At 68.9% G+C, this 55797-nt stretch carries 56 protein-coding genes (2 of these 56 only partly in view); 26 read left to right on the plus strand and 30 right to left on the minus strand.

The genetic code is table 11. The features are described from left to right. Both E0H92_RS33385 and E0H92_RS33390 read left to right on the plus strand, forming a co-directional pair. Nucleotides 1-286, plus strand: the final stretch of a protein-coding gene (locus tag E0H92_RS33385; RefSeq protein WP_131499050.1) for a TetR/AcrR family transcriptional regulator. It extends 323 nt beyond the left edge of the window; 286 of the gene's 609 nt are visible here — the last part of the coding sequence; the start codon falls outside the window, past its left edge; its stop codon occupies nucleotides 284-286. Between the two features lie 131 nt (nucleotides 287-417). Further along, a complete protein-coding gene (locus E0H92_RS33390) occupies nucleotides 418-1425 on the plus strand; it encodes an RNA polymerase subunit sigma-70 (protein ID WP_131461697.1) in 1008 nt (335 codons plus the stop codon). A 21-nt stretch (nucleotides 1426-1446) separates the two neighbouring features. On the opposite strand, the gene E0H92_RS33395 is transcribed toward E0H92_RS33390, so the two are convergent. From E0H92_RS33395 to E0H92_RS33430, 8 genes are all read right to left on the minus strand, one after another. Beyond that, a complete protein-coding gene (locus tag E0H92_RS33395) occupies nucleotides 1447-2010 on the minus strand; it encodes a dihydrofolate reductase family protein (RefSeq protein WP_131499051.1) in 564 nt (187 codons plus the stop codon). A gap of 72 nt (nucleotides 2011-2082) precedes the next feature. Beyond that, complete coding sequence (locus E0H92_RS33400) at nucleotides 2083-2760, minus strand: YidC/Oxa1 family membrane protein insertase (protein WP_131499052.1); 678 nt, start codon at nucleotides 2758-2760, stop codon at nucleotides 2083-2085. A gap of 45 nt (nucleotides 2761-2805) precedes the next feature. Further along, nucleotides 2806-3072, minus strand: a complete 267-nt coding sequence (locus E0H92_RS33405; protein ID WP_131499053.1) for a DUF6412 domain-containing protein — start codon at nucleotides 3070-3072, stop codon at nucleotides 2806-2808. Nucleotides 3073-3076: 4 nt separating this feature from the next. Beyond that, nucleotides 3077-4393: an RNA polymerase sigma factor gene (locus E0H92_RS33410; RefSeq protein WP_131461701.1), complete on the minus strand. Its 1317-nt coding sequence runs from the start codon at nucleotides 4391-4393 to the stop codon at nucleotides 3077-3079. Between the two features lie 203 nt (nucleotides 4394-4596). Next, on the minus strand, nucleotides 4597-5217 hold the full coding sequence (locus E0H92_RS33415) for an HhH-GPD-type base excision DNA repair protein (RefSeq protein ID WP_130385813.1): 621 nt from the start codon (nucleotides 5215-5217) through the stop codon (nucleotides 4597-4599). Beyond that, complete coding sequence (locus E0H92_RS33420; protein WP_131337975.1) at nucleotides 5217-5630, minus strand: universal stress protein; 414 nt, start codon at nucleotides 5628-5630, stop codon at nucleotides 5217-5219. The genes E0H92_RS33415 and E0H92_RS33420 overlap by 1 nt, the downstream gene beginning before the upstream one ends. 343 nt (nucleotides 5631-5973) lie before the next feature. Next, a complete protein-coding gene (locus E0H92_RS33425; RefSeq protein ID WP_131292081.1) occupies nucleotides 5974-7452 on the minus strand; it encodes a glutamate-cysteine ligase family protein in 1479 nt (492 codons plus the stop codon). A 64-nt stretch (nucleotides 7453-7516) separates the two neighbouring features. Then, nucleotides 7517-8260: an MBL fold metallo-hydrolase gene (locus E0H92_RS33430; protein WP_131499054.1), complete on the minus strand. Its 744-nt coding sequence runs from the start codon at nucleotides 8258-8260 to the stop codon at nucleotides 7517-7519. A 36-nt stretch (nucleotides 8261-8296) separates the two neighbouring features. Between E0H92_RS33430 and E0H92_RS33435 the strand changes: the two genes are divergently transcribed. Continuing rightward, entirely contained in the window at nucleotides 8297-9652 is a 1356-nt protein-coding gene (locus E0H92_RS33435) for a DNA polymerase IV (RefSeq protein WP_131499055.1), read from the plus strand. Continuing rightward, nucleotides 9645-10586: a tetratricopeptide repeat protein gene (locus tag E0H92_RS33440; protein ID WP_131499056.1), complete on the plus strand. Its 942-nt coding sequence runs from the start codon at nucleotides 9645-9647 to the stop codon at nucleotides 10584-10586. Before E0H92_RS33435 ends, E0H92_RS33440 begins: the two co-directional genes overlap by 8 nt. Here E0H92_RS33440 and ddaH read toward each other — a convergent pair. Further along, nucleotides 10555-11316 (minus strand): dimethylargininase, encoded by a 762-nt coding sequence (gene ddaH / locus E0H92_RS33445; protein WP_131499057.1) that lies wholly within the window; start codon nucleotides 11314-11316, stop codon nucleotides 10555-10557. The genes E0H92_RS33440 and ddaH overlap by 32 nt on opposite strands. A 52-nt stretch (nucleotides 11317-11368) precedes the next feature. Here ddaH and E0H92_RS33450 point away from each other — a divergent pair, with 52 nt between their 5' ends. Both E0H92_RS33450 and E0H92_RS33455 read left to right on the plus strand, forming a co-directional pair. Then, nucleotides 11369-11887 carry a hemerythrin domain-containing protein gene (locus tag E0H92_RS33450; protein WP_131461707.1) on the plus strand — a complete coding sequence of 173 codons (519 nt, stop codon included), beginning with the start codon at nucleotides 11369-11371 and terminating at the stop codon, nucleotides 11885-11887. 9 nt (nucleotides 11888-11896) lie between these two features. Next, the gene (locus E0H92_RS33455; RefSeq protein ID WP_131461708.1) at nucleotides 11897-12343 is read left to right on the plus strand and encodes an SRPBCC domain-containing protein; all 447 of its coding nucleotides are present in this window, start codon (nucleotides 11897-11899) and stop codon (nucleotides 12341-12343) included. Here the strand turns inward: E0H92_RS33455 and E0H92_RS33460 are convergent. Genes E0H92_RS33460 through E0H92_RS33480 form a run of 5 tightly spaced genes read right to left on the minus strand, consistent with a single transcriptional unit; the run spans nucleotide 12327 to nucleotide 16299 of the window. Next, the gene (locus E0H92_RS33460; protein WP_131461709.1) at nucleotides 12327-13058 is read right to left on the minus strand and encodes an MBL fold metallo-hydrolase; all 732 of its coding nucleotides are present in this window, start codon (nucleotides 13056-13058) and stop codon (nucleotides 12327-12329) included. The two genes, E0H92_RS33455 and E0H92_RS33460, sit on opposite strands and share 17 nt — an antisense overlap. After that, nucleotides 13055-13441 (minus strand): YccF domain-containing protein, encoded by a 387-nt coding sequence (locus E0H92_RS33465; RefSeq protein WP_131292092.1) that lies wholly within the window; start codon nucleotides 13439-13441, stop codon nucleotides 13055-13057. The genes E0H92_RS33460 and E0H92_RS33465 overlap by 4 nt, the downstream gene beginning before the upstream one ends. Beyond that, complete coding sequence (locus E0H92_RS33470) at nucleotides 13438-14292, minus strand: alpha/beta fold hydrolase (protein WP_131461710.1); 855 nt, start codon at nucleotides 14290-14292, stop codon at nucleotides 13438-13440. Before E0H92_RS33470 ends, E0H92_RS33465 begins: the two co-directional genes overlap by 4 nt. Then, nucleotides 14264-15400 carry a saccharopine dehydrogenase family protein gene (locus tag E0H92_RS33475; protein ID WP_131461711.1) on the minus strand — a complete coding sequence of 379 codons (1137 nt, stop codon included), beginning with the start codon at nucleotides 15398-15400 and terminating at the stop codon, nucleotides 14264-14266. The genes E0H92_RS33470 and E0H92_RS33475 overlap by 29 nt, the downstream gene beginning before the upstream one ends. A gap of 8 nt (nucleotides 15401-15408) precedes the next feature. Next, on the minus strand, nucleotides 15409-16299 hold the full coding sequence (locus E0H92_RS33480; protein WP_131461712.1) for an SDR family oxidoreductase: 891 nt from the start codon (nucleotides 16297-16299) through the stop codon (nucleotides 15409-15411). A 73-nt stretch (nucleotides 16300-16372) separates the two neighbouring features. On the opposite strand from E0H92_RS33480, the gene E0H92_RS33485 reads away from it, so the two are divergent. Beyond that, nucleotides 16373-16963, plus strand: coding sequence for a TetR/AcrR family transcriptional regulator (locus tag E0H92_RS33485; protein ID WP_131499058.1), 591 nt, complete (start codon nucleotides 16373-16375; stop codon nucleotides 16961-16963). 226 nt (nucleotides 16964-17189) lie between these two features. Here E0H92_RS33485 and E0H92_RS33490 read toward each other — a convergent pair whose 3' ends face one another. After that, the gene (locus E0H92_RS33490) at nucleotides 17190-17654 is read right to left on the minus strand and encodes a MarR family winged helix-turn-helix transcriptional regulator (protein WP_131461714.1); all 465 of its coding nucleotides are present in this window, start codon (nucleotides 17652-17654) and stop codon (nucleotides 17190-17192) included. Nucleotides 17655-17732: 78 nt separating this feature from the next. Here E0H92_RS33490 and E0H92_RS33495 point away from each other — a divergent pair, with 78 nt between their 5' ends. The 5 genes from E0H92_RS33495 (at nucleotide 17733) to E0H92_RS33515 (ending at nucleotide 22630) form a co-directional block, all read left to right on the plus strand. After that, nucleotides 17733-18200: a DUF2269 family protein gene (locus tag E0H92_RS33495; protein WP_131499059.1), complete on the plus strand. Its 468-nt coding sequence runs from the start codon at nucleotides 17733-17735 to the stop codon at nucleotides 18198-18200. 2 nt (nucleotides 18201-18202) lie between these two features. After that, nucleotides 18203-18466, plus strand: coding sequence for a DUF3817 domain-containing protein (locus tag E0H92_RS33500; protein WP_202873953.1), 264 nt, complete (start codon nucleotides 18203-18205; stop codon nucleotides 18464-18466). 9 nt (nucleotides 18467-18475) lie between these two features. Beyond that, nucleotides 18476-19279, plus strand: coding sequence for an exodeoxyribonuclease III (locus E0H92_RS33505; protein WP_131499060.1), 804 nt, complete (start codon nucleotides 18476-18478; stop codon nucleotides 19277-19279). Nucleotides 19280-19315: 36 nt separating this feature from the next. Further along, nucleotides 19316-21400: a S9 family peptidase gene (locus E0H92_RS33510; RefSeq protein ID WP_131499061.1), complete on the plus strand. Its 2085-nt coding sequence runs from the start codon at nucleotides 19316-19318 to the stop codon at nucleotides 21398-21400. Nucleotides 21401-21670: 270 nt separating this feature from the next. Beyond that, on the plus strand, nucleotides 21671-22630 hold the full coding sequence (locus E0H92_RS33515; RefSeq protein ID WP_131461718.1) for a sigma-70 family RNA polymerase sigma factor: 960 nt from the start codon (nucleotides 21671-21673) through the stop codon (nucleotides 22628-22630). A 63-nt stretch (nucleotides 22631-22693) separates the two neighbouring features. Here E0H92_RS33515 and E0H92_RS33520 read toward each other — a convergent pair whose 3' ends face one another. The 3 genes from E0H92_RS33520 to E0H92_RS33530 form a co-directional block, all read right to left on the minus strand. Beyond that, nucleotides 22694-23617, minus strand: a complete 924-nt coding sequence (locus E0H92_RS33520) for an endonuclease/exonuclease/phosphatase family protein (RefSeq protein WP_131499062.1) — start codon at nucleotides 23615-23617, stop codon at nucleotides 22694-22696. Between the two features lie 92 nt (nucleotides 23618-23709). After that, complete coding sequence (locus E0H92_RS33525) at nucleotides 23710-24426, minus strand: HAD family hydrolase (RefSeq protein WP_131499063.1); 717 nt, start codon at nucleotides 24424-24426, stop codon at nucleotides 23710-23712. A gap of 56 nt (nucleotides 24427-24482) precedes the next feature. Then, nucleotides 24483-25628 (minus strand): CPBP family intramembrane glutamic endopeptidase, encoded by a 1146-nt coding sequence (locus E0H92_RS33530; protein ID WP_131499064.1) that lies wholly within the window; start codon nucleotides 25626-25628, stop codon nucleotides 24483-24485. A gap of 46 nt (nucleotides 25629-25674) precedes the next feature. Between E0H92_RS33530 and E0H92_RS33535 the strand changes: the two genes are divergently transcribed. From E0H92_RS33535 to E0H92_RS33555, 5 genes are read left to right on the plus strand one after another with little or no spacing between them, the layout of a single operon-like run. Beyond that, entirely contained in the window at nucleotides 25675-26643 is a 969-nt protein-coding gene (locus E0H92_RS33535) for a Dyp-type peroxidase (protein ID WP_131499065.1), read from the plus strand. A gap of 42 nt (nucleotides 26644-26685) precedes the next feature. Then, entirely contained in the window at nucleotides 26686-28230 is a 1545-nt protein-coding gene (locus tag E0H92_RS33540) for an ATP-dependent DNA ligase (protein WP_131499066.1), read from the plus strand. Then, nucleotides 28223-28897 carry a class I SAM-dependent methyltransferase gene (locus tag E0H92_RS33545; RefSeq protein ID WP_131499067.1) on the plus strand — a complete coding sequence of 225 codons (675 nt, stop codon included), beginning with the start codon at nucleotides 28223-28225 and terminating at the stop codon, nucleotides 28895-28897. Before E0H92_RS33540 ends, E0H92_RS33545 begins: the two co-directional genes overlap by 8 nt. Nucleotides 28898-28903: 6 nt before the next feature. Continuing rightward, complete coding sequence (locus tag E0H92_RS33550; RefSeq protein ID WP_131461726.1) at nucleotides 28904-29485, plus strand: O-methyltransferase; 582 nt, start codon at nucleotides 28904-28906, stop codon at nucleotides 29483-29485. A 44-nt stretch (nucleotides 29486-29529) separates the two neighbouring features. Further along, the gene (locus E0H92_RS33555) at nucleotides 29530-30399 is read left to right on the plus strand and encodes a helix-turn-helix domain-containing protein (RefSeq protein ID WP_238152661.1); all 870 of its coding nucleotides are present in this window, start codon (nucleotides 29530-29532) and stop codon (nucleotides 30397-30399) included. 488 nt (nucleotides 30400-30887) lie between these two features. Here the strand turns inward: E0H92_RS33555 and ctaD are convergent, their stop codons facing one another. The 3 genes from ctaD to E0H92_RS33570 are packed head-to-tail and all read right to left on the minus strand — an operon-like array spanning nucleotide 30888 to nucleotide 34247. Then, nucleotides 30888-32573 (minus strand): aa3-type cytochrome oxidase subunit I, encoded by a 1686-nt coding sequence (gene ctaD / locus E0H92_RS33560; protein WP_131461727.1) that lies wholly within the window; start codon nucleotides 32571-32573, stop codon nucleotides 30888-30890. A 55-nt stretch (nucleotides 32574-32628) separates the two neighbouring features. Next, on the minus strand, nucleotides 32629-33429 hold the full coding sequence (locus tag E0H92_RS33565) for an LLM class flavin-dependent oxidoreductase (protein ID WP_131461728.1): 801 nt from the start codon (nucleotides 33427-33429) through the stop codon (nucleotides 32629-32631). Then, on the minus strand, nucleotides 33429-34247 hold the full coding sequence (locus E0H92_RS33570; RefSeq protein ID WP_131499068.1) for an alpha/beta fold hydrolase: 819 nt from the start codon (nucleotides 34245-34247) through the stop codon (nucleotides 33429-33431). The genes E0H92_RS33565 and E0H92_RS33570 overlap by 1 nt, the downstream gene beginning before the upstream one ends. Before the next feature lie 84 nt (nucleotides 34248-34331). Here E0H92_RS33570 and E0H92_RS33575 point away from each other — a divergent pair, with 84 nt between their 5' ends. Further along, nucleotides 34332-35204, plus strand: coding sequence for a LysR family transcriptional regulator (locus E0H92_RS33575; RefSeq protein WP_131499069.1), 873 nt, complete (start codon nucleotides 34332-34334; stop codon nucleotides 35202-35204). Here E0H92_RS33575 and E0H92_RS33580 read toward each other — a convergent pair. Next, nucleotides 35201-37219 (minus strand): DUF1906 domain-containing protein, encoded by a 2019-nt coding sequence (locus tag E0H92_RS33580; RefSeq protein ID WP_238173711.1) that lies wholly within the window; start codon nucleotides 37217-37219, stop codon nucleotides 35201-35203. The two genes, E0H92_RS33575 and E0H92_RS33580, sit on opposite strands and share 4 nt — an antisense overlap. 173 nt (nucleotides 37220-37392) lie before the next feature. Between E0H92_RS33580 and E0H92_RS33585 the strand changes: the two genes are divergently transcribed. Then, entirely contained in the window at nucleotides 37393-37968 is a 576-nt protein-coding gene (locus tag E0H92_RS33585) for a TetR/AcrR family transcriptional regulator (RefSeq protein WP_131499071.1), read from the plus strand. A 52-nt stretch (nucleotides 37969-38020) separates the two neighbouring features. Then, nucleotides 38021-39196 carry a Cmx/CmrA family chloramphenicol efflux MFS transporter gene (locus E0H92_RS33590; protein ID WP_131499072.1) on the plus strand — a complete coding sequence of 392 codons (1176 nt, stop codon included), beginning with the start codon at nucleotides 38021-38023 and terminating at the stop codon, nucleotides 39194-39196. Here E0H92_RS33590 and E0H92_RS33595 read toward each other — a convergent pair. Further along, nucleotides 39154-39951, minus strand: a complete 798-nt coding sequence (locus E0H92_RS33595) for a TIGR02569 family protein (protein WP_238173712.1) — start codon at nucleotides 39949-39951, stop codon at nucleotides 39154-39156. The two genes, E0H92_RS33590 and E0H92_RS33595, sit on opposite strands and share 43 nt — an antisense overlap. Nucleotides 39952-39998: 47 nt before the next feature. On the opposite strand from E0H92_RS33595, the gene E0H92_RS33600 reads away from it, so the two are divergent. After that, nucleotides 39999-42785: an AfsR/SARP family transcriptional regulator gene (locus E0H92_RS33600; RefSeq protein WP_131499073.1), complete on the plus strand. Its 2787-nt coding sequence runs from the start codon at nucleotides 39999-40001 to the stop codon at nucleotides 42783-42785. Here E0H92_RS33600 and dnaE read toward each other — a convergent pair. Next, nucleotides 42776-46276: a DNA polymerase III subunit alpha gene (dnaE, locus tag E0H92_RS33605; RefSeq protein WP_131499074.1), complete on the minus strand. Its 3501-nt coding sequence runs from the start codon at nucleotides 46274-46276 to the stop codon at nucleotides 42776-42778. The two genes, E0H92_RS33600 and dnaE, sit on opposite strands and share 10 nt — an antisense overlap. A gap of 113 nt (nucleotides 46277-46389) precedes the next feature. Here dnaE and E0H92_RS33610 point away from each other — a divergent pair, with 113 nt between their 5' ends. Then, nucleotides 46390-47325 carry a LysR family transcriptional regulator gene (locus E0H92_RS33610; protein WP_165550145.1) on the plus strand — a complete coding sequence of 312 codons (936 nt, stop codon included), beginning with the start codon at nucleotides 46390-46392 and terminating at the stop codon, nucleotides 47323-47325. Next, the gene (gene lexA / locus E0H92_RS33615; RefSeq protein ID WP_131461737.1) at nucleotides 47318-47971 is read left to right on the plus strand and encodes a transcriptional repressor LexA; all 654 of its coding nucleotides are present in this window, start codon (nucleotides 47318-47320) and stop codon (nucleotides 47969-47971) included. Before E0H92_RS33610 ends, lexA begins: the two co-directional genes overlap by 8 nt. Here lexA and E0H92_RS33620 read toward each other — a convergent pair. Genes E0H92_RS33620 through E0H92_RS33630 form a run of 3 tightly spaced genes read right to left on the minus strand, consistent with a single transcriptional unit; the run spans nucleotide 47968 to nucleotide 50650 of the window. Next, on the minus strand, nucleotides 47968-49095 hold the full coding sequence (locus E0H92_RS33620; protein WP_131499076.1) for an acyltransferase family protein: 1128 nt from the start codon (nucleotides 49093-49095) through the stop codon (nucleotides 47968-47970). The two genes, lexA and E0H92_RS33620, sit on opposite strands and share 4 nt — an antisense overlap. Nucleotides 49096-49112: 17 nt before the next feature. Beyond that, entirely contained in the window at nucleotides 49113-50303 is a 1191-nt protein-coding gene (locus E0H92_RS33625) for an RNA polymerase sigma factor (RefSeq protein WP_131499077.1), read from the minus strand. After that, nucleotides 50300-50650 carry a YciI family protein gene (locus E0H92_RS33630; RefSeq protein WP_420323478.1) on the minus strand — a complete coding sequence of 117 codons (351 nt, stop codon included), beginning with the start codon at nucleotides 50648-50650 and terminating at the stop codon, nucleotides 50300-50302. Before E0H92_RS33630 ends, E0H92_RS33625 begins: the two co-directional genes overlap by 4 nt. An 85-nt stretch (nucleotides 50651-50735) precedes the next feature. Between E0H92_RS33630 and E0H92_RS33635 the strand changes: the two genes are divergently transcribed. Next, complete coding sequence (locus tag E0H92_RS33635; RefSeq protein WP_131499078.1) at nucleotides 50736-51365, plus strand: class I SAM-dependent methyltransferase; 630 nt, start codon at nucleotides 50736-50738, stop codon at nucleotides 51363-51365. Here the strand turns inward: E0H92_RS33635 and E0H92_RS33640 are convergent. Continuing rightward, a complete protein-coding gene (locus E0H92_RS33640; protein ID WP_131499079.1) occupies nucleotides 51355-51816 on the minus strand; it encodes a YybH family protein in 462 nt (153 codons plus the stop codon). The genes E0H92_RS33635 and E0H92_RS33640 overlap by 11 nt on opposite strands. 93 nt (nucleotides 51817-51909) lie before the next feature. Here E0H92_RS33640 and sigJ point away from each other — a divergent pair, with 93 nt between their 5' ends. Further along, on the plus strand, nucleotides 51910-52806 hold the full coding sequence (sigJ, locus tag E0H92_RS33645; protein WP_131499080.1) for an RNA polymerase sigma factor SigJ: 897 nt from the start codon (nucleotides 51910-51912) through the stop codon (nucleotides 52804-52806). On the opposite strand, the gene E0H92_RS33650 is transcribed toward sigJ, so the two are convergent. Both E0H92_RS33650 and E0H92_RS33655 read right to left on the minus strand, forming a co-directional pair. Continuing rightward, the gene (locus tag E0H92_RS33650) at nucleotides 52769-53941 is read right to left on the minus strand and encodes an FAD-dependent oxidoreductase (protein ID WP_238173724.1); all 1173 of its coding nucleotides are present in this window, start codon (nucleotides 53939-53941) and stop codon (nucleotides 52769-52771) included. The two genes, sigJ and E0H92_RS33650, sit on opposite strands and share 38 nt — an antisense overlap. 65 nt (nucleotides 53942-54006) lie before the next feature. Further along, nucleotides 54007-54873, minus strand: a complete 867-nt coding sequence (locus E0H92_RS33655) for an AurF N-oxygenase family protein (protein ID WP_238173713.1) — start codon at nucleotides 54871-54873, stop codon at nucleotides 54007-54009. A 95-nt stretch (nucleotides 54874-54968) separates the two neighbouring features. Here E0H92_RS33655 and E0H92_RS33660 point away from each other — a divergent pair, with 95 nt between their 5' ends. After that, a protein-coding gene (locus E0H92_RS33660; protein WP_238173725.1) for an MFS transporter crosses the window boundary here: on the plus strand, nucleotides 54969-55797 show its 5' portion. The gene runs 302 nt beyond the window's last position; the window shows 829 of its 1131 coding nt (coding positions 1-829); it begins with the start codon at nucleotides 54969-54971; the stop codon falls past the right edge of the window.

The raw sequence follows: 55797 nt of genomic DNA on the forward strand, positions 1-55797 counted from the left end.
CTTCACCCTCGCGCGGATGCGGCTCGTGGCGACCGTCCCGGCCCTCGAAGCTCGCTATGCCGGCGAGGAGCGCCGGACCATCGAGCTCCTGACCGGCCTGCTCGCCGACCGCACCGGCCGCCCGCACGACGACTACCAGGTCGAACTCATCGCCTTCGTGCTCGCGGGCGTTCTGTTTACCGCCTCCCGCCGATGGGTGGCCGACCAGGGCGCCACTGCCCTGAGCACCCTGGTCGACCAAGCCCTCACGACCGTCGAACCGCTACTGGCCACACTCGAAGGCTGAACTCCAACTGTCGCAGGACGACCGTCGAGGTCATCGTCGTCAAACGACTGTTCAGCGGCCGCACCGATCAGAACACCTCCGCCGCGTCGTCAGTTCAGTAGCCCGTCGGACCGATGGAAGGATTGCTGACTATGACCGACGACCGACTGCTGGGCGCCGATGAAGCCAGGTTCATCGCGGCCGCGCGCTCGGACGACACGACACGGTTCGCGCTTCTCACCGAGCGCTACCGGCGTGAACTGCACGTGCACTGCTACCGGATGCTCGCGAACTACGCGGACGCCCAGGACATGACGCAGGAAACGTTCCTGCGGGCGTGGAAGAAGCGGGAGTCGTTCCGGGGCCACGCCGCGCTGCGGACCTGGCTGTACCGGATTGCGACGAACGCCTGCCTCGACTTCCTGGAGAAGCGGAACGACCGCACACCGGTACCGTCCGAGCTACCGGGCGCCGGCTCCGAGGTGCTGTACCTGCAGCCGTACCCCGACCGGATGCTCCCCGAGGACCCGCAGGAATCCGTGGTGGCGCGGGAGACGATCGAGCTGGCGTTCATCGTCGCCGTCCAGCACCTGCCGCCGAGGCAGCGGGCGGCGTTCATCCTGCGCGACGTCCTCGGTTGGCCGGCGTCGAAGGCCGCTGACGCCCTCGAGCTGACCGTCGCATCGGTGACCAGCGCATTGCAGCGGGCACGCGTGACGATGCGCGAGCAGCTGCCCAGCCGCCGCCTCGACTGGCGGAGCCCCGCCACCCACGAGCTGACCAGCGACGAGCGCGGCGCGGTGAAGTCGTACATCGACGCCCATGAGCGCAACGACCTCGACGGGCTGACGTCCCTGTTACGCGACGACCTCCGCTTCGCGATGCTGCCCGAGGCGGGCACCGCGACCGTGACCGCCAAGGACGCGGTGGACGGCTGGGTCTCCGGCGGACTCTTCCAGCGCGGCTACGACGACTGGCGCGGTATCACCACGACGGTCAACCTCATGCCTGCCGTCGCGCTGTACCTCCGCACCCCCGAGGAACCGGTGTACCGGCTCTTCGCCGTCGCGGCCCTGCACATCGTCGACGGGAAGATCGCCGAGCTGACCGGATTCGACGCAGCTGATCAACCCTGGCTGGGCCTGCCCCTGACACTGTGATCACCAGGTCCGCATCCGCACTCATCGCCTTGTCTCGTAGCGGGTGAGCAGCACGCCGCCGGGGAACGTCCGCCTCTCCACCGGGTCCAGGTTCACCCAGCTGTCCAGCGCTGTGAAGAACGGCGTGCCGCCACCCACCAGGACCGGATGGGTCACCACCTGGTACTCGTCGATGAGCCCGGCCCGCATGACCGCCGCGGCGAGCGTTGCGCCGGCGATGCTCATCGGATCACCGTCCTCGGCCCTGAGCCGGGTGATCTCGGCGATCGCGTCGCCGGTGACCAGGCGGGTGTTCCAGTCGACCTTGTCGATCGTCGAGGAGAACACCACCTTCCGCGTGTCCCGCCAGTTCCGCGCGAACTCGATCTGCGCCGCCGTGGCGTCCGGTTGCTGGTCGCCGGTCGGCCAGTAGGCGCTCATCCCCTCCCACACCTTGCGCCCGTACAGCGACAGGCCGCTCGCCAGCTCCCGCTCGAGCCACCACTGGAACAGCTCGTCGCTCGGCGCGCTCCAGCCGATGTCGTCGCCGGTCGCGGCGATGTAGCCGTCGATGGTCACGTTCATGCCGTAGATCAGTTTCCGCATCGTGCCAGCCTCCTGTGAGTCGATCTGACACATACAGACGGGCACGGCGCGGAAACCTCATCGGTGCGCGTACTAACGCTGCAGGATCGTGCGCTCCACGAGCGTCCAGGTAGTCGTCGTCAGCAGGTAGAGACCGGCGGCCAGCGGTACGAAGGCGGCTGTCAGAAGCGTGCCGAAGGGCAGTAGTTGGGCGAGGCGTCGGGACCACGTCGGCGCTGACGCGTCGAGCTGACGCACTGCGAGTCGGGATGAGAACCACGCGGCCACAGCGAGCAGTACCGCGATCACGACGTACGCCGGGGTGCCGGTGAGGATCGGCCAGTGGACGCCGAGCGGGGCGCCGAGGAGGTTGCCGCTGATGAGCTGGTTCGACTCCCCCGCCACCATGGTCCGCGAGAACAGCGTGTACATCAGCCAGAAGAACGGCAGTTGCGCGAGCGTCGGCAGGAAGCCGGCGAACAACGACGTACCGGACTCTGACTGCAGCTTCGCGACTTCACGCTGCAGGCGCTCCGGGTTGCCGCGATGCCGTTCGGTCAGCTGCTTCAGCTGCGGCATCAACTCCGCGCGGGCCTTCAACCCGCGATGCGCCCGCACGCTGAGCGGGACGAGAGACAGCCGTACGGCGAGGGTGCACAGCACGATCGCGATGACCGCGGCGTACGCGCCGGCGAACGGTTCGAGAGCGGTGACGAGGGACGTGAGCAAGTGATAGGCACCGGTGACCGGTGCCTCCAGAAAGGAAGGCACAGCAGAACTCCACGAGTGTGTAGGAACAGGTAGCGGGGTGGAGCGCTACTGTCCCGGTGCTCGTGGACGTGGTCGACCGGCCGCGTCAGGATCGCGCAGCCGAAGGAACACGGTCTGCTCGGCGCGGTCCCGGACCGAGGTGGCCCGGGCGAGCAGCGGCGCGGCGGTGTGCACCGACCACCGCGCGGACGTGCGCGCGACGACGACCAGCGCCAACAGCAAGGCCGCCGCCGTAAGAACGGCGGCGGCCAGTGAAGCCGTGTCGAACACAGAGATCATCGACGCGAGAACGCCGGCGATCCACTGCGTCATGACATCAGTCCAGGTAGTCCCGGAGGACCTGCGAACGCGACGGGTGCCGCAGCTTCGACATGGTCTTGGACTCGATCTGGCGGATCCGCTCGCGGGTCACGCCGTACACCTTGCCGATCTCGTCGAGCGTCTTCGGCTGACCGTCGGTGAGACCGAAGCGCATCGAGACCACGCCGGCCTCGCGCTCGGACAGCGTGTCGAGCACCGCGTGCAGCTGCTCCTGGAGCAGCGTGAACGAGACCGCCTCGGCCGGCACGATCGCCTCGGAGTCCTCGATCAGGTCACCGAACTCGGAGTCGCCGTCCTCACCGAGCGGCGTGTGCAGCGAGATCGGCTCGCGACCGTACTTCTGCACCTCGATGACCTTCTCCGGGGTCATGTCGAGCTCCTTGGCGAGCTCTTCCGGAGTGGGTTCGCGACCGAGGTCCTGCAGCATCTGCCGCTGGACGCGGGCCAGCTTGTTGATGACCTCGACCATGTGCACCGGGATCCGGATGGTGCGGGCCTGGTCGGCCATCGCACGGGTGATCGCCTGCCGGATCCACCAGGTCGCGTACGTCGAGAACTTGTAGCCCTTGGTGTAGTCGAACTTCTCCACCGCGCGGATCAGACCGAGGTTGCCCTCCTGGATCAGGTCCAGGAACAGCATGCCGCGGCCGGTGTAGCGCTTGGCCAACGACACCACCAGGCGCAGGTTGGCCTCGAGCAGGTGGTTCTTGGCGCGCCGGCCGTCCTCGGAGATCCACTCGTACTCGTCGCGGACCTTCTCCTTGAGCTTCGCGGCCTCGTCGGCGATCTGCTCCTCCGCGAACAGACCGGCCTCGATCCGCTTGGCGAGCTCGACCTCCTGCTCGGCGTTCAGCAGCGGGACCTTGCCGATCTGCTTCAGGTAGTCCTTGACCGGGTCCGCGGTGGCCCCGGCGACCATCACCTGCTGCTCGGGCTCGTCGGTCTCGTCGGCCTCGGAGACGATGAAGCCCTGGTCCTCGGTGAGCTCCTTCTCCAGCCCCTGGACCTCGCCCGGCTTGAAGTCGGACTCGTCCACCTCGTCGAGCGCGCGCGGCTTCCCGGTCTTCGGGTCGATCGACAGACCCGCCTCGGACACTGCCTTCTTCGCCGGAGCCTTCTTGGCAGCGGCCTTCTTCGCGGGGATACCGTCCTCCTTGGTGCCGGCGGCCTTCACCGCCGCCTTCTTCGCGGCCGCCTTCTTGGCAGCGGGGTCGGTCACTCGGGCGCTGGTCCTCGGAGCCGTGCTACGGGCCGTGGCGGCCACGGTCCGGGCCGGCTCGGCGGGAAGATTCTCGGACGAGCTGGACGACACGAATTACCTCTCGTCTGACGCAGGGTTTGTACGACGGTACGGCTGATGGAACTGTGGGTGTTGCTGAGTCTTTGGGTACTGCTGTTCGCGGCTGCTCGCTGGTCAGGCGGCGGCAACAGTCCATTGTAATCCGCGAACCAAGCCCAGGCGTCGCGCGACCCCCCGGAGACGTCATTTCCGGGGGGTCGCCGCCGTCGATCGTGTCACCCGTTGCGGGTCTGCCGCAGTGGACGTGCCACCACCCGCTGCCGCACCATCTGCTGCTCCTGCTTGAACTGCCGCACCTTCACCAGCGACGCCACGTCGATGACGTCCGCGACCGACTTGAACGCGCCGTCCTCGCCGTAGGGCTCGGAGGCCTCGCGCCAGCCGCGCGGCCGGACCTTCAGCTGCTTACCGAGCAGCGCGACGAAGATCTTCGCCTTCTGCGCACCGAAGCCCGGCAGCGCCGACAGTCGCGCCAGCAGGTCGTCCCCCGACTTCACGTCGGACCACAGGCCCGACGCGTTCCCTGCGTACTGGTCGTCCAGGTGCTTGGCCAGCGTCTGGATCCGGGCCGCCATCGCGGTCGGGAACCGGTGCACGGCCGGCGGACCGGCCACCACCTCGACGAAGGCGTCCGGGTCGTAGTGCGCGACCGTCTGCGGGTCGAAGGGACCGATCATCCGCTTCGAGATCGCGACCGGTCCGGCGAACGCCCGCTCCATCGGAATCTGCTGGTCGAGCAGCATGCCGACCAGCAGGGCGAACGGATCTCTGCTCAGCATCTCGTCGGCGTCGGGCTGCTGCGCGAGGCACAGCTTCCTGCTACGTGTCGAAGTCATCAGTCCTCCCCTTCCTCGGCCTTCACGGCCAGCACCGGACACGGAGCATCGAGCAGCACCCGCTGCGCGTTGCTGCCGAGGATGAGCTTGCCGACCGGGGAACGGCGCCGCAGCCCGATCACGATGAACTCCGCGTGCACCTGCTCGGCGACGGCCACCAGGTCCTCCGCCGGGTCCAGGCCACGCACCAGCTGCCGCACCTCGTACGGCACACCGGTCGAGTCGAGCTGCTCCCGTACTTCCGTCAATGCGGCGTCACTCGCCGCAGCCTCGTCGCTGTCGAAGCTGCGCCCACCTCGATGCGAGTTCACCACCACCAGCTTGGCGTCCCGCAGCGTTGCCTCCTCCGCTGCGCGCCGAAGGGCCGCACGGCCTTCCGCCTTCGGCACATAACCCACGACGATGGTCGTCATCGCCCTGCCTCACCTCCGGGTGTGTGTCGACCCGTCTCGAACGATACTGCTCCCGACCGCAGTCGGCATCCGCTGCATTTGCACCTGTTGTGTCGCACCGGTGACGGAGGGCTGCCGGTGCCCGGGTCCTACCCGCGGCGGGCCCGCCTAACCTTCCGGTGGCCACACCTTTGCAGGGCTGTCACCAAATGCGCCACCCCTGTAGTCCGGGTCGTTATCGAACTCGCCCGGAAACCGTCGATCCCGTTGCCTTGGGCAAGATCGAACGGGTTCCGCCAGAAGGACCGGGGTTCCGCGACCCGCTGTCCTACGTTGTCCTGCGCACACCGGCGTACGAACCGGTTCAGTCCACCGGCCATTCGTGCACCGGCGTGTTGTCGTGCATGTGGTCGCGGTACCGGCGGAGCATCCCGCGCAGCGCGTCCTTCCGGCCGTGCGATCCCTTTGTATACAGGCGGTGGAACTCGTCGGCCTGCCACGACGCCCCGTTGCGGCCGGTCAGGCACCGCTGCTCGATGATCCCGAGCAACCGGTCCCGTACTGCGACGTCCACGCCCCACGCGTCCAGACCGCGAACCGCCAACGGGAGCAGGCGTCTGAGCACCAGCTCGGTCGCGCGCGCCGTACCGACGCCGGGCCAGAACACCTCCGCCTCGATGCCGTTGCGGGCCGCGTTGTGGAAGTTCTCCTCGGCAGCACTGAACGACATCTGCGACCAGATCGGCCGTTCGTCGTCGGCCAGCGCCCGCACCAGCCCGAAGTAGAAGGCGCCGTTGGCGATCGTGTCGACGACCGTCGGGCCGGCCGGCAGGACACGATTCTCCACGCGTAGATGCGGCTTCTCCCGGACAACGTCGTACACGGGCCGGTTCCAGCGGTAGATCGTCCCGTTGTGCAGCCGCAACTCCGAAAGGGCCGGCGTGTCACCGCGGTCCAGGACGGCGATCGGATCCTCGTCGGAGGTGACCGGCAGCAGCGCCGGGTAGTACCGCGAGTTCTCCTCGAAGAGGTCGAAGATCGAGGTGATCCATCGTTCACCGAACCAAACCCGCGGCCGGACGCCCTGCGTCTTCAGTTCGTGCGTGCGGGTGTCGGCGGCCTGTTCGAACAACGCGATCCGGGTCTCGCGGAGCAGCTCCTTGCCGAACAGGAACGGCGAGTTCGCCCCGACCGCGAGCTGTACGCCGGAGATCGCCTGCGCGGCGTTCCAGTACCGCGGGAACGCCTCCGGTGTCACCTGGAGATGGAACTGCGTCGACGTACAGGCGGCCTCGGGGACGATGCTGTCCGCGGTGACCTGCAGCCGTTCGACACCGTCGATGGAGATCTGCACGTCCTCGCCGCGGGCGGCGAAGATCTGGTCGTTGAGCAGCGCGTACCGCGGGTTGGTGCTGAGCGCGTCGCGGCGGATGTGCTCGGTCAGCAGCGTCGGCAGGATGCCGACCACCACCATCGACGAGCCGGTCCGGGACGCCTTGTCCTCGGCGGCGTTCAGGCTGTCCCGGATGTTCGACTCCATGGTGTCCAGACCGAGTCCGTCGATCTGTCCGGGCGGCACGTTGATCTCGATGTTGAACTGGCCGAGCTCGGTCTGGAACGCGTCGTCCTCGATCGCGCTCAGCACTTCGGAGTTCTTGAACGCCGGGTCGCACTTCTCGTCGACCAGGTTCAGCTCGATCTCGATCCCGGTCATCGGCCGCTCGGGCGCGAACCGGTTCTCGCGCAGCATCCGCGCGAAGGCGTCGAGGTTGCGGTGCACCTGTTCGCGGAACGCGGTCCGGTCCGCCCGGGTGAACTCGACCCGGTCGACTTCCTCACCCATCAGCGCCTCCCCTGGTGGCTCCTGTGCTCAGTGTGCCCGAAGTGCCCATCCCGCGCCTGGCGAATCACACCGGATACACGATGAAATCGCTCCGCTCGATCCGCACCGGCTGGTCTCCGGCCGCCGCGAGGACGCCGGCGAGCTCGGCCAGTACGCCGGGACGCAGCTGAAGCACGTGTTCGGCCGGGTGCTCGTCGGCTCCCATCTCGTAGTCGCGGCCGGGCTCGTTCGTCATCTCGATATGGGCCCCCAGTACCCACTCGACGGAATTGCCGTCAGCAACAAACGCCGCCAGTCGCCGGATGCTGTCCCGGTACGCCGCCCAGTCCTTCACGTACAGCCGACCTGGGTACAGCGAGTCCCCCGTCAGGAGCAGCCGCGTCGCTCGGTCGTACAGGGCGATGTCCGCGCCCTGGTGTCCGGGGATCGGGATGATGTCGACGATCCGCTCCCCCAGGTCGATCGTGCCGCTCCCGTGCGGCCAGTCGATCCCGAAGTACTCCGCGACGTCCTCGACGGATCGTCCTACGACGCTGTCGAACTCTCCGTCGCCGCCGACGTGGTCGCCATGTCCGTGCGTATGGGCGACGACGAGCTCCCGATCCCCCGCGAGTTGCTCGACGAGTGGACGCAGGGGGATGTGGCCCGTGCCGGTGTCGAGCAGGAGGGCGCGGTCGCGACCGAGCAGCAGGTACAGGAACGGTGCTTCGAAGTTGGTGCGGAGCGGCTGGCGGAGGATCGCGGTGCGCTCGTCGTACCAGTGGACGTGGTGCTGGGTGCCGTCGTCCCAGTGATCGGGGAAGCTCATGGGCTCATTGTCGGTGGCGGCAGGGACACTGGTGGGGTGCGAGACGATCCGTCGGTGCTGCACGTGGACCTGGACGCGTTCTTCGCGGCGGTCGAGCAGCGGGACAAGCCGTCACTGCGGGGCAAGCCCGTGGTCGTCGGCGGCATCGGCGTGCGCGGGGTCGTGTCGACCGCGTCGTACGAGGCACGCAAGTACGGCGTACGGTCCGCGATGTCGACGGCCGAGGCGCGATCACGGTGCCCGCACGCGGCGTACCTGAGTCCGCGTTTCGAGGTGTACCGGAAGAGCAGTCAGGCGGTGATGGCGGAGATGCGGGCGCTGTCGCCGTTGGTCGAGCCGCTGTCGCTGGACGAGGCGTTCATCGACCTCGCCGCGAGTGGGCTGACCGGGCTGACGGTCGAGGACGTGCAGGCGATCGCCGACGATCTGAAGGCGGCCATCTACAAGGTGTCCGGCGGACTGACCGCGTCGGTCGGTGCGGGGACGTCGAAGCTGATCGCGAAGATCGCCAGCGATCTGGACAAGCCGGACGGCGTGGTCGTCGTACCGGCCGGGACCGAGGCCGCGTTCCTCGCACCGATGCAGGTCACCGTGATCCCGGGCGTCGGCCCGGCGACCGCGCAGCGGCTGAGCATGGCCGGCGTCCGCACCGTCGCGGACCTGCAGCAGCTCGACGAGGACGAGTTGATCCGTCAGGTCGGGTCCGCGCACGGCACCAGCCTGCACCGGCTCGCCGTGGCGGCCGACGACCGGCCGGTCGTGAGCGATCGGGAGACCAAGTCGGTCAGCGTCGAGGACACGTTCGAGACCGACATCATCGACCGCGCGCTGCTCACCGCGATCAGCGACCGGATGGCGCACCGCGTCGCCGAGCGCCTGCAGAAGGCGCAGCTGTCCGGCCGGACCGTGACGGTCAAGACGCGGATGCACGACTTCACCACGCACACCCGCTCGTCGACACTGGCGGGCCCGACCGACGACGCGCGGGTGGTCGCGCGGGTCGCGCGCCGGCTGCTCGAGGAGAGCGACATCGGCGGCGGCATCCGGTTGCTCGGTGTAGGCGTCTCGTCACTGGCCGACTGGATCCAGGACGATCTGTTCACCGAAGGCGAGCACGCCGAGAACCCGATCGAGGTGGTCGAGCTGCCGGCCCGGCCGCGCGACCAGCTCGGGTTCCATCCCGGTCAGGACGTCGCGCACCCGGACCACGGCCGCGGCTGGGTCTGGGGCTCGGGACGCGGCCGCGTCACGATCCGCTTCGAGACCGCGGACACGCCGCCGGGCCCGGTCCGGACGTTCTCCGTCGACGATCCGGCCCTGACAAAAGTGCAGCACACCCCCGCGGATGCAGACGACGAACCCGAAACTGACCACAATGTCTCGAATGAATGAGGAACGGCGGGGGGTGTACCCGTTCTGTGCGCCGTGCACGGCGGGTTCGGAGGCGTGGCGGGCGGCCGAGACGGCGGCGCCGATGGGGCCGATGGGCAGCAGGTTCTACGGGCACCGGAGTGTGTGCGAGAACTGCGGGTCCTCGGTGCGGACGCTCTACAACACGGTGCTGTGGGTTCCGGTGTCGAAGGTCGGACGGTTCCGGATCATCCCGACCGGCGGGCGCACGTACGTCGGCCGCAAGGTGGTCGATCAGCCGATGCAGGCCCTCGTACGGCGCGAGCCCGTGTCCGCGATCTCGGCGTACCCGGAGCTCGACGGCGCCCCGGCGTACAAGCAGGCCGAGGCGTACTGGGACGAGAGCGAGCCCGGACAGGCGTTGCCGTTCTACCAGGCGGCGCTGGCCGAGCGGGAGATGGTGCTGGCCGCCGACGACCCGGCGACGCTGCGGGTCCGGCTGCGAGTAGCCCAGGGTCTGCTGGCGACGAGGAACTACGGGCGGGCGATCGCCTGGTTCGAGTTGGTGACGCCGCAGCTGGTCGAGGTGTTCGGGCCGCACCACGAGCTGACCCGGGCGGCGACCGAGGCGATCACCGGTGCGCGGTTGATGGTCGGCGGTCCGCGGTCGGAGGCTCAGTTGCTCGCGGACATCGTCGCGGCCGACGCGATGGTGGACGACGCCGCGCAGCTGTTGCGCGATCGGGCCGCGCTCGGGAAGGCGTTGCTCGCGTGCGGCGACATCGCGGAGGCGGTCGAGGCGCTGACCCAGGTCGTCCGGGACGCCCCACCTGGTCATCCGGACACGGCGGTCTACCGAAAGGCGCTGGTGGAGGCCTGCGGAGTCGTCGAGGCGCGAGGGAAGAAGCGCGACGTGCAGCTGGCCGCGGCCGCGCGCCGGCTGCTCAGCGGCGCAGACGCACCGACAAGCACGTGACACACCCCTCGAGCTTCTCGAACTCGCTGATGTCGACCACGACCGGCCGATAACCCAGGCCCTCGAACAACTGCGCCGATTTCGGCGCGGACGCCGCCATCAGCAGCTGGTCGTCATCCAGCAGTACGACGTGCGCGCCCGCCTCCTCCGGCACCGGGCGGAACGCGTCGAACGCGGCGGCGTCGTCCACGAGCGGCTCGTACCCGACGACCGTGCCGTCGGGTAGCGCGGTCACGGCCGACTTCAGATGCAGCACCTTCCGCACCGGGACCGCGCGGACCTCCGCGCCGAGCGGTGCGAACGCGTCGCGCAACTGCTGGAACCCGGCCGCGTTCGTCCGGCCGCCCTGCCCGACGTAGATCGTCGAGCCGATCTTCAGGACGTCGCCGCCGTCCAGCGTCCCGGGTTCGTCGATCCTGACGATCCGGTACCCCTGCGCGGCGACCGTCTCCGCGGCGGCCGCCGCCTCCGCGCGCCGCTCGTCCGCGCCGGCCCGCGCGATCACCGCGACGTCGCCGTACACGACCATCGTGTCCTCGACGAACACGCTGTCCGGGCATTCGTCGATCGCCGGCACCTCGACCGTGTTCCAGCCGGTGCCGTGCAGCGCGTCGACGTACCGCTGCCATTGGCCGAACGCCAGCGCGAGGTCGACCGGTGTGCGCTCGATGTGCGTGACCAGCCCTTCGGCGAGGCGCGGGCTTGGGCGGCGGATGAGGGCTGTGGGCATGGCCGCAGGGTATCCGGGTACCAGGCAGGGCATCCGAGAAAGGAGACGACGGATGCCGAAGATCCTTCCGGCAGCGGGTGGTGACGTGGTCGAGATCATCCTTGCCGACCACAGGTGGTTCGAGGAGGCACTGCGCGAACTGCGCGATGTCCGCAGTGATCGCGCCGCGGTGCTCGCCGACCTCGCGACCGTCCTGATCGCGCACGCCGAGGCCGAGGAGTCGAAGGTCTACCCGGCGCTGCGGCACAAGGACGCGATCGATGCCGACGAGGTCGAACACTCCGAACACGAGCATGCCGAGGGCAACGACGCGCTGCTCGCCCTGATGGAGGTCGACGACACCGGCAGCGAGGAGTTCAGCGAGAAGCTGCACGAGCTGTCCGAGGCGCTCACGCACCACCTCGACGAGGAGGAGCGAGACGTCCTGAACCCGGCCCGGACAGACGTCACCGAAGGCGTCCGCCGCAAACTCGGCGACCTGTTCGCCGAAGAGCGCGCGCGCCTGATCGACTCGGGCTGCGGGGATATCGCGAACGTCCGGAAGGTCGTCGCGGCCGAACAACAGAACTAGGCTGCGCCCGTGCGCGAACTCACCGCCGAGGCCGGCCTCACGGTCCCACCCGATGTGGCCTTCGAGATCTTCACCGACGAGTTCGGCCGCTGGTGGCCGCCGGAGTTCTCCTGGTCGGGTGCCGAGCTGCTGACTGACATGGGCCTGCTCGACGGTGTGCTGTACGAGCTGGGTCCGCACGGGATGCAGTGGGACTGGGGTCGGGTGCTGGCGTGGGAGCCGGGGCGCCGGCTGGTGTTCAGCTGGCAGATCGGCCCCGACAGGGTGCCGGTCCCGCGTGCCGAGGACGCGACCGAGGTCGAGGTGACCTTCCAGAAGTCGACGGTGACCGTCGCCCATCGCGGCTGGGAGCGGCATGGCGAGGCCGGCGCCGAGTACCGGACGAACTTCGAGCAGGTCTGGCCGTACGCCCTCGGACGCTTCACCGAGTACACCCGCCTCAGAACGTCAGCCTGAGACCTTCTTCGGCCGCCAGCACTTCACCGTCGAAGACTCGCTTGGCCTCTGCCACGGACACTGAGCGATCCGAACCGGGCCAGAAATGGGTCAGCAACAACCTCGACGCACCCCGAGCACCCTCGGCCGCTTCGGCGGCTGTCATCACGTAGCGGGGCTGGGTCTGCGGTGACGGGCCTTGCAGCGTCGCATCGGAGATGAAGAGATCGGTTCCCGCAGCCAATCGCGACAGCTCGGGCGACGGTCCGCTGTCTCCTGTGTACGCGACCGACATCCCTGGCGCGGAGAGTCGCACGCCAAGATTCGTCTTGTAATGCGGCAGCTCCACCGTCAGCACCTCGAACGGCCCGATCCGCGTCGTCGACGCCAGGTCGTGTACGGCGAACACGTCCGCCGGATCCGGGTGGGGTTCGAGCGCTCGCAGTACGTCGAGAACGCCCGGAGCGCAGTGCAACGGGACCGGTGGCGCGTCCGGCGCCTCGTAGTACCGCACGCGGGCGAGACCGCTCACGTCGACGCAGTGGTCCGGGTGCTGGTGCGTCACGACGACCGCATCGACCTCGCCCGTCGGGCAGTGCTCGAGCAGTCGCGGGAGGGCGGCGTACCCGAGATCGAGTACGACTCGGAAACCGTCGTACTCAAGCAGGAAGCCCGCGCAGGCCCGACCGGCCTCCGGCCAGGCGCCGCACGAACCGAGGACGGTCAGCGCCCTCACACGAACGGCCGATCCGTCGGCACGATGGTCTTGCCGAGCGGCACCAGCGACACCGGGATCAGCTTGAAGTTCGCGACCCCGAGCGGGATGCCGACGATCGTCAGGCACAACGCGATACCGGTGGTCAGATGGCCGAGCGCGAGCCACCAGCCCGCGACAACGATCCAGATGATGTTGCCGAGCAGCGCGCCGGCTCCGGCACTGCGCTTGTCCACGATGGTCCGCCCGAACGGCCACAGGGTGTACGCCGCGATCCGGAACGACGCGATCCCGAACGGGATCGTGACGATCAGCACGCAACAGATGATCCCGGCGACCGCGTAACCGACCGCCAGCCAGAACCCGGCCAGGACCAGCCAGATCAGGTTGAGGAGCGTCTTCATGTCCCCCAGCGTGCCACCTGACCGGTGTGTTCCCGTACCAACCGGGCGACAAGTCCGGGATCGTTCCGGGGCATCCAGTGGCCGCCCCTGATCACCTTGGTCGTGAGGTTCGGGGCCCACTGTGCGATGTCGGTCTGCAGCGGGGTGGTGACGAACGGGTCGGCGTCCGGCGACACCGCGAGCACGGGTACGTCGGTACGCCGTTGCGCGGGTCGGAGGAGCCGCGGGACGACGTTCGCGCGGTACAGCTTGATGCCGTTCACGTAGTCGCCGAGCGAGCGGTTGTCGTCGGGCTGCTGCCGTTCGAGGCGGTTGAAAGCGCGGTGCGCCCAGCCTTTGCGCCAACCGAGCTCCGGGAGCCATGGGAGGTGGAAGTAGAAGATGTACCAGGAGTGCAGCAGCTGTTTGAGCGCCGCGCGGGAGCGCCTTCTGAGGAAGTAACCGGCGTGATCGAGCGACGGGCCGGAGATGGACGTGAAGGACGCGATACGCGATTCCAGGTCGGGCGCGGTCACGAAATGCCACGCCTGGATCGAGCCCCAGTCGTGGGCGAGCACGTGCACGGGACGGTCGGGTGACACCTGGTCGATGACTGCCCGGAAGTCCTCCTGCAGGCGGTCGAGCACGTACGCCGCGGTGCTCCCCGGGTGATCGGACGCGCCGGCGCCGCGGACGTCGTACGCGACCACCTGGAAGTCGTCGGCGAGCAAGTCGGCCACTGGCGCCCAGAGCGAAGCGTTGTCCGGATAGCCGTGCACACAAACCAGCACCGGGGCATCGTGGTTGTTGTAGTTGTAGACGGCGAGGGTGGTGCCGTCCTGGCTAGTAGCTGTCGACTTCGAGGGTGGCAAAGGTCATCCCCGCTTTCACCAGGCGCTCACGCAGAGCGGGTCCCATCGCGGCGGCAGTCGTGGTTTGGCCGGCGGTCTCCGGCAGATCGTCGAGCGCCAGGCACAGAGCGCTCTCGCCGAGCATTTTCGCGGTCTCGTCGTACCCGGGGTCCCGGCCCGCGACCTCGGTGATCACCTGCTTGCCACCGCCCCGGCCGACGAACCGCACGTTGAACCACGACCGCGCCCGCTGTTCCGCACTCGGACCGTCACCGGGCTGGAGACGCTTCAGCAGCGCGTTCCGGATCGGCGGCACCTGGGCGCCCGCGACCAGCAGACCCACCCCACCGATGCCCGCGGCAACAGTCGGGAGACGCTTCATCGCGGCGTAGTGCGAGTACCGGAAGTCGGGCCCGTAGCGATCGAGCAGCCGGCCCGAGTACCCGACGATCTGCGGATCGATCGTCGGCAACGGAACCGCCCAGAACCCCTGCTGGCGGTGGATCTTCCCCGGCACCGCCCGCGCCCTCCGGTCCGCCGGCCGGGGTTCGGCCGCGCGCCGGGCTCGGTGCGCGGCCAGGTTCTGTTTCGGTCGCGAGAACGCGGTGATCGCGGTATGGAACGTTCCGCCGGACGGGCGACCGCCGGCGCGCAGCAGTCCGTCGACCCGGATCGGCACGTTCTCCGGCAACTGCTCGACCGTGTACTGCACACCCAGGTCGTACGGAATCGAGTCGAAGCCGCACGCGTGGACGATCCGGGCACCGGTCTGCGTCGCGCGCTCGTGGTACCGCACGTACATTCGGTCCAGGAACTCCGGCTCACCGGTCAGATCGAGATACCCGGTGCCGGCCTCGGCGCAGGCCGCGACGAGCGGTTCGCCGTACTCGACGTACGGACCGACCGTGGTCGCGACGACCTTCGTGGACTCGGCGAGCTCGCGCAGGGAGTTCGGGTCGGTGACGTCCGCCACGAGGATGTCCCGGCCGAACCGCTCCAGCTTCTGTTTGTTGCGTCCGGCAACGGCCCAGCGGAGGCCGTCCGGCGCGTTCTTCTCCAGGTACTCCGCCGTGAGCGCGCCCGTGAACCCGCTCGCTCCCAGCAGTACGACGTCGTACTCGCGGCTCATCTCTGGGCTCATTTCTGGGCCGCGGCGGCGTCCGCCAGCCCGCCGGCGCCGCTCGGTCGTGAGGACGCCTCGGCGCCGCGCGACTGGACATCGGCCAGCGCCGCCGCGTCGGCCTTCGGCACGCTGAACCGCGAACCGGCCTCGATGACATGCGGGATCACCCAGCGGAACACCTTCAGCGCGCCGATCCAGCCCGGCACGTGCACGGTGCGGGAGCGCTTCCTGATGCCCTCCACGAACTTGCCCACCGCGAACTCCAGCGAGTACGTCTTGCTCACGCCCGGGATCCCGGTCCGCACCTTGCCGAACACCGGGTGCGTGTCGACCCCGCGCACCATGTCGGTGTCGACGAACGTCATATGCGCGACGCCGACCCGGACGCCGAGGTGCTTCAGCTCCGGCCGCAACGTGTCCCCCATCGCCTCGACCCCGGCCTTGGACACGTTGTACGACGCGAGGCCCGGGATGTGCACGATCGCGGCCAGGGAGGAGACGAGCAGGAGGTAGCCCTTGCTCTCCAGCAGGTACGGCAGCGTCAGGTGAACGGTCCGCCAGACACCGATCAGGTCGACGTCCAGAACACGCTCCCAGACCTTCGGGTCCATGCTCCGGCTGAATCCCGGCGCGGCGATCCCGGCGTTCGCCATCACGACGTCGATCCGGCCGTAGCGCTCGGCGATCGCCTCGACCGCCGTCCGCAGCGAGTCGGTGTCGGTGACATCGGCCTCCCACCAGCCGGCGTCCGGTCCGCAGTCCTCGGCGACCTTCCTCAGCTCGTCCGGCTCCAGGCCGACCAGCGCGAGTTTGGCGCCGTCCTGCGTCAGCTTCCGGGCGACCGCGGCGCCGATCCCCCGGGAGGCGCCGGTGATGAGCACGACTTGACCGGGCAACGGACGCATCGGGACCTCCAGCTTGTTGAGTGGATACTCAACAGTAAGTGCTTGTTGACCGAATACTCAATAGACTGACCCTATGAGCCAGACCTCTTCCTCCGGTGCCCGGCTGCGGCCCGACGAGCGGCGGGCGCAGATCCTCGCCGCGGCGCGCCGGGTGCTGCTCGCGGACCCGCACCGCGAGCTCACGGTCGAACTCGTCGCCGCCGAGGCCGGCGTCTCCCCCGCGCTCCTCTTCCACTACTTCGGCTCCAAGAAGAAGTTCCAGTACGCCGTGATCGAGGAGGCCGCCGCCGAGGTCATGCTGCGCACCGCCCCGGACCCGTCGCTGCCTCCCGACGAGCAACTGCGGGCCGGGATCCGCGCGTTCGTGCGCGCCGTCCTCGAAGCGCCCCAGCTCTACCGGGCGACACTGCTGATGTCGGCCGCCGGCGACCCGGAGATCCGGGCACTGCACTCCGATCTGCGCCGGGTCTTCAGCCAATGGGTGATCAGCGCCGTCGCGGAGCGTGGCATCGAGATCACCCCCGTCGTCGAGCTCGCGTGCCACGGCTGGCAGGGTTACGTCGAACAGACCCTGCTGGTGTGGATCGACAACCCAACCGTCTCGCCGGAAGCCCTCGAACACCTCTGCGAGCAGTCACTGGACGCCATCCTGTCGACAACCTAGTGTCCTGCGCCGCAGGTTCGCGTCGTAGGTCGGTCCTGATGCGATCGCGGGTCAAAGTGCCCGTCATCTTTGTGCACGGCTCAACCACGAAAACCGGCCGATCGTGGTTGGTGGGTACACAAAGATGCCGTGGACTGGTCGCGCCGGATGAAGTGCCACGGCCCGGCCGTGATGAGTCCTTCGAGCCTGCACTTATCTCACGAACTTCGGGCGCAGGACACTCGCCTCACGACGACTTCCGAGTGACCTCCGACGGGTCGTCGGCGAGCGCGGCTAGCAACTGCAGGACCTGGCCTGCCAGACCGTCGGCCGCCTCCGCACCGAGCTGCGCGGCCAGCTCCGCATCGATCGCGGACAGCACGACCCGACAGCGACCGAGCAGCTGCTCACCTGCAGCGGTGACCTTCAGGTCTGCGGCCCGCCCTCGCCCAGGTGCCGTCAGTCGCTCGACAGCCCCCATGTCCTGCAACTGCAGGAGCGTCGACTGCATGCTCTGGGTTGTGATGCCGTCTCTCCGGGCGAGCTCGCTGTAGGACAGCCCCGGCTGGTGTGCGAGATGCCCCAGCGCTGAGAAGTGCCGCAGCGACAGGCCCTCCGCCCGGAGATCACGCTCCAACCGCGTGCGCAGCCCTCCCCCCAGCATCACCAGCAACAGCGCGGGACTCAGCGGCGGTCGCCCGGTCTCTCCCATCCGGCAATCATCGCAGGTTTCAGTCTCACTGATACTTGAGTTACAGTCTGCCTGAAACTTTCGACCCTGGGGAGTGTGATGAACAAGTTCCTGCTCAGCGTCCATGTCCTGGCCGCGATCATCTTCGTCGGTCCGGTGACGATCGCCGCGAGCACGTTCCCGCCGATCGCCCGCCGGGCGCTCCTGGCGGAGGCGCCGGACGCCGCGGTGCTGGAGGTCCTCCACCGCATCAGCCGGGTCTACGCGATCGGCGGTCTGGCCGTGCCCGTCTTCGGTCTTGCGGTGGCCGGCGGGATGGGGGTGCTGGGCGACTATTGGCTGATCATCTCGATGATCCTCACGCTGGTCGCCGCAGCCTTGCTCGCCTTCGTCGTCATCCCCACACAGTCCCGTGTCCTGGCAGCGGCCGGCGCCGGTCCCGACGTACGCACGGCACTGCTCCCCCAGGCCAAGGCACTGTCCATGACCACCGGCCTGTTCGCCCTCCTGTGGGCCGTCGTCGTGGTGCTGATGATCGTCCGCCCCGGTTCGACGACGGGGGCCTGACGATGAAGGTGCTGAAGATCGCGGCAGCCGTCGAGGCCGCGACGGTGTGCTTGCTGTTCGCGAACCTCCTCACCGTGCATTGGGCGCCCTTCTCGTCGGTGCTGGGTCCGACGCACGGTACGGCGTACCTCGTGACGATCGTGACGGTCCTGACCTCGGCCGGCGCGTCGCCGCGGGCAAAGGTGCTCTCGTTCGTACCTGCGGTCGGCGGGTACCTAGCGTTGCGGAGGATGCCGGCGCGCGAGCCGTCGGGGTCTGCGCGTTAGGGTTCTCCGGTGCTGACGGTTGCCACGGTGAATGTGAACGGGATCAGGGCCGCCTTCCGGCGCGGGATGGCGCCGTGGCTGGAGAGCACGGACCCGGACCTGTTGCTGATGCAGGAAGTTCGCGCATCGGACGACGTACTGCGGGAACTGCTGGGCGGCGACTGGAACATCGCCCACGCCGAGCCGGCGATCGACGGGCACAAGGGACGCGCGGGCGTCGCGGTCGCGAGCCGGCGGCCGATCAAGGACGAGCGCGGCGAGATCGGTCCCGAGCGGTTCGCCGGGACCGGGCGCTGGGTCGAGGCGGACGTCGTGCTGGACGACGGTACGACGTTGACCGCGGTCAGCACGTACGTGTTCACCGGGGAGTTCGAGACCCCGCCGCGGCAGGAGGAGAAGTACGCGTTCCTGGACGCGATCACCGCGCGGCTGACCGAGCTGCGGGCGGACGGGCGGCACGTGCTGATGTGCGGCGACCTGAACATCGCGCACCGCGAGGAAGACCTGAAGGCCTGGAAGGCGAACCGCAAGAAGAGCGGCTTCCTGCCCGAGGAACGCGCCTGGATGGACCGCCTGTTCGAGGCCGGCTGGGTCGACCTCGGCCGCCGCTTCGGCGGCGAAGGCCCCGGCCCGTACTCGTGGTGGTCCTGGCGCGGCAAGGCCTTCGACAACGACGCCGGCTGGCGCATCGACTACCAGATCGCCTCGCCGGAGCTGGCCGCCGCCGCGAGAACCTGCGTCGTCCACCGAGCCCCGACGTACGCCGAACGCTGGAGCGACCACGCCCCGGTCGTGGCGACGTACGACATCTGAATAGTTCTTGTCCGGGGGCGCAGGTAGTCTCGCGGCATGTCTGAGATTTCTTCCTCTGTGACGCCGCCGGTTGCTGCGCGGAAGCCGGTTGAGCGGGTGCATCACGGTGATGTGTTCGTCGACGAGTACGAGTGGTTGCGGGACAAGGGCGACGACGAGGTGCTGGGGTACCTGCGGGCCGAGAACGCGTACACCGAGGCGCGGACGGCGCACCTGGAATCGTTGCGTGAGGCAATCTTCAAGGAGATCTCGGACCGGACGCAGCAGACCGACCTGAGCGTCCCGGCCCGGCGCGGCGGGTACTGGTACTACTCGCGCACGATCGAGGGCCGGCAGTACTCGTTGCACTGCCGGGTGAAGGTCGACGGCGACCAGCCGCCCGCGACCGACGGCGAGATCGCGGGCGAAGAGGTCATGCTCGACGGTAACGAGGTGGCCGGCGACTCCGAGTTCTTCTCGCTCGGCACCGTCGACGTGTCCCCCGACGGCCGCCTGCTCGCGTACTCGGTCGACCTCAAGGGCGACGAGCGGTTCACCCTGCGGATCAAGGACCTCGACACCGGCGAGCTGCTGCCGGACGAGCTGCCCGAGGTGCACTACGGCTCGGCGTGGTCCGCCGACGGGTCGACGATCTTCTACACCAAGGTCGACGACGCCTGGCGCCCGTACCAGGTGTGGAGGCACGCCCTGGGCGCGGCCGACGACGTCCTGGTGATGGAAGAGGCGGACGAGCGGTTCTGGGTCGGCGTCGACCTGACCCGCAACGAGCAGGCGATCATGATCGCGCTCGGCAGCAAGCTCACCAGCGAGGTCTGGCTGCTCGACGCCCAGAACCCGACAGGTGACCCGGTCGTGGTCGCGGCCCGCCGCGAGGGCGTCGAGTACGACGTCGAGCACGCCGGCGACCAGCTCCTGATCACGCACAACGCCGACGCCGCCAACTTCTCGCTGGCGTCCGCGCCGCTCGACTCCCCCGGCGACTGGACGACGCTGATCGAGGGCGACGAGACCAGCCGTCTGCTCGGCGCCGACGCGTTCGCCGACCACGTCATCCTGTACCGGCGCCGCAACGCGCTCACCGAGCTCGCGATCATGCGGCGTACCGCGGACGGCTTCGGCGACCCCGAAGTACTCGAGTTCGATGAGCCGATCTACACCGTGTCCCCCGGGCGCAACGACGAGTGGCACGACACCCGCTACCGCTTCGGCTACACCTCCCTCGTCACCCCGGGTTCGACGTACGACGTAGATGTCGCGACGGGCGAGCGCCGACTGCTCAAGCAGCAGCCCGTGCTCGGCGGCGTCGACACGAGCGACTACACCCAGTACCGCGAGTGGGCGACCGCTCCGGACGGGACGAAAGTGCCGATCTCGATGGTCGCGCGCAAGGACGTCGCGAAGGACGGGAACGCGCCGGTCGTGCTGTACGGGTACGGCTCGTACGAGACGTCCGTCGACCCGTGGTTCTCGATCCCGCGGCTGTCGCTGCTCGACCGCGGCGTGGTGTTCGCGATCGCGCATATCCGCGGCGGCGGCGAGCTCGGCCGGCACTGGTACGACGACGGCAAGATGCTCACCAAGCGGAACACGTTCACCGACTTCGTCGCGGCCGCCGAGCACCTGGTGCGGGCCGGCTGGACCAGGCCGGAGCGGATCGTCGCGCAGGGCGGCAGTGCCGGCGGGCTGCTGATGGGCGCGGTCGCGAACCTGGCCCCGCAGGCCTTCGGCGGAATCGTCGCGGAAGTCCCGTTCGTCGACGCGTTGACGACGATTCTGGACCCGTCCCTGCCGCTCACCGTGATCGAGTGGGAGGAATGGGGCAATCCGCTCGAGGACCCGGCTGTCTACGAGTACATGAAGTCCTACTCGCCGTACGAAAACGTCACCGCGCAGAACTATCCGCGCATCCTCGCGATCACCAGCCTGAACGACACCCGGGTGTTCTTCGTCGAGCCGGCGAAGTGGATCGCGAAACTCCGGGCGACCGCGGCCGGCGACCCCGACGTACTGCTCAAGACCGAGATGGACGCCGGGCACGGCGGCCGCAGCGGGCGGTACGACGCCTGGCGCGAGGTCGCGTTCTCGCTGTCGTGGGAGCTGGACACCCTCGGACTCAGCTGACGGCCGAGCTGGAACTGCGGGAATTTCCGCCCCCGGGCGTGTGTTGTGCAACACATCCGGGGGCACCGGAACACAGTGATTCTGGACGAATTCTCAGCTTCCGCGGCGCGTGTTGTGCCGAATAGTCCCGTCAGGTTCAGGGACACCGGTTTCCAGCGCGATTTCGCTGCCAGGAACTCTCAGGGAACGTTCAGGGTGTTTACACACTCGTCCTGGAATCTTGAACCCTACTCGAGCGTTGCTCTCCATGTAACGACGAAGGGAGTTTCGGTGGCTCGCATGGCTCGTGTCCGGTCCACGGACGACGGTATCGACGGCAAGGACAGCGTCGGTCTCTACCTCGAGGAGATCGCTCGCACTCCTTTGCTGACAGCTGAGGAAGAAGTCGAGCTCGCTGAAACGGTCGAGGCAGGACTCCTCGCGGAGCAACTGCTGGCCGAAGGGCGGGTTGGACGTAAGAAGGGCGGAGCGCCCAAATATGCCACGGAGGAGGAGCTGGAGTGGCTGGCCGCAGAGGGCCGGCGCGCGCAGCAGCGGTTCGTGACCGCCAACCTCCGGCTCGTGGTGTCGATCGCCCGCCGCTACGGGCGGTCCCAGATGCCGCTGCTGGACCTGGTCCAGGAGGGCAACACGGGACTCATCCGCGCGGTGGAGAAGTTCGACTACCGGAAGGGTTTCAAGTTCTCGACGTACGCGACCTGGTGGGTCCGGCAGGCCATCACCCGCGGTATCGCGCAGCAGGCCCGCGTGGTCCGGCTGCCGGTGCACGTGGTGGAGCAGCTGAACCAGATCGGGTCGGCGCGGCGCACGCTGGAGCGCAAGCTCGGGCGGGAGCCGGAGATCGAAGAGATCGCGCTGGAGCTGGGCCTGGACGAGGAGCGGGTCACCGAACTGATCCGCATTGGCCGGGACCACATCAGCCTGAACAGCCCGGTCGACGACGAGGGTGAGACCTCGCTGGGTGACCTGATCGCGGCCGAGACCGCGCCGGGGCCGGACCAGCTGGTCGCCGACGCGTCGGACCGCTCGGGGCTGTTCAGCCTGGTCGACCAGCTCGACCCGCGGTCCGCGGACGTGATCCGGCGCCGCTACGGTCTGCACGACGGCCGCCAGGCCAAGCTGGCCGACATCGGCGCGGTGCACGGCATCTCCGCTGAGCGGGTCCGCCAGATCGAGCGCGAGGCGCTGGGCCGCCTCCGTCTGATGGCAGACCCGACGCTGGCCGCGTAACACCCACCCCGAAACCCCTCAGGACCCCCGAGCCACGATCTGGCTCGGGGGTCCTTTCGGTTCTCAGCCCAGGTGGATCCAGGACTCCACCGGAAGGTGGTCACTCGGGAACTGCCCGTTCTTGCTGAAGGTGTTGATGCTCGCCTTCGAGACGCGCAGACCCGGGGTGGTGAGGATCCAGTCGATCCGGTCCCCGTTCGGCGTCAGCGGCTTGTACCCGTGGAACGTCGCGTACAGCGCGCTGCGGCGCTCGGCCGTCACCCAGCTGTCCGCGAACTTGCCGCTGGTGACGAGCTTGTCGTACACGGTCAGCCCCGGTTTGGCGGCCTCGTTGTAGTCCGCGGTCATGATGATCGGCAGCGCCGGGTCGAACCCGGCGATCCGCTGCAGGATCAGGTCGGCGGACTTGGAGCGCGTGGTCGCGTCGTACGCCTCCAGATGCGTGTTGACCGCGTAGAACTCCTGGGACGTGGCCTTGTCCTTGAAGCGGACCCAGGTGACCATCCGCGGGCAGCAGCCGGCCCAGGTCTTCGAGCCGATCACGTCCGGGGTGTCCGACAGCCAGAAGTGGTCGTACTCGAGCGGCTGCAGCCGGCGCTGGTCGAAGAAGACCATCATGAACTCGCCCTTGCTGCCGCCCTCCCGCCCGAGCCCGATCGAGTCGTACGCCGGGCCGAGGTCGGAGGCGATGTCCTGGAGCTGGGAGTACAGCCCTTCCTGGGTGCCGATGAGCTGCGGGCGGGCCTGCCGCAGCTGCTCCCGCATGACCGGACGACGATCCGCCCAGGTGTTCGGCGGGGTGTCGCTGGCGTACCGCAGGTTGTACGACATGACGTGCAGCGGGCCTGCCGAGGCACTGACGGCGGCCTCGGCGGTGATCGGAGAGGTGGCCGGGGCGGCCTGCGACAGACCGCTGGTGAGCGTCAGGCCGGCGACGGCAGCCGCGACGAGCGCGGCCAGCCGACGGCGCCCGGTGATGGTGAACATGTCAAAAACCTCCAAGGGCGGTTTGCAAGGAGGTTGGACGTTAACCAGGTCGGGTGACCAGTCGCTAGCCGTAGCGCGTCGCGGACGTGACGTCAGGCAGCCGCTTCGTTCCAGGAGTCGATCAGCGGGACCAGCTCGGACAGGCGCTGGACGGTGGCGTCCGGCGTACCTTCCGTGTGGCCGATCTGCTCGGCCGGGATCGCGCTGTGCGGCAGATGCGCGGCACGCATGCCGACGTTCTGCGCACCCCAGACGTCGTCGAACAGCCGGTCGCCGACGAACAGGCACCGGGACGGCTCGGACACCCCGACCGCCTGCATCGCAGCCAGGAACGCCTCCGGGTGCGGCTTGGTGTGCGCAATCTCGCTGGTGTAGACGGCTCCGTCGAGCAGGTCGAGTACGCCGTCGCGCGCGAAGACCTCCTCGTGGCGCCGGCGCGGCCAGATCGTGTTCGACAGGACGCCGACCTTGAGACCGCGATCGCGCAGCGCCTGCAAGGTGTCGACCGCGTCCGGCTCCAGCACGGTGTGCGGATCCCACTGCCGCTCGTACTCCGCCAGCGCCGCGGGTGTCATCACCACCTCGGCGAGCAGGCACACCTCCTCGAGGGTGCTGCTGCGGTGCTCGTCGCGGGAACGCCGCCACACGGAGCCCTCGGCCGCGACCAGCCGCGCCGCCAGCTCCTCGGCGTTCTCCTTGTCGAGCAGCGCCGAGACGGCCAGCCAGGTCTCGTGCAGAGAGATGTCGTGCCAGGTTGCCAGGGTGCCGCCCCAGTCGAACAGGACGGCTTCGATCTTCGCGTTCGTCACCCGGCAAAGCCTGCCAGAGCCGACCGACAGTTCTCGCCTGCTTTTCAGCCCCGGTGTCAGCTCAGGCGGCGGATCTCCTGCCGGCGCGCCAGCCACGTGACGGCGAGCAGATAGAACGCCAGGCAGGGGATGTCCGCGACGAACAGCGTCCACGGAGCGCTCCCCTGCACGTTCCACTGATCCAGCCGGCCAGTTGCCGCCGGCAACAAGAAGGCGATCAGGTTGTTCATCACGTGCAGCGCGATCGCGGCTTCCAGTCCCCCGGTCCGGACCGTCAGCCAGCCGACCACCAGCGCGAACAGGAAGATGTCGGCCATCGCCCAGCCGATGTACCCGTGGGCGGACGCGAACGCGACGCCGCCGACGACGATCCCGGGCCACGGCGACCGGAACACCGCCCGCAACCAGCGCGCCTTCCCGTTCGGGTCGTCCGGCCCGTAGGCGCCGAGCGCCTGGATCAGCCAGCCGCGGAACACGAACTCCTCGGCCGCCGACTGGAACGGCACCAGGAACAGGATCACCAGCGCCGGTACGACGAACGCGCCGAAACCGATCCAGTCACCGCCGGAGGTCCCGATCGACTCGTCGGCCGGAGCCACCGCGTCGACCAGCACCCCTGCCAGGAACGAGAGCGCGATGTACCCGAGCGCCGGCAGGCAGCACCACAGCAGCCAGCGCCAGCGGATCCGGTTCAGCACCGACGCGACGCTCCAGAACGGGCGGCGCTGCACCATCCACGCGATCAGGCCGACGAGCGGGGTCAGGACGCCGAGCAGCACCAGCGTCGAGGCGAGGTTCTCGGTGTCGCTCGGGAAGATGTCCGTGCCGCTGGGCGTCGGGAACGGTCCGGCGAGGACCCGGTGCGCGATCACCCACATGACCACGACGAGCGACGTCAGGACGAACCCGAAGAGCACGAGCAGGATGGTTCCCACGAGGGGCCGCCACCAGGCGTGTTTCGCAGTACGGGCCAGCCGGTGGTACGGCGTACCCGCTGGAGCCGGGACCGTGCGCGGCTCGCGAGGCGCGTACGGCGACGGGAAGGCGCCGTACGGCTGCTGGTACGGCGGTGGATAGTGGGGCGGGTACTGCTGTGGATGCTGCTGGGGGTAGGGGCTGCCGTGGGGCGGCGGTGGCGGTGGCTGCCCCGGCTGGGAGTATGGGCCCGGGTGCGGAGGCGGTCCGGGCTGCTGCGGGTCCATGACTGGACTCTAGAAGACCGGACCAACTGGACGGAGGGAGAACACGGTGGTTACTGAACCGACGCTCGGGGCGAACCGGCAGACGGACGCGTTGCCGCAGTCCGTGCTGATGCCGCTGAGCGGTTCCGCCATCTTCCTGGTCGTCGAGGTCGAGCCGGGCGGCGAGGACCGGACCAGGGACCTGCTGGAGCGGCTGAGCGGTCTGGTGCGTTCGGTCGGGTTCCGCGTGCCGGCCGGCAACCTCTCGTGTGTCACCAGCATCGGCTCGGACGTCTGGGACCGTTTGTTCAGTGGTGCGCGCCCGGCCGAACTGCACCCGTTCGTCGAACTGAAGGGCGCGACGCACCACGCACCGGCGACGGCGGGCGATCTGCTCTTCCATATCCGGGCGGCGCACCAGGACCAGTGCTTCGAGCTCGCCGGCCAGATCATGAACGTCCTCGACGGCGCCGCGACGGTGGTCGACGAGGTGCACGGCTTCAAGTACTTCGAGATGCGCGACCTGCTCGGCTTCGTCGACGGCACCGAGAACCCGAGCGGCCAGGAGGCGCACGCGGCCGTCCTGATCGGTGATGAGGACCCGGACTTCCGCGGCGGCAGCTACGTGATCGTGCAGAAGTACCTGCACGACCTGAAGGCCTGGAACACGCTGACCGTCGAGCAGCAGGAACTCGCGGTCGGCCGGACCAAGCTCGACGACATCGAGCTCGACGACGACAGGAAGCCCGGCAACGCGCACATCGTGCTGAACGTGGTCGAGGACGAGGACGGCAACGAACTGCAGATCCTGCGCGACAACATGCCGTTCGGCACCATCGGCACACAGGAGTTCGGCACCTACTTCATCGGGTACGCGAAGACGCCGGCGGTGACCGAGCTGATGCTCCGGCGGATGTTCATCGGCGTACCCGAGGGCAACCACGACCGCCTGCTCGACTTCTCCACCGCGGTCACCGGCGGCCTGTTCTTCACACCACCCGCCGCCTTCCTGGACGACCTGCCCCCGGCTCCCTGAGCGGTTCATGGAAGTGTCGGTGGGTTGGGTGACACTGGGGGCATGTTGCTCACCGAGGTGGTTGAGACGTCGGCCGCGCTGGCCGGGACCCGGTCGCGGCTGAAGAAGGCCGAGCTCATCGCGGGGTTGTTGTCCAAGGCCACCGAGCCGGCCGAGATCGAGATCGTCGTGACGTACCTGTCGGGCGAGCTGCGGCAGCGGCGTACCGGGGTGGGCTGGCGGACGCTGATGGACGCTCCGGATCCGGCCGCGGAGCCGACGGTGACCGTCCAGGAGGTCGACGCGGCGTTCGCGGAGCTGGCGGAGATGTCGGGCACCGGTGTGCAGGCTCGCCGGCGAGCTGCGGTGGATGGCCTGTTCGGGCGGGCGACGGAGGACGAGCAGCGGTTCCTGCGGCTGCTTGTCGGTGGTGAGCTGCGGCAGGGCGCGCTCGACGGGGTGATGGCCGATGCGGTCGCGCGAGCGACGGGCATTCCGCTCGACAAGATCCGGGCCGCGGCGATGCTGCGCGGGGCGGCTGCTCCGGTCGCGGTCGCCGTACTGACCGAGGGCGAGGCGGGGCTCGCGCAGTTCGGGCTTGAGGTCGGTCGCGGCGTGCAGCCGATGCTCGCGCAGTCGGCGACGACTGTGGCGGAGGCGTTGGCGAAGACCGGTACGCCGGCGGCGCTCGAGTGGAAGCTTGACGGGATCCGGATCCAGGCGCACCGGGACGGCTCGGACGTCGTCGTGTACACGCGGACCTTGGACGACATCACCGCACGGGTGCCTGAGGTGGTGAGCGCCGTGCTCGCGCTCGATGCGCAGCGGGTCGTGCTCGACGGGGAGCTCATCGCGTTGCGGAGCGACGGGCGGCCGGAGCCGTTCCAGGTGACCGGGTCGCGGACGGCGACGCGGGCCGCGACGGGGCCGGAGTCGGTGCCGCTGACGCCGTACTTCTTCGACATCCTGCATCAGGACGGTGAGGATCTGCTCGGGCTCGACGGAGCGGCGCGGCAGGAGTGGCTAGCGAAGCTCGTGCCGGAGGAGCGGCGGATCCCGCGGCTCGTGACCGATGACGCGGAGGCCGGTCAGGCGTTCTTCGCGGAGGCGGTGCGGCGCGGGCACGAGGGTGTGGTGGTGAAGTCGTTGACCGTTCCGTACGAGGCCGGGCGGCGTGGTTCGGGATGGGTCAAGGTCAAGCAGACGCACACGCTCGACCTGCTCGTGCTGGCAGCCGAGTGGGGTCACGGCCGACGGACGGGCTGGCTGTCGAACCTGCATCTGGGCGCGCGGGACGAGGAGACCGGCGAGTTCGTGATGCTCGGGAAGACGTTCAAAGGGCTGACGGACGAGCTGCTGCGGTGGCAGACGGAGCGGTTCCAGGAGCTCGCCGTACGGCGGGACGACTGGGCTGTGTACCTCCGGCCGGAGGTGGTGGTCGAGATCGCGTTCGACGGCGTGCAGACCTCGCCGCGGTATCCGGCCGGGATGGCGCTGCGGTTCGCCCGGGTGATCCGGTATCGCGAGGACAAGCGGCCCGCCGACGTTGATACCGTGCGGACGGTGCGCGAGATCCACACCGGTTCCGATGAGGTGAGAGATGACTGAGGATCCAGATGTCGTGTCGCGGCGGATCGCGCGCGAGTCACTCGACCGCGAGGACCCCACCGGCTGGTTCGAGAACCTGTACGCCGCGGCCGCGGAAGGCTCCGCCGTCGTCCCCTGGGATCGCGGTACGGCGCACCAGTTGCTGCTCGAATGGGTCGAGGAATCGTCGCCGGACGGTGCGGACAAGACCGCGCTGATCGTCGGCGCGGGGACCGGGTGGGACGCCGAACTGATCGCGGACCGTGGGTACGACACGACCGCGTTCGACATCTCCCCCACCGCGATCGAGACCGCGCACCGCAATCACCCGGACTCGAAGGCGCACTACCGGGTCGCCGATCTGCTCGCGCCGCCGGCCGACTGGCAGCACGCGTTCGACCTGGTCGTGGAGATCTACACCGTGCAGGCGCTTCCGATCGCACTCCAGCCTGACGCCGTCAAGCACGTCACCGAGTTCGTGGCACCCGGCGGCACCCTGCTCGTCATCGCTGCCGCTCGGCCCGACGACCAGCCTGACGCCGCCATCCAGGGCCCGCCCTGGCCGCTCACCCGCGCGACCATCCAGTCGTTCGCGACCGCGGACCTCCGGCTTATCCAACTCACGCAGTCCCCGAGCCCGGCCGACGAGAGCGTCCTGCGTTGGCGCGCCGAATACTTGCGCGACTGAGAGCTCATGGCCGACCTGCCGCTGGTGCAGCGCGCTCAGGACGCGGCTCTTGAAGTTGGGATGCCGCTGCGGCGGGAAGGAACCGGACCGTCCTGCTGCCTGCCTGACGTTGGCCGGTTCCTGGCCGTACTGGCGGCTGGATGCGTCGACGGTCTGATCGGTGAGGCGGGGACCGGTGTCGGCTACGGGTCGGCGTGGATGGCGTCGGCGATGCCGAGCTCATGCCGTCTGGTGACGGTGGAGCTGGACGAGAGACGGGCGGCCGCTGCTCGGCGGGTGTTCGTGGATGAGCCGCGGGTCGAGGTGGTGCACGGGGACTCGTTCGATGAGTTGGCTCGGCGCGCGCCGTTCGATCTGCTCTTCGCGGACGGTAGTCGGCAGCCCGGCCAGATGGTGGAGTTGCTGCGGATCGGTGGGCGGCTGGTGTGCGATGACGTGACGCCGGTGGACGTGCTGCCTGCGGATTCGCCGTACCGCGATCACGACCCGAAGCGGGAGTTCTTCTTCGGTGATCCACGGCTCGTGGCTGCTGAGATGGTGCTTCCGGATCTGCGGAACTCGGTGCTGGTGGGGACTCGGATGGGCTGAGATCGCATGGGAACACTTGTTCGAAAATGATGTAGACTCGGGGTATGGCGGGGCGAGGTATGGTGGGGCCGACGGCGTTGCGGATGATGCTCGGGAGTCATCTGCGGGAGCTGCGCGAGCGCGCCGGCGTCACCCGTACCGACGCCGGCTGGGCGATCCGGGCCTCGGAATCGAAGATCAGCCGTCTCGAGCTGGGCCGGGTCGGGTTCAAGGAGCGCGATGTCTCCGACCTGCTCACGTTGTACGGCGTGCAGGACGCCCGCGAGCGCGATCGGCTGCTGCAGCTGGCCCGCGAGGCCAACGACCCCGGCTGGTGGCATCGGTACGGCGATGTCACGCCCGAGTGGTTCGACTCGTATCTCGGGCTCGAGGCGACCGCCGAGCTGATCCGGACGTACGAGATCCAGTTCGTGCCCGGCCTCCTGCAGACCGCGGACTACGCGCGCGCCGTCGCGCAACTCACTCCTGGCGGGGCGCGGACCGACGGTGAGATCGAGCGGGTGGTCGCGCTACGCACCCGCCGGCAACGGGTGCTCGACCGCGAGCCGCCCCTCAAACTCTGGGCCGTCATCGAGGAGTCCGTGCTGCACCGGCCGATCGGCGGCACCGACGTCCTCCGGAGTCAACTCGACGCACTCCGCGAAGCCGTCACCCGCCCCAATGTGACCGTGCAGATCATCCCCCTCGAAAGCACCGGCCACACCGCGACAGGAGGCGCCTTCAGCCTGCTCCGGTTCCCCCAGCGCGACCTCCCCGACATCGTCTACCTGGAACACCTGACCAGCGCCCTCTACTTGGACAAACGCGACGACGTCGAGGCCTACACCCAAGCCCTGGACCTCCTGGCTTCCACCAGCCCCTCCCCCCAACAAACCGAACAACAACTAACCCGCCTACTCGCCCGCCTGCCCTAGACCTCTCGCGCGGGTCACCCGCGTTTCCTCGAGTCGTGGCCTTCGGCGGCCAAACGCAGCCTCGATCCACGACTCGACGTCCGGGGAGCGAACCAATCGCCACGACTCGGCGCGAGCCCGCACGCGGTGGCTGGTGGGGGCGGTGGCTGGTGGACGGTCGCTGGCGGTCGGAGGCTGGCGGTCGGAGGCTGGCGGTCGGAGGCTGGTGGCCGGAGGGCGGTGGCCGGAGGGCGGGGTCGGGGTTCCCGGGGGCTTGAACAGGTTATTGCGTGTCCACCGCCACCAGTTCCTGTCTACCGCCACCAGTTCGGCGCGGGGCCGTCCTGTCGGCGGTGCACGTTCGCGACGGACCGCCGTACGCGTGGGCGCGGTCAGCCGGTTGCCGGGAGAACGGACACCTTCCGGGGGCTGCGGACAGGCAATATCAGGTGCAGGCCCACCAGAACCTGTCGCACGGGCCCCCAAGTTCGCCCAGACCCGGGCCAGGTCTAGACCTCGAGTTCCTCGCGGTGGTCGGTGATGGCGAGGGTGGGGTGGTGGAGGTCGAAGGCTGGGGATTCGGAGCGGATTCGGGGCAGCTTCTCGAAGTTGTGGCGGGGTGGTGGGCAGGATGTTGCCCACTCCAGTGAGCGGCCCCAGCCCCACGGGTCGTCGACCTCTACTCGCGGCGTGCGGCGGGACTTGTAGATGTTGTAGAGGAACGGGAGCGTCGAGACGCCGAGGACGAAGGCGCCGATCGTCGACACCTGGTGCAGGACGGTGAAACCCTCGTTCGCCCGGTAGTCGGCGTACCGGCGCGGCATGCCCTCAACACCGAGCCAGTGCTGCACCAGGAACGTGGTGTGGAAGCCGACGAACAACAACCAGAAGTGCAGCTTGCCCAACCGCTCGTCGAGCATCCGCCCGGTCAGCTTCGGCCACCAGAAATAGAACCCCGCGAACATCGCGAACACGACCGTGCCGAACACGACGTAGTGGAAGTGCGCGACCACGAAGTACGAGTCGTTCAACTGGTAGTCGAGCGCCGGCGACGCCAGGATGATCCCGGTCAGACCGCCGAACAGGAACGTGACGAGGAACCCCACCGACCAGAGCATCGGCGTGTCCATCGACACCGACCCGCCCCAGATCGTGCCGATCCAGTTGAAGAACTTCACACCGGTCGGCACCGCGATCAGGAACGTCATGAACGAGAAGAACGGCAGGTTCACCCCGCCCGTCACGAACATGTGGTGCGCCCACACCGCGATCGACAGCGCTCCGATCGCCAACGTCGCCGCGACCAGACCGTAGTACCCGAAGATCGGTTTGCGGCTGAACACCGGGAGGATCTCGGTGATGATGCCGAAGAACGGCAGCGCGATGATGTACACCTCGGGATGCCCGAAGAACCAGAACAGGTGCTGCCAGAGCAGCGCGCCGCCGTTCGCGGCGTCGAACACGTGCGCGCCCAGCGTGCGGTCGGCCTCCAGCACCAGCAAGGCCGCCGCCAGGATCGGGAACGCGATCAGCACCAGGATCGACGTGACCAGGACGTTCCAGCAGAAGATCGGCATCCGGAACATCGTCATCCCCGGCGCGCGCATGGTGATGATCGTGGTGACGAAGTTGACGCCGCCGAGGATGGTTCCGAGACCGGCCATCCACAGACCCATGATCCACAGGTCGCCGCCGATCCCCGGCGATCGCATGCCGCCCGACAACGGCGCGTACGCCGTCCAGCCGAAGTCCGCCGCGCCGCCCGGGGAGAAGAACGCGCTGATCGTGATCAGCCCGCCGAACAGGAACAGCCAGTAACTGAACATGTTCAGCCGCGGGAACGCCACATCCGGCGACCCGATCTGCACCGGCATGATGACGTTCGCGAAGCCGACGAACAGCGGCGTCGCGAACAGCAGCAGCATGATCGTGCCGTGCATCGTGAAGAGCTGGTTGTACACCTCTTCGTTCACGATCTGCAGACCCGGCTCGGCCAGCTCGGCGCGAACGACCAGCGCCATCACGCCGGCGATCAGGAAGAACGCGAACGACGTGACGAGGTACAGCTGGCCGATCACCTTGTGGTCGGTCGTCGACAGCAGCCGGCCGATCACCTGCCCCAGCGGCCGCCGTCCCACCTCAGTAGCGGTCGAGGTGCGCTCGGTGACCCCGGCATGCCCACTGACACTGGCCATGCGACCTCCCGTAGTACCGCATCCCTTCGATTAGACACCTATGGATCGTCATCAGCTACCTCTGAGGACCGGCCGCGATCATCGCGCGGACGTCCTCCAGCCGCAGCGTCGCGGGGTCGACGTCCATCAGGCACCAGGTCGCGCCGGCCTCCGCGTACGGGCGCGGATCGTCCGACGGCTCCACGGCGACCGCGATGTCGTAGTCGTCCAGGGTGCCGCGCAGTTCACGCAGTACGGCGACCGGCTCGGTCAGCTGATCCGGTGAGGTGAGGTTGACCGGGAAGAACCCGTCGTACCGGGCCGCCCGCCGCACTGGCTTCAGGTTGCCCGGGAACCCGGCGAGCCACACCGGCACCCGCCCGGCCACCGGACGCGGCAGGAACTGTACGTCGTCGACGAGGAAGTGCTTGCCGTGATGGTTGACCGGCTCCCCCGTCCATCCGGCGGTGAGGATGTCGAGCGTCTCGTCCATCCGCTCGGCGCGCGCCCGGTCGTTCACCTCCTCGCCGGTCTTGGAGTACTCCTGCGCGAACCGGTCGCTGCCGAGCCCGACGCCGAGGATCAGCCGGCCGTTCGAGAGCCGGTCCAGGGTCGTTGTCTCGCGCAACAACTTGGTCGGTCGCCGGCGCGCGATCGGCGAGACCATCGGACCGATCCGCAGCCGTTCGGTCGCGGTCGCCATCGCGCTCATCGTGATCCACGGGTCCGACACGTCGCGGACCGGTTCCCGCCACCACAGCTGGTCCCAGAGGAAGAACCCGTCCCACCCGGCTTCCTCGGCCGCCGCCGCTAGCCGCGCGACCTCCACCGGATCGGACAACTCGTCGAACAGCGGCAGCCAGATCGCGTGCTTCATCATCGCCCCTCGGTGTGTTCTACAACCTCGTCGACAAAGGTGTTCCAGTACGGCGCCGACAGTCCGTGGCCCATTCCGGGCAGCACCACCAGCCGAGCACCCGGCACCGCGTCGCGAACGGATTGACCGTGCGGCAACGGAAGCAACGGATCCGCGTCGCCGTGCAGCACGAGCACCGGCATCGACAGGTCGCCGAAGCCACCGTTCTTCGGCCCGTCGAACGTCATCGCGAAATGGTTCGTCAGCGAGGCCTCGTAATTCCTCGCTCGCGCCATGTCGTCCCGCACCAGCGTTCGAGCCTCGGTCTCGTCGAAATGACCCGCCGCCTCGGCTTCGATCGACCGTACGACGTACTCCTCGACCGCGGCCTGGTCGGCGAAGTCGGGCCAGCCCAACCGTGGCATGTCGGCCGATGGCGGCGGGAGGCCGTCGTCGCCGGTGCTCGTCGACACGAAGGTCAGCGAGGCGACGCGCGACGAGTGGTCGACGCCCAGGATCAGCGCCGTACCGCCGGACATCGACTGCGCCACGACGTGCGCCCGATGGATACGCAACGCATCGAGTAGACCGGCAGCGTCGGTCGCGAGGTCGCTCATCGCGTAGCCCGGTTCGCCGGTCGGGAACGACGTCGAGCGGCCGGTGTCGCGCTGGTCGTACCGGATCACGAAGCGGCCGCGCGCCGCCAGCTCGGTGCACAGCCGGGCGTCCCACCAGAGCATGGAGGCGCCGGCGCCGTGGATCAGCAATACCGCGGGGTTGGCGGGATCGCCGTATGTCTCGGCAAAGAGCTCGACGTTGTTGACTGCGTAGGTTGTCATGGTTCGACCGTAGAAGCGGACGATCATCATGAAAAGCGATTGATTCTTATCAAAGCGATCGCCATCGGCGATAGAGTGTTCGCCATGTACGCGTTACGTCATCTAGCGACGCTGGCCGCGGTCGCCGACGAGGGGTCGTTCGGCCGCGCCGCGAGCAGGCTCAGGTACACCCAGTCGAGCGTCAGCCAGCAGATCGCGATCCTGGAGAAGACCGCCGGCGGTCCGCTCTTCGACCGTCCCGGCGGGCCGAAGCCGGTACGGATCACGCCGCTGGGCAGCGTCGTACTACGGCACGGGCGCGAGCTGTTGCGGCGCGCCGACGAGATGCGCGACGGCATCGAGCGGTTCCGGGCGGGCGACAGCCGGATCGACATCGGCACGTTCCAGACGGTGTCGAACACGCTGCTGCCGCAGGTGATCGGCGCGCTCCGCGACGCGCATCCGGGGTGCGACATCCGGCTGTTCGAGGAGGAGACCGACGATCCCGACCTCAGCGGGCTCGACCTGATGTTCTTCGACGGCCCGGGCGGCGACGGCATCGACGACCTCAAACTGCTGGACGACCCGTACTGTCTGGTCGCGCGGCCCGGCGACTTCCCCAAAGGGCCCGTCGCGCTCGAGAGGCTCGACGGGCTGTCGCTGGTCGCGCATCCCGCGATCTGCCACCAGGCAGTTCTCGAAGACTTCCTCGAGGCGCGCGACATCCGCCCGCAGGTCGTGTTCCGCACCGAGGGCAACGAGGCACTCCTGGCGATGGTCCGCGCCGGTCTCGGTGCGGCCCTGATGCCGCGTCTCGCCGTACTCCGGGACGACGAGAGTCTGGCGCTGCATGAGCTCACGCCAGAACTCCCGCCGCGGGAAATCTTCTTGCTGTGGCAGGCCGGCCGCACGCACTCGCCGCTGGCGGCGCACGCGATCGAGCTCGCGCGGAGTGCGGCGGCCGACCTCGCCGGTTAGCTGACCGTCAGGACCTTCGACGCGGTCTGCGTGCCCTGGTGGTCGGCGTCCGCCAGCCACACCACGCGGTACGTGTACGTCCCGCGCGCGGTCGGCTTGATCGAGAACGCGTACTTGCCGTTCGTCGTCAGCTTCCCGGTCGTCACGGCCACCCACGACGTCCCGGAGCGACGCTGCAGGTACGCCGTCGTACCGGCGTGCGCCGGGTTCAGGTAGCCGTACAGCAAGGTCGATCCGCCGAGCGTGATCGCCGCCGGAGTCAGGTACGCCGACATCGCCGGGTGAACCTGCACCAGCGGCGCCGTGCTCCGCGTGCCGAGTACGCCGGTGGCGCCGTTGTAGCCCCACATGTAGTACGTCGACACGGCCGGCTTCTGCGAGGTCTTCGCCACGCCGTTGGCGTCCGAGGTGAAACTTCCAACTGTTGACCATTTGGAAGCATTCTTCGCCTTCGAGTACAGCACCACCGGTACGCCGGCCAGCTTGGCGCCGTCGAGCCGGGTCACGGCCGTCGACAGCGTCACCGCGCCGGTGTACATGATCGACGCCGCGCTGGCCCCGATCGTCGCCTTCGAACCGACCAGCCGGACGTCGACACCCGGGCCGATCTTGCCCTTGCTGTCCTTCACCCACACGCGATACGCGTAGCTGGCCGAGTTCGCCAGCCCGGTGTGCGTGAACATGCTCGCGACGCCGTTGTAGATCGGCGTCCCCGAGGTCGGCAGCGGCGGCGGTGTGGAGCCCGACGCGGCGCGGACCATGATCTGGCCGAGCGTCGTGTTGGCGGGTTTCGTCCAGCGCAGCGTGGCCGCCGCGACCCCACCCGACACGGTGAAGCTGCTCACCGGCGGCGGCGGGGCGGTCAGGTTCAGGTAGTTGCGGTCGATCGACATCGTGACGCCGCCGTTGGTCTCGCTGACGTCACCCGCGAACTGATGCACGCGCTGGTGGTTGCTCCAGTACGTCGACGGGATGAAGCGCGTCGTACCGACCGGCGTCGAGCCCCAGTGCGCGAACCAGATGTTGTCCGGCCGCGTGTACGCCGTACTCGTGTAAGCGCTGGCCAGATCGGCAGCACCCGAGGCCGCACCGACGTACGCGCCGCCGAGGTAACCGCGCGAGTTCAGCTCCTGCGTCCACCCGCTGAGGTACGACAGCACGGCCGCCTTGCACGCAGCGGTCGACGTGTACGCCTCGATGTCGCTGTAGATCGCGCTGCGCTGCGCGAACCCGAGCGCCTGCGCCGCGGCGACGGCGTTGATCGCGGCGTTCCGGCCCTGGACGAGCGCCGTCGACGCGACCGACGACATCCGGCTGTTGTACGTCGTGCACGGCGCCTGCAGGCCGACGTCGATGAGCAGGAACTGCCAGCCCTTGCTCGCGTTCGCGGCCACCCAGCTCGAGGTCAGGTTCGGCTGCGCGCAGGCCCGCAACCCGCCGCTGATGTAGATCCCGACCCCTTGGTACGTCGGGCGCCACGCGTCCATCGCGGCCTGTGACGGCGCCGCGCAGGTGTCGAAACCGTTGCCGGCGTAGTTGCCCGTCGCAACGATCGTCGGCGCGACCGCGGCCTGCTCGGCGACCCTCGCCGACGGCGTCTTGGTCACCACGCGACCGGTCGCGAGGACGTCGTTCGCCGCGGCCTCGGCGCCCGGCGCGTAGTACGCCGTTGCCAGCACGCCCGCGTCGGCGACCGCACGGCGGAGGAGGCCGTCACTGGACGGCTGCGTCGTGGTCAGCGGCTCCAGGATCAGGCCGGAACTCCGGCCGACAAGGTGCGCCGGGCAGTTGGCCTGCGCCGTACTGCGGCCCAGGTACACGGCCGGCTGATCGAGCCGCACGCAGGCGGCCGGGTTCGCGGCCAGGTCGACGACCGGCCAACTGGCCGGAACCGTCACTTGGTAGCCGCGGTACGAAACGGTCTTGGTGTCTTCAGCGGTGGCCGGCGCGCTCAAGGCGACTCCGGCGACCAGGCCAAGGGCAAGCGCGAGCCCCCCAGGTTTGAACAACCTCACATTGCTCCCCAGTTCCATCGATGGACGGTGCCCCCAAGTGAAGGCGAGTACCTGTGCTCCTGTCGAAGAGCTTCCGGCACTCGCCTCGATGCCCAGATGCTATCGGCGCAGCATCTTCGCTCATCCGGCGGTATTTTGGATCGATCGGTCCATAACGTGGTAGGCTCGGCGCCATGCCGAGACCGAGGACCTTCGACGAGGACCGTGCCGTGGACGCCGCGATGCGAGTGTTCTGGACCTCGGGCTACGAGGCCACCTCGACCCAGGACCTCTGCGCGGCGACCGGGCTCGGCCGCAGCAGCATCTACAACACGTTCACCAGCAAGCGCGATCTGTTCGACCGCGCGCTGCAGCGGTACGTCGACCGCTTCAGCGCCGCCCAGCTCGAGGTCATCCAGGACGCGACCCTGCCGATCCGCGAGCGGGTCCGGCGCATCCTCTGGACGGCGGTGGAGCCGGATCCCGGTGAACCGGCCGGCTGCTTCGTGATCAACACGATCGTGGAGCTGGGCCCGACCGACGCCGAGGTCGTCGGGCTGCTCGACCGCGACCACGAAGCGAAGCTCTCCGCGCTGACGACCGCCATCCAGGCGGCGCAGGCGGCCGGCGAGATGGACCCGGAGCAGGACGCGGCCGGACTTGCGACGTACGTCTTCACCGTTCTCGGCGGCCTGCGCGTGGCGGCCCGCCGCGGCGCGACCTCCGAGAGCCAGCGGATCGTCGTCGAGGCAACGCTGCGCAGTTTCTGACTCTCCCCTGCCCAAGTTTTGAACCGATAGATCTAATACTTGAGAGGCCCTCATGCCCCGCGCTGTCTATCTGCTCGGCCTGGCGATCTTCGCCCAGGGCACGTCCGAGCTGATGCTCGCCGGCCTGCTCCCCGAGATCGCCGCCGATCTGGACGTCTCGATCCCCGCCGCAGGCCTGCTGATCTCCGCGTTCGCCATCGGCATGCTCGTCGGCGCACCGATCCTGGCCGTCACCACACTGCGCTGGTCCCGGCGCGCCGCGATGCTCGTCTTCCTCACGATCTTCGCGCTCACCCACGTGGCCGGCGCCCTCACCTCGTCGTACGGCGTGCTGGTCGCGACCCGGGTCGCGGGCGCGTTCGTGTACGCCGGATTCTGGGCGGTCGCCTCCGTGACCGCGATCGAACTGGCCGGGCCGGAGGCGCGCGCGAAGGCGATGAGCGTCCTGGCGAGCGGTCTCACCGTGGCCACGATCGTCGGGCTGCCCGCCGGGACGCTGCTCGGCCAGCACCTCGGGTGGCGGTCGGCGTTCTGGGCGGTCGCCGTGCTGTCGGTCCTCGCGATCGGCGGTGTCGTCGCGACGATCCCGCGGGGACGTGCAGAGAGCGCACCCCGGCTGCGGCTCGAGCTGCGGAGTATGGCGAATCCGCAGCTCTGGCTCGCGTACGGGACGACGGCGCTGTCGACCGGCGCGATCCTCGTGATCTTCAGCTACCTCGCTCCCCTGCTCACCGAGACCACCGGGCTGGCCGCGGGCTGGGTGCCGGTGATCCTGGCGCTGTACGGCGTCGGCGCGCTGGTCGGTATCACGATCAGCGGACGGACCGCGGATCAGCGGCCGTTCCGTACGCTCGTGGTCAGCCTGACCGGTGTGATCGTCGCGGCCGTCGTGCTCGCGCTGGCGACCGGTACGCCGTGGCTCGCTGTTCCGGCGATCATCGGGGTCGGGACGTTCGGATTCGCGACCAACCCGGCGGTGAACTCGCGGGTGTTCGGCGTCGCCGGATCCGCGCCGACGCTGGCCGCCGCCTTCAACATCTCGGCCTTCAACGTCGGCATCACGGTCGGCCCCTGGCTCGGCGGCCTGGCCCTCGACTCCGGTGCAGGCTACGCGGCGGTCGGCTGGATCGGCGCCGGCCTCGGAGTACTTGCCTTCAGCACCATCCCGCTGGCCATCCGAGCCCCTCAACCAACATACGAGACCGCGAGCTCCACAACCGGCGCGTAGCCGCGGCGGCGGGTTGGCGTCCAGGTTGCGGCGCCGCCCGCGAGGTCGTCGGTTGTCATGCGGTAGATCAATGCGCGCACGAGCATCTGGCCCCACTCGGGCAGGTGCGCCCATCGCGCCGCGAGCTCCGGTTCAGCGCCGTACCAGCACAGTGCGTCGGCGACCGCCACAGCCGCGGCCCAGGACGGCGGCCGCCAGTAGACCGGCCAGTCGATGATCGCCGGCGGGAGACCGTCGGCGAACATCACGTTCCCCGGCAGATCACCGTGCACCACCTGCGCCGCCAGCTCCACCGGCCGCCACGCAGCGACGAGCGGCCCGACCAGTTCGACGTACGCCGGACTTCCGTCGACCGACTGTTCCCGCCAGGCGACGCGGTCGCCGTCCGCCCACGGGTCATGGCGAGCGTCGATGAACTCGGGCCGCGGCAGCCCGGCAACGGCCTCGTGAAACGCGGCGGCCGCGGTGAGAACCTCGTCCTGTCGCCGAACGTCCGTCGCGCCGACCAGCAGCTCACTCGCTTCCCACCCGAACGCGACCCACGCGCCGTCGAGGGCCCGCACCGGCCGCGCGACCCGGAAGTCCTCGGACTCCGGCAGCGCATTCAGCACCTCAGCGCGCCACCCGGCCTCCGCGTCGGCCCGCTTGAGTACGACCGCTCCGGAACGCCACGTCTCCCCCTGCCCGCCGGCCAACCGAACGGGCGGTTCGGTCAGACCGAAAGCATCCAGCACGCGACGAGAGGGCTCCTGCATGCCTGCACTCTTTCATCGCTAGGGTTGACGGGTTGGTGGGAGGCTGAATGGCTGGAGACTCGAGGCGGATCGACGTCAGGCTCCTAGGCACGTTCGGTGTCTTCGTGGAAGGCGCCGAAACCCGGGTCTCGGCGCCCCGGCTGCGGGATCTGCTCGCCGTGCTCGCGTTGGCGGGCGGCGATCCGGTGCCGATCGAGACCATTGGCGAGCGCGTGTGGAGCGATCAGCCACCTGACCGTCTGCGTCCGACCGTGCAGACCTGCATCTCGCGCCTACGCACACTGCTCGGCGCCGAGATCATCCGCGCACATCCCGAGGCGTACGCACTCGCGCTCCCCCGCGACCGCATCGACGTCCTGCGCTTCACCGACGAACTCGACCGCGCCCACCGGCTCCCCGTTCCGGCCGACGAACGTCAGGCGACCGCGGCGGCCCTCGATCTCTGGACCGGCACGCCCTTCTCCGATCTCACGGCTGACTGGTTCGCCAAGGCCGCCCTGCCGGGTCTGGTCGAGCGCTATCTCGCGGCCCGGGAGCGGCGGATCGACCTGGACATCGCCGGTGGCGTCCTCGAGCCGCTGCTCGTCGAGGTCCGCGATCTCACCACGCAGTACCCGTTCCGCGAACCGCTGTGGGCGCGGCTGATCCGGCTGCTCGACATCACCGGTCGGCACGCGGAGGCGCTCGCCTGCTACGCCGACGTACGCCGTCTGATCGCCGACGAACTCGGAGTCGATCCAGGCGCCGAGCTCCGCACCCTGTACGCCGAACTGCTGGTCGCCGACACAAAGCCGGACCCAGACCCAGAGCCCGTCACAGTCCCGCCCGCGCCTCCCGTCGTACCCCGGCAACTCCCCGCCGAGAACAGCAGGCTCACCGGCCGCGAGGACGAACTCAAGGAGCTCACCGAGCTGCTGCCCCCGGCCGGCGAGAAGGATCCGGCGACTGCGATCGCGGCGATCTGCGGCATCGGCGGCGCGGGTAAGACGAGTCTCGCGGTGCGCTGGGCACACCGGGTGCGGCACCTGTATCCGGACGGCGACCTGTACCTCAACCTCCGGGGATTCGACCCGGCCGACGTGATGCCGACGACCGCGGCGCTGCGGCTGCTGCTCAGCAGCCTCGGGCTGCCCGCCGAACGCATCCCCACCGACGAAGCGGCCCAGTCCGCGTTGCTCCGCAGCACCCTACACGGCCGTCGGATGCTGTTGCTGCTCGACAACGCACGCGATGCCGAGCAGCTCCGGCCACTGCTACCCGCCCGCGGCTGCCTGGTGATCGCCACCAGCCGGGACCGACTGCGCAGCCTCGTGGTCCGCGACGGCGCCCACCGGATCACGCTCGGCGAGCTGCCGCCGGTGGAGTCCGAGCGGCTGATCCGCTCGATCGCGCCCAGCACCGATACGGACCAGGTCAGCGAACTTGCCCGGAGCTGCCGGCACCTGCCGCTCGCACTCGCGATCATCGCGGAGCACGCGGCCGGACGCTCGCCGCAACAGGTCGCCGAACTGCTCACGCAGTTGCACGCGGAGCAGTCGGTCCTCGACACGTTCGACGGCGGTGACGAGGCGACGGACCTGCGCGCGATCTTCTCGTGGTCGCACCGGGCACTGCAGGGTTCCACGGCACGTTTGTACGAACACCTCGGCCTGCTCCCGGTCAGCGACTTCGCCGTACCGGCCGTCGCTGCGTTGCTCGGGGCAACGATTGCCGACACCAGCCGCCTACTGGCCCGACTCGCCGATCTGCACCTGGTCGAGGATCTCGGCAACGGACGCTTCGAGATGCACGACCTGGTCCGCGCGCACGCCGCCGAGCTGGGCGGGCGGCTGCCCGACCGCACCGAGGCGCTGGAGCGGCTGTTCAGCTGGTACACGCATACCGGCTTCAACGCGCGGGTGCTGCGCGACGACCGCGGATCAGACCGCAAGCTCGTGCCACTGGCAGCCGGCGTCACTCCTGAGCAGTTCCCGGACGCCGCCGCGGCCGTCCAGTGGTACGACGACGAGCGCCAGACACTGGCCGCGGTCGTTCGGCTCGCCCATGCCACCGGCCACGACCGGTACACCTACGAGCTCGTCGAGTCGTGCGAAGGCGATCTCAGCGGCCGCGACCTGGACCTGCTCACCGAACTCCTGAACCTCGCCCAGGACAGCTGCACCCGGCTCGACGATCCGTTGCCCGAGGCTTTCATCAACAACACGCTCGGGCTGCACTACATGGAACAGCGCGACGCTACCGAACGCGCGATCACCCACTTCGAACGGTCGGTGGAGATCTTCCGGGCTGCGGGCCTCGATCTCCAGGTCTCGCGGGGCCTGGGTAACCTGGCGATCTCGCACGATATCCTCGGCCGCACGGACCAGGCGATCGACCTCGGGCACCAGGCGCTGGCGATCAAGCGGCGGCTCGGAGACGAACGCGGACAAGCGAACACCCTCGGGAACCTGGCGACCATCTACCACCAGGCGGGCCGCCTCGACGACGCGGCCGACGCCGCCGGTGAAGCGATCCGCTACTACCGCACCGTCCGCAGTCATCGGGGCGAGGGTTCCGTCCTCGACACGCTCGCCGGTATCGAGCGCTCCCGCGGCCGGTACGACGAAGCGCTCAGCTGTCACCTGGAGTCGGTGCGCCTCCATCGGGACCTCGGCTTCCCGTGGGGCGAGGCCGTCGTCCTGACGAATCTCGGGCACACGTACCACGCGGTCGGCCGCACCGCCGAGGCCAAGGCCGCGTGGCAACAGGCCCTGGTCATCTGCGACCGCATCCACGCCCCACGATCCGAGGACCTCGACCGTGACGAACTCGTCGCCCTGATCGCTCAGGTCTGACGGGCCCGCACCGACGCGACCTCGGCCTTCAGATCGGCCCAGAACCCGGCCCCGGCGGCGATCCGGAACCCCAGCCGGTACACCGTCGTGGTCGAGGCGCCCCGGACCCGCAGATGCACCTCCGACCGCCCGGGATGGGCAGCCAGCACGTCCCGCAACTGGTTCACCGTCCGCGGTACGACGTTGCCCTGCGCCATCTCCAACTCGACCACCCCGACCGTCGCGAGATCGGGAACCATCACGTCGGAGCCGATCAGCCGCGGTACGTCGTCCCGCTTGTCCAGGCGCCCCTTCACGAACACGACCGCGTCCTGCTGCAACCTCCCGGACACCAACTGGTACGTGGCCGGGAAGAACAGGCACTCGACCGACCCGGCGAGGTCCTCGATCGTTGCCGTGGCCCACGGATCGCCCTTCTTCGTCACCCGTCGCTGCAGGCCGGAGATGATCCCGCCGACCGTCACCACGGAGCCGTCCGGCTGGTCGCCCAGCTGTGCAATCGCTACATCGGCCCGCTCGGCGAGCATGCCCTCCAGCCCGAACAGCGGATGGTCGGACACGTACAGCCCCAGCATCTCCCGCTCGCGCGCCAGCAGGGTCGCCTTGTCCCACTCGTCCGCCGCGAAGCTGACGTCGAGCGTGAACACAGGAGAGTCCGACGTACCGAACAGGTCGAACTGTCCCTCGGCCTCCTTCCGCTTCACGGCGACAGCGTTCTCGACCAGCTCCTCGTGCCGCGCGAGCAGACCCTTGCGCGTGTGCCCGAGGGTGTCGAAGGCACCGGCCTGGATCAGCGACTCGATTGCACGTTTGCTGCAGGCAACGGACTCGACCTTGGCGAGGAAGTCCGGGAACGACGCGTACCGCCCGCCCTCACGGCACCGGATGATCGACTCGACCACACCGCTACCGACGTTCCGTACGGCCGACAATCCGAACAGGATCACGTCCGCACCCTGCGCCGCGAAGTTCGCTGCCGACTCGTTCACGTCGGGCGGGAGCACCTTGATCCCCATCCGCCGGCATTCGTTCAGGTACACCGCGGACTTGTCCTTGTCGTCCTTCACCGAGGTCAGCAGCGCCGCCATGTACTCGGCCGGATGGTTCGCCTTCAGGTACGCCGTCCAGTACGACACCAGCGCGTACGCCGCAGCATGCGCCTTGTTGTACGCGTATCCGGCGAACGGCACCAGGACGTCCCACACCGCCTGCGTCGCCGCATCCGAGAATCCGTGCTTCCGGCAACCGTCTCGGAACGGCACGAACTCCTGGTCGAGCACCGCCTTCTTCTTCTTGCCCATCGCCCGCCGCAACAGGTCCGCCTGACCCAGGCTGTACCCGGCAAGGATCTGCGCCGCCTTCTGCACTTGTTCCTGGTAGACCACCAGCCCGTACGTGATCCCCAGCACCTCCCGCAGCGGCTCCTCGAGTTCCGGGTGGATCGGCGTGATCTCCTGCTGCCCGTTCTTGCGCAGCGCGTAGTTCGTGTGCGAGTTCATCGCCATCGGACCCGGCCGGTAGAGCGCGGTCACCGCCGTGATGTCCTCGAACTGGTCCGGGCGCATCAGCCGCAGCAGCGCGCGCATCGCCGTACCGTCGAACTGGAAGACGCCGAGCGTGTCGCCGCGACTCAGCAACTGGAACGTCGGTGCGTCGTCTAGCGGCAGTTGGAGCAGCTCGATCTCGAGGCCCTGGGTCAACCGCACCATCTTCACCGCGTCGTCGATGACGGTCAGGTTGCGGAGCCCCAGGAAGTCCATCTTCAGCAGGCCGAGGGACTCGCAGCTCGGGTAGTCCCACTGCGTGATCGTGACGCCGTCGGAGTGCCGGACCCAGACCGGGACGTGGTCGACGATCGACTCGCTCGACATGATCACGCCGGCCGCGTGCACCCCCATCTGCCGGACCAGGCCCTCGACGCCCTTCGCGGTGTCGATCACGGTGCGTACGTCGGGGTCGTTCTCGTACATCGACCGGACCTCGGCCGCCTCGTCGTACCGCGGATGCCGCGGGTCGGTGATCCCGGTCAGGTCGATGCCGGAGCCGCCGACGTCCGCGGGCATCGCCTTGGTGATCCGGTCGCCGGTCGCGTACGGGAGGCCGAGCACGCGGGCCGAGTCCTTGATCGCGTTCTTCGCCTTGATGGTGCCGTAGGTGCCGATCATCGCGACCTTGTCGGCGCCGTACTTCTCGGTCACGTAGCGGATCACCTCGACCCGGCGGCGTTCGTCGAAGTCGATGTCGACGTCCGGCATCGACACCCGCTCCGGGTTCAGGAACCGCTCGAAGATCAGTCCGTGCTCGATCGGGTCCAGGTCGGTGATACCGAGCGCGTACGACACCAGCGAACCGGCCGCCGAGCCGCGGCCCGGGCCGACCGCGATGTCGTTGCCCTTGGCCCACATGATGAAGTCCGCGACCACCAGGAAGTAGCCTGGGAACCCCATCTGGACGATGACGTCCATCTCGTACTCCACGAGCTTCTCGTAGCGCTCGTCCCACCCGTCCGGATACCGCCGGCGCATCCCCCGCAGCACCTCGTCGCGGAACCACGTCACCTCCGTGAACCCCTCGGGTACGTCGAACCGCGGCATCAGGTCGCGCTTGGTGAACATCCCCGCGGTGTCGATGCGCTCGGCAACCATCAGAGTGTTCCGGCAGCCGTCCTGCCAGGCGTCCGAGGTGTCGACGGCGTACATCTCGGCGGTGGACTTGAGGTAGTAGCCGGAGCCGTCGAAGCGGAACCGGTCCGGGTCGGCCAGGGACTTGCCGGTCTGGATGCACAGCAGAGCGTCGTGGGCCTTGGCCTCGGCCGCGCGGGTGTAGTGCGAGTCGTTGGTGACCAGCGGCGGGATGCCGAGCGTGCGTCCGAGGTCGAGCAGGCCGTCGCGGACCCGGCGCTCGATCTCGATGCCGTGGTCCATCAACTCCAGGAAGTAGTTCTCCTTGCCGAAGATGTCCTGGTACTGGGCGGCGGCCGCGACCGCTGCGTCGTACTGGCCGAGCCGAAGCCGGGTCTGCACCTCGCCGGATGGGCAACCGGTCGACGCGATCAGCCCGTCGGACCACTGCGCGAGGCTGTCCTTGTCCATCCGCGGCCACTTCTGCAGCCAGCCCTCCTGGTACGCGTCGGACGACAGCCGGAACAGGTTGTGCAGACCGGTCGCGTCCCGCGCCCAGATCGTCTTGTGCGTGTAGCCGCCGGATCCGGAGACGTCGTCGCGCTTCTGGTGCGGCTGCCCCCAGAACACGCGTTCCTTGGTACGGCGGGACGCGGGCGCGACGTACGCCTCGATGCCGATGATCGGCGTGATGCCGGCCTTCTGCGCCTGGTGGAAGAAGTCGTACGCGCCGTGCAGGTTCCCGTGGTCCGAGATCGCGAGATGGGTCATGCCGTGCTCGGCGCAGGCCGCGAACAGGTCCTTCAGCCGCGCGGCGCCGTCGAGCAGCGAGTACTGCGTGTGAACGTGCAGATGGGTGAACGAAGGCACTCGAGCTCCACAACTGTTAGTTGTCCGGAGCCCTCATCCAAGGACCGCCAAGCGCGCGGATCAAACAACCCTCGCAGCTCTTCCGACAACCTCCGGTTGTACTGTCTGGTCCCGTGAATCTCGACAGCCTGCGCGCGTTCGTCGCCGTCGCCGAGGAAGGCCAGTTCCGGTACGCCGCCGACCGCCTCCGGCTGAGCCAGCAGGCCGTGTCGAAGCGGATCGCGGCGCTGGAGTCCTCGCTCGGGGTGACGCTCTTCGATCGCGTCCCGACCGGCGCGACGCTGACACCGCAGGGACGAACGTTCCTCCCGCACGCGCACGCCGTACTGATCGCCGCCCGGCACGCGGTCGAGTCGGTGCAGGACGAGACGCGGCCGTTGCGCGTCGACATCCTGAACAGCCGGACCCTGCCCGCGGTGCTGATGCTCGACTTCCACCAGACGCATCCGGAGATCGCGCTCAAGACACTCGTCCTGCGCGGGCTCGGCACGGCACTGCCCGCGCTGACAGCAGGCGAGATCGACGCCACCTTCGCGTACCATCCCGAGCCGCTGCCGCCGGGGTTCGAGAGCATCGTCGCCTACCTGGAACCGCACGAGATCGTCGTCGGCGATCGGCATCCGCTCGCCGGCCGTACGACGGTCCCGCTGGACGAGCTGCGCCGGTACACGATCTGGATCCCGGGGATCGTCGACGGCAGCGAGTGGGGTGCGTTCTACCGCGAACTGTCCGCGGAATTCGACCTCACCATCGACTCGACCGGGCCGAACTTCGGATTCGAGGAACTGGTCGGCACCGTCGCCGAGTCCAAGTCACTGACCACGTTCTGGGGTGAACGGACCCGGGAGGCCGGCCCGTGGCCGCCCGGCCTGCGACGACTGCGCGTGGTCGACCCGACGCCGGTCTACCCGTGGTCCCTGATCTGGCACAGCTCGAACCGGCATCCGGACCTCAACACCCTTGTAGAACATGTCCAGAAACCTCCACAACCCACCGACGACCTGTGGCTGCCTAGGCGACTGCGGACTATAGGATTTCGCGGTGACTGATCTCGACCTGTTCGGCGACCTCGACACCGGGGCGCTTCCGGAGCGGCAGCAACGCATTCTAGTGGTGATCCGGGACTGGGTGACGCGGCACGGGTACCCGCCGAGCAGCCGGCAGATCGGCGACGCGGTCGGGCTGCGTTCCTCGTCGTCGGTGTCGAAGCACCTCGCGAGTCTGGAGGAGAAGGGGTTCCTCCGCCGGAGCCCGTCGGTCTCCCGGCCGATCGACGTCCGGATGTTCCTCCAGGAGACGGCCTCGGGCGCGACGAGTGACGACAACGTGCCGGTGCCGGTGGTCGGCGACATCGCGGCCGGTACGCCGATCTCCGCGATCGAGCACGTCGACGACGTCCTCCAACTCCCCCGCGGGCTGACCGGCCGCGGCACCGTGTTCGGCCTGCGCGTCCGCGGTGAGTCGATGATCGACGCCGCGATCTGCGACGGCGACATCGTCGTGGTCCGCCAGCAGTCCGAGGCCCACTCCGGTCAGATCGTCGCCGCGATGCTCGACGAAGAGGCGACCGTCAAGGTCTACCGCCGCCGCAACAACCACGTCTACCTGGAGCCCCGCAACCCGGCGTACGACGTCATCGACGGCGACCACGCGACGATCCTCGGCGTCGTCGTCTCGGTCCTGCGCAGCGTCTAACGCTTCACCCCGAACAACTGGTTGACCACCGGAGTAGACGACAGCAGCCAGGCCAGGAGTGCGGAGGCGGCGAAGGCGGTCGGCAGGAGTACGGCGTACTTGAGGCCGATACCGGCGTCCCATCGGACCACGAAGTAGGCGATCGCGAGGATGATCGGCTGGTGGACGATGAAGTACGGCATCGCGGCGCGGGCCAGGCGCGGGGGTAGTGGACGCTGGAGGGCGGGGGCGCGGAGGCCGAGGCCCAGGACGGCGACCAGCCAGCCCCAGACGGCGAGGGTGATGAGCGGCGAGTACCAGACGTACTGCCACGAGTAGCCCGGGTCCGGCCACCAGCCGTCGAGGAAGTCGATGATGCCGGTGACGACACCGAGCACGAACGCGCCGGCGCCGAGGATCAGTCCCGGCACCGCGTCCCGGCGTACCGCGGCCAGGAGACGGTCGTCGGACATCACCAGATACCCGACGACGAAGAAGTCGAAGAAGAACACGAACTCGCCCCACCCGTGCTCCGGACCGGGCGCGGCGAGCAGCAGCAGGTGAATCGGCACCAGCGGTACGGCGAGCAGCAGGATCGAACCGCGCCGCTGAAACCGTCGCGCGATCCAGTCGGTTCGTCCGCGCAGGAACAGGAACACCGGCAGACCCAGTACGGCGAACTGGATCAGGTAGACGAGGAACCACAGGTGGTACGTGTCGCGTAACCACAGCGGAGCGTCGCCCGCGAGATCGCTGAAGAACGTCCGCACGTCACCGAAGAACGACGCGGTCGAGCGGCCCTTGTGGTGCTCCTCGATGAAGTACTGCAACGGTGAGAGCAGTATGTAGGCGACGAGGAACGGGACGAGCAATCGCACCGTGCGCTCTTTCAGGAACTCGGCAGCGGTCCGCCAGCGCAGTGCCAGCCACGAGGCGGAGCCGGAGATCATGAAGAAGAACGCCAGCCCCCACAACCCCAGGAACGCGATTCCGATCGAGATCCCCTCGCTCGTCTGCGCGTTCTTCACATGCCAGTCGCCGTCGTCGAACGGCCGCAGGGTGTGGAACACGAACACCCCGAACACCGCGATCACGCGCAACCAGTCGAGAAACCACAGCCGTTCGCCCCGCCCCTCCACACCCATGCAGCAAGGATGGTGGCTCAGCGGGCCAGGCGCTCGTTGAGCAGCCCGAGCTGTGCCGGATTGGCGGTCAACTCCGCGGCGCGCTCGTCGGCCTCATGAGCCTCGGCAGCGCGTCCGAGGTCGCGAAGGAGTTGTGCGCGGGTCGCGTGGAACAGCGAGTACTGCTGGAGGCCCGCGGCCATTGCGTCGAGTTCCGCGAGGGCGGCGGCAGGTCCGCGGACGTACGACAGCGCGATGGATCGGTGCAGGCCGGCGACGGGTGTCGGTTGCAGGGTGAGCAGCATGTCGTACAGGACGAGGATCTGCGGCCAGTCCGTGTCGGGCCAGGTGGGTGCCTCGCTGTGACAGGCGGCGATCGCGGCCTGGAGCTGGTACGGGCCGGGTGCGTGGTACCGGCGGGCGGTGCGCGTGAGGAGAGCTGTTGCGTCGGCGATCGCCGCGTGGTCCCACGCCGTACGGTCCTGGTCTTCGAGGAGGACGAGGTCGCCGGCCGACGTGAAGCGGGCCGCCGTACGGGCTCGATGCAGCCTGATCAGGGCGAGCAGGCCCGCGACCTCGGGTTCGCTGGGCAGGAGCCCGTGGAGGAGCGCGGTCAGCCATTCGGCGTCGTCGACGAGATCACGTGAGTGCGCGCGTTCCGCCGTACTGGACAGGTAGCCCTCGTTGAAGAGCAGGTAGATGACGGTCAGTACTTCGCTCAGGCGCTCGGGGAGCTCGTCGTCACGCGGAATCCGGTACGGGATGCCGGCGTCGGTGATCTTGCGCTTCGCCCGCGTGATCCGCTGCGCGACGGCAGACTCCGACGCGAGGAACGCGGCCGCGATCTGGGCAGTCGTCAGAGCGCACACGACCCGCAGCGTCAGCGCCACCTGCGCCTCGCGCGCCAACGCCGGGTGGCAGCAGGTGAAGATCAAGCGCAACCGGTCGTCCGGCGGCGGCTGCTCCGACGGCTGCAGGAGCGCGAGTTTCGCACGGTAGTTCTGCTGCCGGCGCAGTACGTCGAGACCGCGGCGCTTCGCGACCGTGAACAGCCACGCGTCCGGCCGCTCGGGAATCCCTTCGACCGGCCAGCGCTTCAACGCGATCTCGACCGCGTCCTGCACCAGGTCCTCGGCCGCGGAGAAGTCCCCGAGCAGCGACACCAGCGCACCCGCCAACCGCCCCGCGTGGTCACGCACCACGCGGGACAGCTCCTGCTCGGTAGTCACATCTCCGCTACCGGGCGAATCTCGATCACCGGGCAGGCCGGCCACGTCTTCACCATCCGCAGCGCCTCGTCGAGATCCTCGACCTCGATCTCGGTGAACCCGGACACGACCTCCTTGCCCTCGATGAACGGCCCGTCGGTGGTCAGCTGCCCGCTGTCCAGCCGGACCGTCGTCGCGGTCTCCCGGCCCTGCAGCTTGCTCCCCCGGTTGGTGATCTTGTCCGCGTGGTCGTCGAACCACTGGTACACCCGCCGGTACGCCTCCTCCTTCTCGGCCGGCCCCAGCGCCGCGAACTCGGTCGCGAACTCCTCGGTCTCGATGAACATCAGTACGTACTTCACCCACATACCTCCTTGACGACAGTCTCGCTCAGGAGACGATCAACCCGGGCCGCGATCCGACAGTCTGCGCCGGTTCTGGGATGGTGGGTTCATGAGACGTCCGTTGTTCGCCCGGATGTACACGCGGGTGCGGCCCGCCATGGACGAGCAGGGAGCGGCCGGGCACCGGCGGCGGCTGCTCGCCGGTGCGCACGGCCGAGTGGTCGAGGTCGGAGCGGGAGATGGCGGCAACTTCGCTCACTACCCCACCGAGGTGGTCAGCGTCCTCGCCGTCGAACCCGAGCCCTACCTCCGCACTCAGGCCCAGCGCCAGGCAGCAGCCGCCCCGGTCCTCGTCGAGGTCGTCGAAGGTACGGCGGACCGCCTGCCGGCACCTGATGCGTCCGTCGACGCGGTCGTGGTCTCGCTCGTACTGTGCTCGGTTCCCGACCAGGCGAAGGCCCTGGCCGAGATACGACGAGTCCTGCGGCCCGGCGGCGAGCTCAGGTTCTACGAGCACGTCGCGGCCGCCCCCGACCGCACCCTCGCGACGGTCCAGCGCATCTCCGACGCGACCCTGTGGCCGCTGTTCGCCGGTGGTTGCCACACTCACCGTGACACCGCCGGCGCGATCACCGCGGCCGGCTTCGAGATCGAGGAACTCGACCAGTTCGAGTTCCCGCCCGGTCAGAAGACCCCCGCCAGCCCGCACATCCTCGGCCGCGCGCGACTCAGGGCATGAGGTCCATGGCCGCAGTGCGGTCCTGGAAGTTCGTCGGGACCGAGACCTGGTCGTGCACGATCAGCCACTGCCCGTCGACCTTCTGCCAGGCGGCGGTCCAGCGCAGCCAGTAGTCGATCTTGCCGATGCCCATGGCCGCGCTCATCGCCGCGTTCAGGCCGGCGTTCATGTGGTTCAGGGCGTAGACGACCGCGAGGTCGCCGTCGACCAGCACGGTCAGATCGCGGGTCTCGTAGTCGAGAGGCAGTTCGAAGACTTCGAAGACGCGCTCCCAGTTCGCCCACTTCTTCTCCGCGCCGAGGTGCCGCAGCGGGGGCTCTATGTCGAAGGAGACCACGCCGGAGGCGAAGATGGTCTTGACCGCGTCCAGGTCGCCGGTGCGGATCGCGGTGAGCAGGACGTCGATGCGTTCGCGGATGTCGACTTCGGATACAGCGTTCTGTGTAGTCATGATCGATACGACGAGACACCGGCCCGGACTGTCAGACCTCACAGTTCGGCGGGCTGTTCCGTCGTACCAGGTATGAACGAGGAGAGGAACGGCATGAGCGACCCGGGTCTGAGCGCGATCATGAGCGAGCGGCGGCAGCTGATCAATCTCGCGTACCGGCTGCTGGGGTCGCTGGCCGACGCCGAGGACGTCGTCCAGGACACGTACGCGCGCTGGTACGCGATGACTCCGGACGAGCAGCAGGCGATCGAGAACCCGGCGGCCTGGCTCACCAAGGTCGCGAGCCGGATCTGCCTCGACCTGCTGCGGTCCGCCCGCGCCCGGCGGGAGCGGTACGTCGGGGAGTGGATCCCGGAGCCGCTGCCCGAGACCACCCAGTGGCACACCGGATCGACCGACCCCGCCGACCCGGCCGATCGGGTGACGCTGGACGAGTCGGTGAACATGGCGTTCCTCGTCGTCCTGGACGCGATGACGCCGGCCGAACGGGTGGCGTTCATCCTCCATGACGTGTTCCGGTACCCGTTCCCGGAGGTCGCCGAGATCGTCGGCCGGACACCGGCGGCCTGCCGGCAGCTGGCCTCGTCGGCGCGGCGCCGGATCCGCGACGCCGAGCACCCGGCGGCGCCGTCGGCGCGGCGGGCCGAGCTGGTCCGCGAGTTCAAGGCGGCCTGGGAGGCGACCGACATCGCGGCACTCGTCAATCTGCTCGATCCTGAGGTCACGGCGGTCGCCGACGGCGGCGGCATCGTGTCGGCCGCGCTCGTGCCGGTGCACGGCGGCACCGACGTCGCGCAGTACTTCGCCGGACTCCCGGTGTTCAACCTCGGCCGCACCCTCATCGAGCGCATGGTCAACGGTCAGCCCGGGCTCGTGATCGAGTTCGAAGGCAACGTCGAGACCGTCATCGCGTTCGACGTCGACGGCGACCACATCACGAACATCTGGGCGATCAGGAACCCGGAGAAGCTGCAGCCCTGGAAGAGCTGACCAGCGTCATCACGGTCTCCTGGGCGCAGGCCTTGTTCACGCCGATCCCGCCGCGAGCGCCGCGTTTGATCCAGCCCGCCACGTAGTGACCGGGCCGGCCGACGACGGCGCCGCGGACGTTCGGGACGATCCCGCGGTCCGCGTCGAACGGCAGGCCGTCGACCGGCCGTCCTTCGAAGCCGATCGCGGTGAACAGGTTGCCCGCCGCGATCGTCTCGCCGGACTCGAGCGTCAGCCCGTCGGACGTCCAACTCACCGGACGCGCGTGGTACCGGAGTTCGACCCGGTCGCCGGCCGCGGCGAGCAGCTCCTGCAGCGCGGTCTCTGTGTACGCCGCCGCGTCCGGACCGCGCCGCCCGAGCAGCACGACCTCCTTGATCCCGCTCGCCCCAAGCGCCGCCCTGACGGCCGGCGGCACATCCAACTGCTCCTCGTCCCTCAGCAACAGCCGCGCGACGTCGAGCGCGACGTTCCCGTTCCCGATCACCACCGCCCGCGGCCCGACCAGCTGAACCGGCAGCGCCGCCCCCGGCCGACCGTTGTACCAGGCAACAAAATCCTCCGCGGTGCAGGCCCCTTCCTCCCCCGCGATCCCAACCCGCCGACTCCGCCGCGCCCCCACCGCATGAATCACCGCGTCATACCCGTCGAACCCGCTCGACCCGCCATCGGTTCCGGGGCGCCACCGCACTCGGGGATGCTGGGTGATTCGCTGGAAGGTGTCGATGATCTGCTTGGTGCGCGGGTGATCCGGCGCGACGCCGTACCGCACCAATCCGCCGACGTCCGCGAGCCGATCGACCAGCGTCACCTCAGCCGTTGTCCGCAGCAACAACTCGCGCGTCGCGTACATCCCGGCCGGACCCGCGCCGACGACCAGCACCCGGCGCGGACCGCCACCCCAGACCTGGTACGACGGCGGCTCCCAGCTGTCCAGGTCCATCGCCTCGAGTGGCTCCGCGTCAGCGAAGTACGCCGCGTTGCGCTCGACATCCTCAGGCGCCGCCTGATCGGCCGGCTGTGCCGCGTCGACCGGACAGATGTCGGCGCAGGCCCCGCAGTCGATGCACGTCCGCGGATCGATGAACAGACTCACCCCGGCACCGAACCCGGGTTCGCCGGGCGACGGGTGGATGCTGTTCATCGGGCAGACCGCGACGCAGCTCGCGTCCGAGCAGCACTCCCCCGAGATCACGTAGCTCACAGCAGGCCGGTCCGCCGATACACCCGGGCGGCCGCGGGCGTCAGCAGCCCGACCGACCCGAGGAAGTCCATCAGGTTCGCGCAACTCGTCCGCAGCAACGACCGGTGGTGCTCGTTGCGCCGCGCCTCCCGGACGGCGCGCTCGGCGTCCAGCCCGACGTTGGCGTACACCTCGCGGCCCACCATGCTCGACACGATCATGTCGGCGGCGATTGCGATCACCAGCGCGCTCACCCAGCGCCGTCCGCGCCCCGCGCCGGCCAGCCGCTCGCGGGTCTCCTCGCGCGCGAACACCATGTGCCGCGATTCCTCCACCACGTGGATGTGGTTCACGGTCCGCACCAGCGGCTCCACCCGGCGATCCCGCATCCAGTCGCGTTGCATGACGTCCAGCACCTCCTCCGCGACCAGAATCGCGGCGTACGCCGACTCACCGGTGGCGACCGTCTTGAACATCCGGCCGAGCTCACGCGCGAGCAGCCGCGGGCGGTACGCCGGCTCGACCAGCCGCTCGGTCGCGCGGGCGAACATGATCGAGTGCCGGCACTCGTCGGCGATCTCGGTCAGCGCCCACTGGAACTCGGCGCTGCGCGCCGGCTTGTCGTAGACATCCCGAAGTACCAATTGCTGCAGGATCAGCTCGAACCAGATCCCGGTCGTCGCCACCGACGCGGACTCGTGCCGGGTCAGCTCCCGCTGCTGCGCCTCGGTCAGCTCATCCCAGTACGGCGTCCCGTAGAGCGTGCTCCACTCCGGCGACATCCCGTACCCGTCGCCGACCGGTGCGTCCCAGTCGATCTCGGTCTCCGGATCCCGGGACAGCCGGCTCGCCGACCCCAGCAGCCGCTCAGCGGTCTCGTCCATCGGGCTCACCTCCGAGTCGATATGACATCGTCCATGTAACATAACCGATGGTTCAAATCCTGTCGAGCACGCTGTGCACTAGATTCCTTCCCGTGATGAGGATGTGGCCGCTCTACGCTGCCGGGTTCACGACGGCGTTCGGTGCGCACGCGGTGGCCGCGAATCTCGGCGGGTCCTCGGACGACGCCGTCACCTCACTGCTCACGCTCGGCCTGCTGCTCGCCCTGTACGACGGAGCGGAGGTGCTGCTGAAACCGGTCTTCGGCACGATCGCGGACCGGATCGGCGCGCGCCCGATGCTGTTGTTCGGTCTCGCCGGGTTCGCGGTTGCCTCCGGCATCTATGTGCTCGTGGACCGGCCGGGGTGGTTGTGGGTCGCCCGCCTGGGCCAGGGCGCGGCGGCTTCGGCCTTCTCCCCCGCCGCCTCGGCGCTGGTCGCCAGGTTGAACCCGACGGCGAACCACGGACGCGCCTTCGGTAGCTACGGGTTCTACAAGAGCATCGGGTACACGGCCGGTCCGTTGCTCGGCGGCGGGCTGGTGTGGCTCGGCGGGTTCCGCCTGCTGTTCGGTGTGATGACCGTGCTCGCCGCAGGGGTTGCCGTCTGGGCACTCATCGCCGTACCCGCGGTGCCGCCGCTGCCGCGGACCCGGCAGACCGTGCTGGATCTCGCGCGACGGATCACCGACCCACAGTTCCTTCGCCCGACCGCGGCACTGGCGGCCGCGACGGCGGCGTTGTCGGTCGGCGTCGGGTTCTTGCCGGTCACCGGCGCGTCGGACGGGCTCGGCACAATCGCCACGGGCGCCGCGGTATCACTGCTGGCGGCGACGGCGGCCGTCGTACAGCCGCGGACCGGCCGGGCCCTCGACGCGGGCAAGCTGACTACGCGAACCGGCATCGCGCTGGGCCTGGGGCTAGCAG

Origin of the sequence: Kribbella speibonae, from assembly GCF_004331375.1 — a bacterium.
GTDB lineage: Bacteria > Actinomycetota > Actinomycetes > Propionibacteriales > Kribbellaceae > Kribbella > Kribbella sindirgiensis.

Coding starts and splice junctions, on each gene's coding strand:
- E0H92_RS33600 (WP_131499073.1), top strand. CDS start 39,999: ATGGCTGGAGACTCGAGGCGGATCGACGTCAGGCTCCTAGGCACGTTC.
- E0H92_RS33475 (WP_131461711.1), bottom strand. CDS start 15,400: ATGAGCCGCGAGTACGACGTCGTACTGCTGGGAGCGAGCGGGTTCACG.
- E0H92_RS33635 (WP_131499078.1), top strand. CDS start 50,736: ATGAGACGTCCGTTGTTCGCCCGGATGTACACGCGGGTGCGGCCCGCC.
- E0H92_RS33640 (WP_131499079.1), bottom strand. CDS start 51,816: ATGACTACACAGAACGCTGTATCCGAAGTCGACATCCGCGAACGCATC.
- E0H92_RS33630 (WP_420323478.1), bottom strand. CDS start 50,650: ATGTGGGTGAAGTACGTACTGATGTTCATCGAGACCGAGGAGTTCGCG.
- E0H92_RS33620 (WP_131499076.1), bottom strand. CDS start 49,095: ATGGGTGTGGAGGGGCGGGGCGAACGGCTGTGGTTTCTCGACTGGTTG.
- ddaH (WP_131499057.1), bottom strand. CDS start 11,316: ATGCCCACAGCCCTCATCCGCCGCCCAAGCCCGCGCCTCGCCGAAGGG.
- E0H92_RS33495 (WP_131499059.1), top strand. CDS start 17,733: ATGAACAAGTTCCTGCTCAGCGTCCATGTCCTGGCCGCGATCATCTTC.
- E0H92_RS33590 (WP_131499072.1), top strand. CDS start 38,021: ATGCCCCGCGCTGTCTATCTGCTCGGCCTGGCGATCTTCGCCCAGGGC.
- E0H92_RS33440 (WP_131499056.1), top strand. CDS start 9,645: ATGAATGAGGAACGGCGGGGGGTGTACCCGTTCTGTGCGCCGTGCACG.
- E0H92_RS33390 (WP_131461697.1), top strand. CDS start 418: ATGACCGACGACCGACTGCTGGGCGCCGATGAAGCCAGGTTCATCGCG.
- E0H92_RS33405 (WP_131499053.1), bottom strand. CDS start 3,072: ATGACGCAGTGGATCGCCGGCGTTCTCGCGTCGATGATCTCTGTGTTC.
- E0H92_RS33450 (WP_131461707.1), top strand. CDS start 11,369: ATGCCGAAGATCCTTCCGGCAGCGGGTGGTGACGTGGTCGAGATCATC.
- E0H92_RS33565 (WP_131461728.1), bottom strand. CDS start 33,429: ATGAAGCACGCGATCTGGCTGCCGCTGTTCGACGAGTTGTCCGATCCG.
- E0H92_RS33530 (WP_131499064.1), bottom strand. CDS start 25,628: ATGGACCCGCAGCAGCCCGGACCGCCTCCGCACCCGGGCCCATACTCC.
- E0H92_RS33570 (WP_131499068.1), bottom strand. CDS start 34,247: ATGACAACCTACGCAGTCAACAACGTCGAGCTCTTTGCCGAGACATAC.
- E0H92_RS33500 (WP_202873953.1), top strand. CDS start 18,203: ATGAAGGTGCTGAAGATCGCGGCAGCCGTCGAGGCCGCGACGGTGTGC.
- E0H92_RS33655 (WP_238173713.1), bottom strand. CDS start 54,873: ATGGACGAGACCGCTGAGCGGCTGCTGGGGTCGGCGAGCCGGCTGTCC.
- E0H92_RS33550 (WP_131461726.1), top strand. CDS start 28,904: ATGGCCGACCTGCCGCTGGTGCAGCGCGCTCAGGACGCGGCTCTTGAA.
- E0H92_RS33575 (WP_131499069.1), top strand. CDS start 34,332: ATGTACGCGTTACGTCATCTAGCGACGCTGGCCGCGGTCGCCGACGAG.
- E0H92_RS33585 (WP_131499071.1), top strand. CDS start 37,393: ATGCCGAGACCGAGGACCTTCGACGAGGACCGTGCCGTGGACGCCGCG.
- E0H92_RS33425 (WP_131292081.1), bottom strand. CDS start 7,452: ATGGGTGAGGAAGTCGACCGGGTCGAGTTCACCCGGGCGGACCGGACC.
- E0H92_RS33595 (WP_238173712.1), bottom strand. CDS start 39,951: ATGCAGGAGCCCTCTCGTCGCGTGCTGGATGCTTTCGGTCTGACCGAA.
- E0H92_RS33545 (WP_131499067.1), top strand. CDS start 28,223: ATGACTGAGGATCCAGATGTCGTGTCGCGGCGGATCGCGCGCGAGTCA.
- E0H92_RS33430 (WP_131499054.1), bottom strand. CDS start 8,260: ATGAGCTTCCCCGATCACTGGGACGACGGCACCCAGCACCACGTCCAC.
- E0H92_RS33420 (WP_131337975.1), bottom strand. CDS start 5,630: ATGACGACCATCGTCGTGGGTTATGTGCCGAAGGCGGAAGGCCGTGCG.
- E0H92_RS33395 (WP_131499051.1), bottom strand. CDS start 2,010: ATGCGGAAACTGATCTACGGCATGAACGTGACCATCGACGGCTACATC.
- E0H92_RS33540 (WP_131499066.1), top strand. CDS start 26,686: ATGTTGCTCACCGAGGTGGTTGAGACGTCGGCCGCGCTGGCCGGGACC.
- E0H92_RS33520 (WP_131499062.1), bottom strand. CDS start 23,617: ATGTTCACCATCACCGGGCGCCGTCGGCTGGCCGCGCTCGTCGCGGCT.
- ctaD (WP_131461727.1), bottom strand. CDS start 32,573: ATGGCCAGTGTCAGTGGGCATGCCGGGGTCACCGAGCGCACCTCGACC.
- E0H92_RS33415 (WP_130385813.1), bottom strand. CDS start 5,217: ATGACTTCGACACGTAGCAGGAAGCTGTGCCTCGCGCAGCAGCCCGAC.
- E0H92_RS33510 (WP_131499061.1), top strand. CDS start 19,316: ATGTCTGAGATTTCTTCCTCTGTGACGCCGCCGGTTGCTGCGCGGAAG.
- E0H92_RS33480 (WP_131461712.1), bottom strand. CDS start 16,299: ATGCGTCCGTTGCCCGGTCAAGTCGTGCTCATCACCGGCGCCTCCCGG.
- E0H92_RS33555 (WP_238152661.1), top strand. CDS start 29,530: ATGGCGGGGCGAGGTATGGTGGGGCCGACGGCGTTGCGGATGATGCTC.
- sigJ (WP_131499080.1), top strand. CDS start 51,910: ATGAGCGACCCGGGTCTGAGCGCGATCATGAGCGAGCGGCGGCAGCTG.
- E0H92_RS33485 (WP_131499058.1), top strand. CDS start 16,373: ATGAGCCAGACCTCTTCCTCCGGTGCCCGGCTGCGGCCCGACGAGCGG.
- E0H92_RS33490 (WP_131461714.1), bottom strand. CDS start 17,654: ATGGGAGAGACCGGGCGACCGCCGCTGAGTCCCGCGCTGTTGCTGGTG.
- E0H92_RS33465 (WP_131292092.1), bottom strand. CDS start 13,441: ATGAAGACGCTCCTCAACCTGATCTGGCTGGTCCTGGCCGGGTTCTGG.